The sequence below is a fragment of the Paenarthrobacter nitroguajacolicus genome, assembly GCF_007786235.1.
GTDB classification, from domain to species: Bacteria; Actinomycetota; Actinomycetes; order Actinomycetales; family Micrococcaceae; genus Arthrobacter; species Arthrobacter nitroguajacolicus_A.
Map to the genome: position 1 here is coordinate 346,029 of NZ_VNFK01000002.1, position 57,671 is coordinate 403,699.

The 57,671-nt window shown below is 63.2% G+C and carries 52 protein-coding genes (2 of these 52 cut by a window edge); 11 read left to right on the top strand and 41 right to left on the bottom strand.

The genetic code is table 11. The features are described 5' to 3' along the window. Both hemW and lepA read right to left on the bottom strand, forming a co-directional pair. Positions 1–423 carry the 5' portion of a radical SAM family heme chaperone HemW gene (hemW, locus tag FQP90_RS03585; protein ID WP_144648355.1) on the bottom strand. It extends 807 nt beyond the left edge of the window, so 423 of the gene's 1,230 nt are visible here — the first part of the coding sequence; it begins with the start codon at positions 421–423; its stop codon lies off the left edge, out of view. After that, positions 424–2,277, bottom strand: coding sequence for a translation elongation factor 4 (gene lepA, locus FQP90_RS03590; protein ID WP_026540780.1), 1,854 nt, complete (start codon positions 2,275–2,277; stop codon positions 424–426). A gap of 159 nt (positions 2,278–2,436) precedes the next feature. Between lepA and FQP90_RS03595 the strand changes: the two genes are divergently transcribed. Continuing rightward, positions 2,437–2,973: a type II toxin-antitoxin system PemK/MazF family toxin gene (locus FQP90_RS03595; RefSeq protein ID WP_144648356.1), complete on the top strand. Its 537-nt coding sequence runs from the start codon at positions 2,437–2,439 to the stop codon at positions 2,971–2,973. A 169-nt stretch (positions 2,974–3,142) separates the two neighbouring features. Next, a complete protein-coding gene (rpsT, locus tag FQP90_RS03600) occupies positions 3,143–3,403 on the top strand; it encodes a 30S ribosomal protein S20 (protein ID WP_011774926.1) in 261 nt (86 codons plus the stop codon). Between the two features lie 82 nt (positions 3,404–3,485). On the opposite strand, the gene holA is transcribed toward rpsT, so the two are convergent. The 8 genes from holA to FQP90_RS03640 all read right to left on the bottom strand — a co-directional run bounded on the left by holA (position 3,486) and on the right by FQP90_RS03640 (position 15,184). Next, a complete protein-coding gene (holA, locus tag FQP90_RS03605; RefSeq protein WP_144648357.1) occupies positions 3,486–4,502 on the bottom strand; it encodes a DNA polymerase III subunit delta in 1,017 nt (338 codons plus the stop codon). Then, complete coding sequence (locus FQP90_RS03610; protein WP_144648358.1) at positions 4,415–6,112, bottom strand: ComEC/Rec2 family competence protein; 1,698 nt, start codon at positions 6,110–6,112, stop codon at positions 4,415–4,417. The genes holA and FQP90_RS03610 overlap by 88 nt, the downstream gene beginning before the upstream one ends. A 19-nt stretch (positions 6,113–6,131) precedes the next feature. Then, a complete protein-coding gene (locus FQP90_RS03615; RefSeq protein WP_144648359.1) occupies positions 6,132–6,956 on the bottom strand; it encodes a helix-hairpin-helix domain-containing protein in 825 nt (274 codons plus the stop codon). A gap of 73 nt (positions 6,957–7,029) precedes the next feature. Further along, entirely contained in the window at positions 7,030–8,013 is a 984-nt protein-coding gene (locus FQP90_RS03620; RefSeq protein ID WP_208759928.1) for a DegV family protein, read from the bottom strand. 59 nt (positions 8,014–8,072) lie between these two features. Continuing rightward, positions 8,073–10,601, bottom strand: a complete 2,529-nt coding sequence (gene leuS, locus FQP90_RS03625; protein WP_144648361.1) for a leucine--tRNA ligase — start codon at positions 10,599–10,601, stop codon at positions 8,073–8,075. A gap of 292 nt (positions 10,602–10,893) precedes the next feature. Continuing rightward, complete coding sequence (gene glpK, locus FQP90_RS03630; RefSeq protein ID WP_144648362.1) at positions 10,894–12,408, bottom strand: glycerol kinase GlpK; 1,515 nt, start codon at positions 12,406–12,408, stop codon at positions 10,894–10,896. A 67-nt stretch (positions 12,409–12,475) separates the two neighbouring features. Next, on the bottom strand, positions 12,476–13,228 hold the full coding sequence (locus FQP90_RS03635) for an MIP/aquaporin family protein (RefSeq protein WP_144648363.1): 753 nt from the start codon (positions 13,226–13,228) through the stop codon (positions 12,476–12,478). A gap of 171 nt (positions 13,229–13,399) precedes the next feature. Then, entirely contained in the window at positions 13,400–15,184 is a 1,785-nt protein-coding gene (locus FQP90_RS03640) for a glycerol-3-phosphate dehydrogenase/oxidase (protein WP_144648364.1), read from the bottom strand. A gap of 122 nt (positions 15,185–15,306) precedes the next feature. On the opposite strand from FQP90_RS03640, the gene FQP90_RS03645 reads away from it, so the two are divergent. Genes FQP90_RS03645 through FQP90_RS03660 form a run of 4 tightly spaced genes read left to right on the top strand, consistent with a single transcriptional unit; the run spans position 15,307 to position 19,220 of the window. Then, positions 15,307–16,269 (top strand): sugar-binding transcriptional regulator, encoded by a 963-nt coding sequence (locus FQP90_RS03645; protein WP_144648365.1) that lies wholly within the window; start codon positions 15,307–15,309, stop codon positions 16,267–16,269. 34 nt (positions 16,270–16,303) lie between these two features. Next, a complete protein-coding gene (locus FQP90_RS03650) occupies positions 16,304–17,185 on the top strand; it encodes an aldo/keto reductase (RefSeq protein ID WP_144648366.1) in 882 nt (293 codons plus the stop codon). A gap of 11 nt (positions 17,186–17,196) precedes the next feature. Continuing rightward, a complete protein-coding gene (locus tag FQP90_RS03655) occupies positions 17,197–18,141 on the top strand; it encodes an alpha/beta fold hydrolase (protein WP_144648367.1) in 945 nt (314 codons plus the stop codon). Further along, positions 18,138–19,220, top strand: coding sequence for a glycosyltransferase family 4 protein (locus FQP90_RS03660; RefSeq protein ID WP_144648368.1), 1,083 nt, complete (start codon positions 18,138–18,140; stop codon positions 19,218–19,220). Before FQP90_RS03655 ends, FQP90_RS03660 begins: the two co-directional genes overlap by 4 nt. A 7-nt stretch (positions 19,221–19,227) precedes the next feature. Here FQP90_RS03660 and FQP90_RS03665 read toward each other — a convergent pair whose 3' ends face one another. From FQP90_RS03665 to pyrR, 13 genes are all read right to left on the bottom strand, one after another. Beyond that, positions 19,228–21,321 (bottom strand): primosomal protein N', encoded by a 2,094-nt coding sequence (locus FQP90_RS03665; RefSeq protein WP_144648369.1) that lies wholly within the window; start codon positions 21,319–21,321, stop codon positions 19,228–19,230. A 176-nt stretch (positions 21,322–21,497) separates the two neighbouring features. After that, on the bottom strand, positions 21,498–22,727 hold the full coding sequence (gene metK / locus FQP90_RS03670) for a methionine adenosyltransferase (RefSeq protein WP_144648370.1): 1,230 nt from the start codon (positions 22,725–22,727) through the stop codon (positions 21,498–21,500). A 76-nt stretch (positions 22,728–22,803) separates the two neighbouring features. Next, positions 22,804–24,060: a bifunctional phosphopantothenoylcysteine decarboxylase/phosphopantothenate--cysteine ligase CoaBC gene (gene coaBC / locus FQP90_RS03675; protein ID WP_144648371.1), complete on the bottom strand. Its 1,257-nt coding sequence runs from the start codon at positions 24,058–24,060 to the stop codon at positions 22,804–22,806. A gap of 27 nt (positions 24,061–24,087) precedes the next feature. After that, positions 24,088–24,348 (bottom strand): DNA-directed RNA polymerase subunit omega, encoded by a 261-nt coding sequence (gene rpoZ, locus FQP90_RS03680; protein WP_017197559.1) that lies wholly within the window; start codon positions 24,346–24,348, stop codon positions 24,088–24,090. Between the two features lie 40 nt (positions 24,349–24,388). Continuing rightward, positions 24,389–24,961 carry a guanylate kinase gene (gene gmk / locus FQP90_RS03685; protein WP_144648372.1) on the bottom strand — a complete coding sequence of 191 codons (573 nt, stop codon included), beginning with the start codon at positions 24,959–24,961 and terminating at the stop codon, positions 24,389–24,391. Positions 24,962–24,982: 21 nt separating this feature from the next. Next, positions 24,983–25,309 (bottom strand): integration host factor, actinobacterial type, encoded by a 327-nt coding sequence (gene mihF, locus FQP90_RS03690; protein WP_144648373.1) that lies wholly within the window; start codon positions 25,307–25,309, stop codon positions 24,983–24,985. 97 nt (positions 25,310–25,406) lie between these two features. Continuing rightward, positions 25,407–26,282, bottom strand: a complete 876-nt coding sequence (gene pyrF, locus FQP90_RS03695; RefSeq protein ID WP_144648374.1) for an orotidine-5'-phosphate decarboxylase — start codon at positions 26,280–26,282, stop codon at positions 25,407–25,409. Next, entirely contained in the window at positions 26,275–29,583 is a 3,309-nt protein-coding gene (gene carB / locus FQP90_RS03700; RefSeq protein WP_144648375.1) for a carbamoyl-phosphate synthase large subunit, read from the bottom strand. Before carB ends, pyrF begins: the two co-directional genes overlap by 8 nt. Then, positions 29,583–30,827, bottom strand: coding sequence for a glutamine-hydrolyzing carbamoyl-phosphate synthase small subunit (gene carA, locus FQP90_RS03705; RefSeq protein WP_144648376.1), 1,245 nt, complete (start codon positions 30,825–30,827; stop codon positions 29,583–29,585). The genes carB and carA overlap by 1 nt, the downstream gene beginning before the upstream one ends. Continuing rightward, positions 30,808–31,329, bottom strand: a complete 522-nt coding sequence (locus FQP90_RS03710) for a PH-like domain-containing protein (RefSeq protein WP_144648377.1) — start codon at positions 31,327–31,329, stop codon at positions 30,808–30,810. The genes carA and FQP90_RS03710 overlap by 20 nt, the downstream gene beginning before the upstream one ends. Continuing rightward, positions 31,329–32,654, bottom strand: coding sequence for a dihydroorotase (locus tag FQP90_RS03715; protein WP_144648378.1), 1,326 nt, complete (start codon positions 32,652–32,654; stop codon positions 31,329–31,331). Before FQP90_RS03715 ends, FQP90_RS03710 begins: the two co-directional genes overlap by 1 nt. Beyond that, positions 32,654–33,682, bottom strand: coding sequence for an aspartate carbamoyltransferase catalytic subunit (locus FQP90_RS03720; RefSeq protein ID WP_144648379.1), 1,029 nt, complete (start codon positions 33,680–33,682; stop codon positions 32,654–32,656). The genes FQP90_RS03715 and FQP90_RS03720 overlap by 1 nt, the downstream gene beginning before the upstream one ends. Beyond that, positions 33,679–34,263, bottom strand: coding sequence for a bifunctional pyr operon transcriptional regulator/uracil phosphoribosyltransferase PyrR (gene pyrR / locus FQP90_RS03725; protein WP_144648380.1), 585 nt, complete (start codon positions 34,261–34,263; stop codon positions 33,679–33,681). Before pyrR ends, FQP90_RS03720 begins: the two co-directional genes overlap by 4 nt. A gap of 110 nt (positions 34,264–34,373) precedes the next feature. Between pyrR and FQP90_RS03730 the strand changes: the two genes are divergently transcribed. After that, positions 34,374–35,669, top strand: a complete 1,296-nt coding sequence (locus tag FQP90_RS03730) for a PrsW family intramembrane metalloprotease (protein WP_144648381.1) — start codon at positions 34,374–34,376, stop codon at positions 35,667–35,669. Positions 35,670–35,742: 73 nt separating this feature from the next. Here the strand turns inward: FQP90_RS03730 and nusB are convergent, their stop codons facing one another. From nusB to FQP90_RS03800, 14 genes are all read right to left on the bottom strand, one after another. Beyond that, positions 35,743–36,153 (bottom strand): transcription antitermination factor NusB, encoded by a 411-nt coding sequence (gene nusB, locus FQP90_RS03735; RefSeq protein WP_011774956.1) that lies wholly within the window; start codon positions 36,151–36,153, stop codon positions 35,743–35,745. Next, on the bottom strand, positions 36,153–36,716 hold the full coding sequence (efp, locus tag FQP90_RS03740) for an elongation factor P (protein ID WP_011774957.1): 564 nt from the start codon (positions 36,714–36,716) through the stop codon (positions 36,153–36,155). Before efp ends, nusB begins: the two co-directional genes overlap by 1 nt. Positions 36,717–36,871: 155 nt before the next feature. Next, positions 36,872–37,393: a tetratricopeptide repeat protein gene (locus tag FQP90_RS03745; protein WP_144648382.1), complete on the bottom strand. Its 522-nt coding sequence runs from the start codon at positions 37,391–37,393 to the stop codon at positions 36,872–36,874. Then, positions 37,390–38,481 carry a 3-dehydroquinate synthase gene (gene aroB / locus FQP90_RS03750; protein WP_144648383.1) on the bottom strand — a complete coding sequence of 364 codons (1,092 nt, stop codon included), beginning with the start codon at positions 38,479–38,481 and terminating at the stop codon, positions 37,390–37,392. Before aroB ends, FQP90_RS03745 begins: the two co-directional genes overlap by 4 nt. Beyond that, positions 38,478–39,044, bottom strand: coding sequence for a shikimate kinase (locus tag FQP90_RS03755; protein WP_144648384.1), 567 nt, complete (start codon positions 39,042–39,044; stop codon positions 38,478–38,480). Before FQP90_RS03755 ends, aroB begins: the two co-directional genes overlap by 4 nt. After that, a complete protein-coding gene (gene aroC, locus FQP90_RS03760; RefSeq protein WP_144648385.1) occupies positions 39,044–40,243 on the bottom strand; it encodes a chorismate synthase in 1,200 nt (399 codons plus the stop codon). Before aroC ends, FQP90_RS03755 begins: the two co-directional genes overlap by 1 nt. Before the next feature lie 26 nt (positions 40,244–40,269). After that, positions 40,270–41,124 carry a shikimate dehydrogenase gene (locus FQP90_RS03765; protein WP_144648386.1) on the bottom strand — a complete coding sequence of 285 codons (855 nt, stop codon included), beginning with the start codon at positions 41,122–41,124 and terminating at the stop codon, positions 40,270–40,272. Then, positions 41,121–42,839, bottom strand: a complete 1,719-nt coding sequence (gene mltG, locus FQP90_RS03770) for an endolytic transglycosylase MltG (RefSeq protein WP_144648387.1) — start codon at positions 42,837–42,839, stop codon at positions 41,121–41,123. Before mltG ends, FQP90_RS03765 begins: the two co-directional genes overlap by 4 nt. Then, on the bottom strand, positions 42,836–43,426 hold the full coding sequence (gene ruvX, locus FQP90_RS03775; protein ID WP_144648388.1) for a Holliday junction resolvase RuvX: 591 nt from the start codon (positions 43,424–43,426) through the stop codon (positions 42,836–42,838). Before ruvX ends, mltG begins: the two co-directional genes overlap by 4 nt. 2 nt (positions 43,427–43,428) lie before the next feature. Beyond that, positions 43,429–46,107, bottom strand: a complete 2,679-nt coding sequence (alaS, locus tag FQP90_RS03780) for an alanine--tRNA ligase (protein ID WP_144648389.1) — start codon at positions 46,105–46,107, stop codon at positions 43,429–43,431. Positions 46,108–46,221: 114 nt separating this feature from the next. Further along, a complete protein-coding gene (locus FQP90_RS03785; protein WP_208759929.1) occupies positions 46,222–46,452 on the bottom strand; it encodes a hypothetical protein in 231 nt (76 codons plus the stop codon). A gap of 51 nt (positions 46,453–46,503) precedes the next feature. Next, positions 46,504–46,878 (bottom strand): DUF948 domain-containing protein, encoded by a 375-nt coding sequence (locus FQP90_RS03790; protein WP_144648390.1) that lies wholly within the window; start codon positions 46,876–46,878, stop codon positions 46,504–46,506. 158 nt (positions 46,879–47,036) lie between these two features. Then, entirely contained in the window at positions 47,037–47,657 is a 621-nt protein-coding gene (gene rpsD, locus FQP90_RS03795; protein WP_144648391.1) for a 30S ribosomal protein S4, read from the bottom strand. A gap of 205 nt (positions 47,658–47,862) precedes the next feature. After that, positions 47,863–49,347, bottom strand: a complete 1,485-nt coding sequence (locus tag FQP90_RS03800; protein WP_144648392.1) for a replication-associated recombination protein A — start codon at positions 49,345–49,347, stop codon at positions 47,863–47,865. A 42-nt stretch (positions 49,348–49,389) separates the two neighbouring features. On the opposite strand from FQP90_RS03800, the gene FQP90_RS03805 reads away from it, so the two are divergent. After that, on the top strand, positions 49,390–49,989 hold the full coding sequence (locus FQP90_RS03805; RefSeq protein WP_144648393.1) for a Vms1/Ankzf1 family peptidyl-tRNA hydrolase: 600 nt from the start codon (positions 49,390–49,392) through the stop codon (positions 49,987–49,989). A 27-nt stretch (positions 49,990–50,016) separates the two neighbouring features. Here the strand turns inward: FQP90_RS03805 and FQP90_RS03810 are convergent, their stop codons facing one another. The 3 genes from FQP90_RS03810 to hisS all read right to left on the bottom strand — a co-directional run bounded on the left by FQP90_RS03810 (position 50,017) and on the right by hisS (position 54,134). After that, positions 50,017–50,802 (bottom strand): GNAT family N-acetyltransferase, encoded by a 786-nt coding sequence (locus FQP90_RS03810; RefSeq protein ID WP_144648394.1) that lies wholly within the window; start codon positions 50,800–50,802, stop codon positions 50,017–50,019. A gap of 70 nt (positions 50,803–50,872) precedes the next feature. Beyond that, positions 50,873–52,666 (bottom strand): aspartate--tRNA ligase, encoded by a 1,794-nt coding sequence (gene aspS / locus FQP90_RS03815; protein WP_208759930.1) that lies wholly within the window; start codon positions 52,664–52,666, stop codon positions 50,873–50,875. Positions 52,667–52,778: 112 nt separating this feature from the next. After that, positions 52,779–54,134, bottom strand: coding sequence for a histidine--tRNA ligase (gene hisS, locus FQP90_RS03820; RefSeq protein ID WP_144648396.1), 1,356 nt, complete (start codon positions 54,132–54,134; stop codon positions 52,779–52,781). A gap of 209 nt (positions 54,135–54,343) precedes the next feature. On the opposite strand from hisS, the gene FQP90_RS03825 reads away from it, so the two are divergent. The 3 genes from FQP90_RS03825 to FQP90_RS03835 all read left to right on the top strand — a co-directional run bounded on the left by FQP90_RS03825 (position 54,344) and on the right by FQP90_RS03835 (position 57,473). After that, positions 54,344–55,138 carry a peptidylprolyl isomerase gene (locus tag FQP90_RS03825; RefSeq protein ID WP_208759931.1) on the top strand — a complete coding sequence of 265 codons (795 nt, stop codon included), beginning with the start codon at positions 54,344–54,346 and terminating at the stop codon, positions 55,136–55,138. A 66-nt stretch (positions 55,139–55,204) separates the two neighbouring features. Beyond that, positions 55,205–56,764, top strand: coding sequence for a DUF349 domain-containing protein (locus FQP90_RS03830; protein WP_144648397.1), 1,560 nt, complete (start codon positions 55,205–55,207; stop codon positions 56,762–56,764). Positions 56,765–56,864: 100 nt separating this feature from the next. After that, the gene (locus FQP90_RS03835; RefSeq protein WP_144648398.1) at positions 56,865–57,473 is read left to right on the top strand and encodes a hypothetical protein; all 609 of its coding nucleotides are present in this window, start codon (positions 56,865–56,867) and stop codon (positions 57,471–57,473) included. On the opposite strand, the gene FQP90_RS03840 is transcribed toward FQP90_RS03835, so the two are convergent. Continuing rightward, positions 57,470–57,671, bottom strand: the end of a protein-coding gene (locus FQP90_RS03840) for a RelA/SpoT family protein (RefSeq protein WP_144648399.1). The gene runs 2,192 nt beyond the window's last position; 202 of the gene's 2,394 nt are visible here — the last part of the coding sequence; the start codon falls outside the window, past its right edge; it ends in the stop codon at positions 57,470–57,472. The genes FQP90_RS03835 and FQP90_RS03840 overlap by 4 nt on opposite strands.

A 57,671-nucleotide genomic window follows, 5' to 3' on the forward strand; every position in this document is an offset into this window, starting at 1 on the left:
CAGGGACTCAGGGGTTACGGAATCAGGGTTGGCCTCGGTAGTCACCTCGGCGCCGGGTTCAAGCCCCCACTGCCCGACGGCGGCACGCAAGATCCGAGCCAAATCCTCGGCTGGGAGGAGCGTGGGAGTTCCACCACCGAAGAAAACGGTACCGAGAGGCCGCCGCGGCAGGCCCGAGGCATCAAGGGCCCCAGCCGCGAAGTCAAGTTCGGAAATAGCCGTGGAAGCGTAGGCATCCTGCGAGGCACCGCCACCGAGTTCCGTGGCCGTGTAGGTGTTGAAATCGCAGTAGCCGCATCGGACGGCGCAAAACGGGATATGGACGTAGAGCCCGAACTTGCGGTGCTCGACGCCGGCCAACACCTGCGGAGGCAGTATGCCATCCGCAGGTGCCGGATCGCCCAAAGGTAGGACGCTGGGCATCTACTTCTTGGCCTTGTCCTTGGACTCGTCAGTGGTCAGGGCTGCGATGAATGCTTCCTGCGGCACTTCCACGCGACCCACCATCTTCATGCGCTTCTTGCCTTCCTTCTGCTTTTCCAGCAGTTTGCGCTTACGGGTGATGTCACCGCCGTAGCACTTGGCAAGAACGTCCTTACGGATGGCGCGGATGCTTTCGCGGGCAATAATGCGTGATCCAATGGCAGCCTGGATGGGCACCTCGAACTGCTGCCTGGGGATGAGCTCGCGAAGCTTACCGGTCATCATCACACCGTAGGCGTAAGCCTTGTCGCGGTGTGTGATGGCGCTGAAAGCATCCACTTGTTCGCCCTGCAGGAGGATGTCGACCTTGACCAGGTCGGCGACCTGTTCGCCGTCGGCCTTCCAGTCCAGCGAGGCGTAGCCACGCGTCTTGGACTTCAGGAGGTCGAAGAAGTCGAAGACAATTTCGGCCAGCGGGATCCAGTAACGGAGTTCAACGCGGTCCTCGGACAAGTAGTCCATGCCGCGCATCTGGCCGCGGCGGCTCTGGCAGAGCTCCATGATGGACCCAACAAACTCGTTGGGCGCGAGGATGGTGGCGGAGACCATAGGCTCACGAACCTCGGAGATTTTGCCCGTGGGGTACTCGCTGGGGTTGGTGACGTGAATGACCTTCTTGTCCTCGAGGGTCACCTCGTACTCCACGTTGGGAGCGGTGGAGATGAGGTCCAGGTTGTACTCACGTTCGAGTCGCTCACGGGTGATTTCGAGGTGCAGAAGCCCAAGGAAGCCCACACGGAAGCCGAAGCCCAGTGCAGCTGACGTCTCGGGCTCGTACACCAGGGCGGCGTCGTTGAGCATCAGCTTTTCGAGCGCATCGCGAAGGACGGGATAGTCCGTGCCATCCAGGGGGTACAGGCCGGAGAAGACCATCGGCTTGGCATCTGCGTAGCCACTGAGGGATTCCGACGCCGGTTTGGCCAGGTTGGTGACGGTGTCGCCGACCTTGGACTGGCGGACATCTTTCACACCGGTGATCAGGTAGCCCACTTCGCCCACGCCGAGGCCCTTCGAGGGTGTTGGCTCCGGGGAGCTCACACCGATTTCGAGGAGCTCGTGCGTTGCCCTGGTGGACATCATCTGGATGCGTTCGCGCGGGTGGAGCATGCCGTCCACCACGCGGACGTAAGTAACCACGCCGCGATAGGTGTCATAGACCGAATCGAAAATCATGGCGCGGGCCGGAGCATCAGGATCGCCCACGGGCGCGGGGAGGTCGCGGACAATCTTGTCCAGCAGCGCCTCCACGCCAACACCGGTTTTACCTGACACCTTCAGGACGTCCTCGGGGTCGCCGCCGATCAGGTTGGCCAGTTCCGCCGCGTACTTCTCCGGCTGGGCGGCCGGGAGGTCGATCTTGTTCAGCACAGGAATGATGGTGAGGTTGTTTTCCATCGCCAGGTACAAGTTGGCAAGCGTCTGGGCCTCAATACCTTGGGCCGCATCCACCAACAGCACCGCGCCTTCGCACGCGGCAAGCGAGCGGGAGACCTCGTAGGTGAAGTCGACGTGGCCGGGAGTGTCGATCATGTTCAGCGCGTAGCTGTTGCCATCGAGTTCCCACGGCATGCGGACAGCCTGGGACTTGATGGTGATGCCGCGCTCACGTTCGATATCCATACGGTCCAGATACTGGGCCTTCATGTCGCGTTGCTTAACGACGCCGGTGTACTGCAGCATGCGGTCGGCCAAGGTGGACTTACCGTGGTCAATGTGGGCAATGATGCAGAAGTTCCGGATGATGGCCGGATCTGTTGCGGCGGGCACCGGTGCGGTGCGGGCCATGGGAGACACGCAGGATCCTTACTGTCGACACTCACACGGCAATTCCTGGAACCGGGCATAGGCCAGCCGGAACACGCCGTGCATCTGATCCTCTAGTCTCCCATGAACCGGGGCTTCGCCGTACATTGTGCTTCCGGTATCCCCCAGGGCCCGTTGTAGCGTTGTCACATGGCCTTCGACTTGCGCCCTCTGGGCAAATTCCTCCTGCGTTCCCTCAAGTCACTGGGCGGCAACAGCACCAAAGCTGCCACCCGGCCAGGCGCCTCAAGGACGCAAACCCGGCGCACCGACGTCGAACGCCAACCGGGCACTTACCCCGGCGATTTTCGCGGGGCCGTTATAGTCAACTACTCCCCCAAGCCGGATGGCCAACCGGATCCGGGCGAGATCGTCTGGGGCTGGGTTCCTTACGAGGAAGACCACTCGCGAGGCAAGGACCGCCCTGTACTCCTGGTGGGGCGGGACGGCCAGTGGCTATTGGGCTTGATGTTGACGTCCAAGGACCATGACAACGGCGCAAGGGCCGAGGACTATGTCGACATTGGCGCAGGGCCGTGGGATCGGCAGGGCCGGCCCAGCGAGGTCAAGGTAGATCGGGTCATCCGGCTGAATCCCCAGACCATCCGGCGCGAAGGTGCCGTCTTGGGTAAACCGCAGTTCCAGGACGTCTCACGCGCCCTCAGCGCCCGTCACGACTGGCGCTGACGACACGAGTCTGCGCCGAGCTCTGCTTTCTGCTATCCTTTATAGCTGTGTGTCCGTGCAGGTCGACGGCCATACATGGTTGGCTGCCATAGGCATCCCCACGCCGCTCAGTCGATGGCCAACCTGAAAACCCTCTAGACCATTTCCGCATTAAAAAGAGAGTTCATACGTGGCTAATATCAAGTCCCAGAAGAAGCGCATCCTCACCAACGAGAAGGCTCGCCTGCGTAACAACGCCGTCAAGTCCGAGCTGAAGACGGCCATCCGCGCCGTCAACACCGCCGTTGAGTCTGCTGACAAGGATGCTGCTGGAACTGCACTTGTTGCTGCCAGCCGCAAGCTGGACAAGGCTGTCAGCAAGGGCGTTATTCACAAGAACAACGCTGCAAACCGCAAGTCGGCGATCTCCAAGAAGGTCAACGCACTCTAAGGTTTTTCCAGTTCGACTGAGCTGATCAAAAGGCCGGCACCCATAGGGTGCCGGCCTTTGGGTTTAACCGGAAGCCCGAGCTTCAGCGTCGGCTGGCCGACGTTGCAATGACGGTGACCGCATGCTCCACGGCGTAGACAGGGTCCCGAGACTCACCCTTTACCTGGGCATCCGCTTCAGCGATGACCTGGATGGAGCGGATAAGCCCCTCAGGAGTCCATCGGCGGACGTCACGCTGGGCCTGCTCCACGAGCCAAGGCTGCATTCCCAGGTTTTTGGCAATGGTGGCCGAAGAGCCGTTGGCTCCAGCAACTTTTGCCAGGGTCCGGAGTTTCGCCGCCAGCGCCGCCACCAAAGGCACCGGATCAACACCGGTGGCGAGGGCATGCCTGAGGGTGGACAGTGCCACCGGTCCGTTGCCGGCCATGGCAGCATCGGCCACCTTGAATGCCGTGGCTTCGACCCGGCCACCGTAGTAGCGCTCCACGGTCTCTGCCGTCACAGCGGTGGTGGCGTCGGCGATGAGCTGACTGCAGGCGGCTGCAAGTTCCGAGAGGTTGGCGCCGACGGCGTTCACCAAGGCTTGGACCGCCTCGCCCTCAATGCGACGCCCTCCCGCCCTGAACTCTGAGACCACAAAGGCAGTCTTGTCGGAGTCTTTCTTCAGCGGCTGGCAATCAATGACGGGCCAACCCGCGGACTTCACGGCGTCGAGCAGCTTCTTGCCACGAACTCCCCCGGCGTGACGGAGAACAAGGACGACGTCCTGGTCCGGATGCTGCAGATAGGCCAACCCATCGGCCAGGAAGGCATCATTCATGGCCTCGAGGCCTTCGACCTCAATGAGCTTGCCCTCGCCGAAGAGTGACGGCGTGACGGTCATCGCCAGAGATCCGGTCTCGTAGGCAGCCGCGTTAAGCCGGCTCAGCTCGACATCAGGAGTGCTGGTCCGCACCTGGACGCGGATGCCATCCATGGCGCGGATACCAAGGTACTCTTCCGGGCCCATGATCAGGACGACGGCGGCCGGTGCCGCGTCCCGCCAGCTGACGGTGTTCGTCGCGACGCTCTTGGCCCGGGTGTTTTGGGCAGCAGCCACAGTTGGTTCCTTCCGGACGTTTCTTTGCAGGGTTCAAGTCTGCCATGCCTACGCCATGCACCACGCTCCAAAAGCCCCACAACCGACCCATGCAGTGCCATGACGTAACGCACAACGCCAGCCGGGTGCAGCGCCATCCAGACGGCCAGCAGAGTCACCAAGGATGAGAGCACCATGGCCACTATTCCCACAGGCCCTTCGGCCCATGGCAGCGCGGAACCCGGCAAGCCAGCGAACAACCTGGCCACGCCGGCAACCGCCGCTGCACATGCTCCCGCAACGGCGACGGGCGCGGCCGCCAGCCAGGAAGAAGCCGCGGCCAGAGGCACTGCGATCGTCCCAAGGATGGTCACCGGCGCCACGAACGGACCAGCCACCACGTTGGCGATGAGCGCGTATGGCGTGAATTGCGGCTGAAGAGCCACAATCACCGGTCCGCACAGCAGTTGGGCCGACAACGGCACCGCGATCCCAGCGGCCAACCATCGGGGCACCCAAGCAGGGATCCACGACGCAATGCGAGTGGCAAGCAGCACAATTCCGAGCGTGGCCAGGACAGAAAGCACAAACCCCACGTTGGCCGCCATGCCCGGGTCCAGCAGCAGCAGAATCGCCGTGGCAAGGCAGAGGAAGGTCAAAGACCGCCCGCGCCGCCCACCCGTCACAGCAGCCAGGCCCACAGCCCCCATGACCGCAGCTCGTAGGACACTCGGGTCCGGTCCCACCATCATGACGAAGGACAACAGACCGCAGGCAGCGAAGACCCCGGCGGCCGGACGTACCAGCCGAAAGCATCGCGCCAACAGTACAAAGCCACCCAGGATGAGGCTGCAATTGGCCCCCGAAACGGCGGTCAAGTGTGTCATTCCCGTGGTCCTCATGGCCGTTTCCAGGCTTTCCGGCAGCGAGCTGGTGTCCCCTGTCACCATTCCCGGAAGCAACCCGGCTGGGTCCGAAGGCAGCCAATCAGCAGCGGACACGAATCTCTTCCGCACGTCGGCCGAAGTTTGCCGGACATCGAACCCGGAGCCCGTTACAACAGGATCAGAGGAGGCGCTCAGAAGCGCAGCTTCGGATTGTCCCTCCCGCACCGGTTTCAGCGTTCCGGTTGTTCTGACGCTCTGCCCCGCACGCACGTCCTCCCAGCCGGAACCACCCGTCACAATGATGTCGGCGGATCCACGCACCACGCTTGCCCTGGACGTGAAATCAATCAGGCGTGCAGCCACCATCCACCGGTTCTCACCGGAATGGCCCGGCGTAGGTGCCGATGCAGGGCTGCCAGTGATGAGGAGGTGGATGACAACCCCGTCCCTGTCCTCTATCGCAGGGGCCAGAGGCCCGCTCTCACGCATGCCAGCGGTGATCCCACAGTGCACCGCCACAGCGGCCCCCAAGACGCAGGCAAGAGCGAGGGTGGCGAAGATCGTCCTGGCCCGCACTCCGGACGGTCCTCGGCGGCGCCCCAAAACCAGGAACGCCGCGCCCATCACGATCAGCGCGACCGCTAAAGCTGCCGACCACGCTGCACTTATGAAGCCACCCGCCAAGGCAACGGACCACGTCACCAGGACAACAGGAACGAGCCGCAAGTCCAGGCGCTTTGCCATTTCCGAACCTCCGGGGGACTCACCCACCCTGCACCGTCACGAGGTCTTTCAGGGACTCCATGAGCTTGGGCCCAATCCCGTCTATGGCATCCAATTCATCCACCGATGCGAAGGGCCCGTGTTCTTTTCGCCAGTCCAGAATTCGCTGTGCCGTCACGGGTCCCACCCGGGGTAACGTCCCCAACTCTTCCAATGAGGCAGTGTTGATGTTGACTTTCGCGGCTCCTCCGCTGGAGTTGCCCGCACCGGCAGCACCGCCGGAAAGCGTGGGTGGATTGGACTGCGGGGCCTCTCCTACGACCGGAACGACGATTTTGACCCCGTCGCTGAGAACCTCCGCAAGGTTCAGACCGCCGAGTTCAGCGTTAGGGGCCGCACCCCCGGCGGCATCCATTGCTTGAAAGACGCGACTGCCCTGCGGCAGGGAAACGACGCCCGGCTTCCGCACGGCCCCAGCCACGTGGACAAGGAGCATCCCTTCCCCCTCTGGGCCCCCTGGCTGCGGGGATTCTGACGGATCCGGTGCACCCGGGCCGACCGACGTCAGGGAATCCAACGGCTCTGACGTTGGCTGGCCCAGTGAAGACTGCCACAAGTGCCACGCAATAAGACCTCCCGCTACGACGGCCAGAAGTACCGCCACCCGCCAAGGAGTTCGCCACCTGAGCCGGACACCGCGATCATTGGCGCCGGGATCTTCGTGGCCAACTGCGCCGGGCGCAGCGTCCTCTGGCAACTCCAACAGCGGAGAGGCACGGGTGTCCCAGGCCATTCGCGCGGCGAAGCGCTGCCGGACTGCCTCCGCTGCGGCATCTGGGGACGCATCCCGGCTCAGGCGTGGCATGCAACGAGCCTATGGCTGCCACCACGACCACGTCGCGGGCGCGGTGCCCTATGTGGATAAGACGACCCCCGGGTCAGCCTGTTGGCGTACTGCTCTCCCCCACAATGACAGCGAGTACCCCCAAGCCGGCATGTGCCGCCAGGACGGCCGGAAGCGCACTGATTTGCGGCGCCGGACAGTCAGGGCACATTTCGTTGAGGCGGGCAGCCAAGGCCTCGGCTTCCAGCTGGTTGCCAAAATGGTGAACCGCCAACCGTTGCTGGCCAGCTGGGCGGGAGGCCACATCCGCTGCCACGATCTCCTCGAGACGGGCAACCGCGCGCACAGCGGAACGGACCTTCTCCAGCGGAACGATCTTGCCGCCGTCGACCGCCAGGATGGGCTTGATGGCAAGGACTGTCCCCAACAGCGACGCGGCGGCACCGATGCGCCCACCACGCCGCAGCTGCTCCAGGCTGGGCACGTAGAAGTAGACCTTGGTCCGCTCCATGCGCCGCTCGGCGAAGCCTCGGACCTCTGCCGCCTCCTGGCCATCGGCCGCGGCCACCACGGCACTCTGGACACCCATCCCTTGCGCCATGCCGACCGTGCGGGAGTCCACGACTTCCACGGGAATCGTCACGCGGGCCGCGGCCAACCTGGCGGCATCAGCCGTTCCCGAGAGCTCGGACGAAATGTGAATGGAGACCACGGACTCAAAACCGTGGCGCTGGGCGGCGAGATAGGCCTGTTCGAACTGCCCGGGCGAGGGCCGGGACGTCTTCACCGAAGCTCCGGAGGCCAGGGCCAGGGCCAAGGTCTGGGTGATGTCGTCTTCGCCCTCGCCGTAAATTTCGCTCCCGACCATGACTGGCATGGGAACAACCGCGAGGCGCCCATCGGCGGTAAAAGCCGATACCCAGTCGGCCGGTAAAGCGGCCGCCGAATCGGTAACAACCGCGGTTCTGACGACGGCGGCCAGCGGCTCGTCAGCGACAGGAACCGGGGCAGTGGGCTGCCGGAGGCGCGCCACTCTTTCTTTGAGCCATATCCATGCGGGTGGTTCTCGCTCAGGCACGCGACCTCCAAAGATGATGGCTGGCCGCCGGCACAGTGCCGGCGGCCACGCTGTCCCTGCTAGGCAGGAACGATGTTCACCAGTTTAGGTGCACGCACGATCACGGTACGGATGCCGCGGCCGTCCAGGGCACGCTGAACGTTTTCGGAGGCCAGGGCGAGTTCACGCAGCTCGTCCTCAGCGATGTCGGGCGAAACCTCCAGACGGTCGCGCACCTTGCCTTGGACCTGAACCACAGCGGTGACGGTATCCTGCACCAGGAGTGCTTCGTCGTGCTTCGGCCAACCGGCGTTTGCCACTGATGCGGGATGGCCCAACGTGTTCCAGAGGTCCTCGGCGGTGTAGGGCGCGAACAGGCTCAGGATGACCGCAACTGCCTCCACTGCTTCGCGAACGGCCGGATCTGCGGCTCCAGCACCCGAATCGATGGTCTTGCGGGTTGCGTTGACCAGCTCCATGAGGCGGGCCACCACAACGTTGAACTTGTTGTTGTCCAACAGGTCGGCGGCGTCGGCAATGGTCTTGTGGGTAACCGTACGCAGCGCGCGGTCGCCGGTGGCAGGATCGACGCCCGGTTCGCTGCTGACGTCCTGGCCGAGGCGCCACGCACGGGCCAGGAACTTGGCCGAACCCGACGGCGAGACATCGGCCCAGTCGACGTCGTCTTCCGGCGGGGAGGCGAAGACCATGGTGAGGCGGACGGCGTCGACACCGAACTTGTCCAACTGCTCGCCCAGGTCCACACCGTTGCCGAGGGACTTGCTCATGGCTTTGCCGCCGTTGAGCACTTGCCCCTGGTTGAGCAGCGCGGAGAACGGTTCGTTGGCTTCGATCAGGCCGATGTCCTTGATCACCTTGGTGAAGAAGCGTGCGTAGAGCAAGTGCAGGATGGCGTGCTCAACGCCACCAACGTACTGGCCCACCGGCATCCAGTTGTTGATCTTCTCGGGATCGAACGGGCCCTCGGTGTAGTCCGGGGACACGAAGCGCAGGAAGTACCAGGACGAATCCACGAAGGTATCCATGGTGTCGGTGTCGCGCTGGGCGGCCCGGCCACAATTGGGGCACTCAACGTTGACCCACTCGACGGCGGCGGCCAGCGGGGAGGTTCCCTTCGGGGACAACGCTTCCCCACGCAGGTTATCGGGCAGCCTGACGGGCAGCTGGTCATCGGGGACGGGGACCTCGCCGCATTCACCGCAGTGGATGATGGGGATGGGCGTACCCCAGAAGCGCTGGCGGCTCAGGAGCCAGTCACGCAGCCGGAAGTTCACGAACTTCTCGCCCGTTCCAAGCTTTTCCAGAATCTCGATCGCGGCCGGAATTCCTTCGGATTTGGACAGGCCGTCCAACTCGCCGGAGTTCTTGAGGGTGCCTTCACCCGCAGTGGCTACACCCGTCTGTGCGGGGTCCTCGTCGCCGGTCTCCAAAACTGCGCGGACAGGCAGGTCGAAGGCCTTGGCGAAGTCGAGGTCGCGCTGGTCGTGCGCGGGTACGGCCATGATCGCGCCCGTGCCGTAGTCAGCCAGCACGTAGTCGGCGGCCCAAACGGGCAGCTTTTCACCGTTCAGCGGGTTGATGGCGTAGCGACCGGTGAAGACGCCGGTCTTTTCGCGTTCGGTGGACTGCCGCTCGATTTCGGAGAGGGCCTTGACCTTCTCGCGGTAGGCCATGAGTTCGTCGTGCTGTTCCGGAGCCACAAGATCCAGTGCCAAATGCGCATCAGCTGCAACAACAAAGAACGTTGCACCATAAAGTGTGTCCGGGCGCGTGGTGAACACGGTGACTTCGCGCTCGGCTCGGTCTTCCGTGGCTTCGATGACGAAACGCACGTGGGCGCCTTCCGAGCGTCCGATCCAGTTGCGCTGCATGGCCAGGACACGCTCAGGCCAGTGACCTTGGAGCTGGTCCATGTCCTCGAGCAGGCGGTCGGCGTAGTCGGTGATCTTGAAGTACCACTGGTTCAGGGACTTCTTGGTGACAGGCGTGCCGCAGCGCTCACAGGCGCCGTTAACAACCTGCTCGTTCGCCAACACAGTAAGGTCCTTCGGGCACCAGTTGACCGGCGAGTCTTTGCGGTAGGCCAGGCCACGCTCGTAGAAGCGCTTGAAGAGCCACTGGGTCCACCGGTAGTACTCGGGGTCGGAGGTGTGGAGGCGGCGGGACCAGTCGGCAGAGATTGCGTATCGCTTGAACGACGCCGCCTGGGTGTCGATGTTCGCGTAGGTCCACTCGCTGGGGTGGGCGTTGCGCTTGATGGCAGCATTCTCAGCGGGCAGGCCGAAGGAGTCCCAGCCGATGGGGTGAAGGACGTCGAAGCCCTTCTGCCGCAGGTAGCGAGCCACGACGTCGCCCATCGCGAACGCTTCGGCGTGGCCCATGTGAAGGTCGCCGGAAGGGTAAGGGAACATGTCCAGCACGTAGCGGCGTTCCCGCGAACCGTCGTCGGCAGGCGTGAAGACCTTGAGGTCGTCCCAGACCTGCGGCCACTTGGCCTCCATCGCAGCGAAGCTGTAGACGCCTTCTTCAGGCGCTTCGGCTGCGGCTGTCTGTGCTGTTCCGGTCTCTGTCTCCGGCTTAACGCTCACTGCTGCCCTCTTCTGTTCTTCGATGGCGGTTTTGCCTCCTGCAGGCGTCCCGGATACCCCCGGACACACAAAAGCCCCTCGACAACGGAGGGGCGGCCGCACGGCTGTTGAAAGCCGGGCGGCTAGCTAAGCAGAAGGATCGCACGCATACCAATACCTTACCCCACCAAACCGGCGGGCTGGGTGCAAGACGTCCGTACGCCGAAAGAGGTTCCGGGGACTCCGCGCCATGGTGTGGTGGGCACCGCGAAGCGGGCGGGCGGGAGTCCCCGGGACCTCTGTCGAGGGAAGGCTACTTAACGTCCTCGTCGACCCAGTCCATGGACTTGGTGACTGCCTTCTTCCAGAGCCGCAGCTGACGCTCCTGCTCCTCTGCCGGCAACTGCGGCTCCCAGCGCTTATCCTCGCCCCAGTTGGCGCTGAGTTCGCCCAGGTCCTTCCAGAAGCCGACCGCCAGGCCAGCGGCATAGGCAGCACCGAGGGCCGTGGTTTCGACGACCTTCGGACGGACTACTGGTACGCCAAGGATGTCTGCCTGGAACTGCATGAGTGCCTCATTGGCGACCATCCCGCCGTCGACCTTCAACTCGGTGAGCGGAACGCCCGAGTCAGCATTGACGGCGTCGAGTACCTCGCGGGTTTGGAAGGCCGTGGCCTCCAAAGCAGCGCGGGCGATGTGGCCCTTATTGGCGAACCGGGTAAGGCCCACGATGGCGCCGCGTGCGTCTGCCCGCCAGTAGGGTGCGAAGAGACCGGAGAAGGCGGGGACGATATACACGCCACCGTTGTCCTTCACAGCAGCGGCCAGTTCCTCGACCTCCGGTGCGGAACTGATCATTCCGAGGTTGTCGCGAAGCCACTGGATCAGTGAACCGGTGACGGCAATGGACCCTTCAAGGGCGTAGTGCGGCTTGGCGTCGCCCAGTTTGTATCCCAGCGTGGTGAGGAGGCCGTTCTTGGAGTGGACAATTTCCTCGCCCGTGTTGAAGATCAGGAAGCAACCCGTGCCATAGGTGTTCTTGGCTTCACCGGCTTGGAATGCGGCCTGACCGAAGGTTGCCGCCTGCTGGTCGCCGAGGATGCCTGCCACGGGGGTCTCGCGCAGCAGCTGCGAGGTGTGGACCTGGCCGTAGACCTCGGAGGAGGACTTGATGGTAGGCATCATTGACGCCGGAACTCCGAAGATGTCCAGGATTTCCTGGTCCCACTGCAGGGTCTCGAGGTCCATGAACAGGGTCCGGGAAGCATTGGTGACATCCGTGACGTGCACGCCGCCATCCACGCCGCCGGTCAGGTTCCACAGGACCCAGGCGTCGGTGTTGCCGAACAGGAGGTCGCCGGCCTCAGCACGTTCGCGGGCGCCTTCCACGTTGTCCAGGATCCACTTGATCTTGGTGCCGGAGAAGTAGGTGGCCAGCGGAAGGCCCACCTTCTGCTTGAAGCGCTCTGGTCCCCCGTCCTGCGCCAGCTCGTCAACGATCGACTGGGTGCGGGTGTCCTGCCAAACGATGGCGTTGTAGACGGCCTCGCCGGTGTTCTTGTCCCAGACAACAGCCGTTTCACGCTGGTTGGTGATACCGACGGCGGCGATGTCGTGCCGTGTCAGGTTCGCCTTCGACAGGGCCGAGCCGATGACCTCCCGGGTGTTGTTCCAGATTTCGGCGGGGTTGTGCTCCACCCATCCTGCCTGCGGGAAGATCTGCTCGTGTTCCATCTGGCCCGTGGACACAATGTTGCCCGAGTGGTCGAACACGATGGCACGGGAGCTGGTGGTGCCCTGATCGATGGCGATGACGTATTGATTCATGGTGACGTCCTTGTCTGTTGTTAGCTACTCAATGGTGTTGACGGTGTGCGGGTGGGTACGTACGGGATTAGCCGGCCAGTGCAGGCATGATGTCCGGGACCCAGATGGCCACGAGGCCTGCGAGGGCGCCGCCAACGAGCGGTCCCACGACCGGGATCCAGGAGTAGGCCCAGTCGCTGGCGCCCTTGCCCTTGATGGGCAGGACAGCGTGTGCGATACGCGGGCCGAGGTCACGGGCAGGGTTGATGGCGTAACCGGTGGGACCACCGAGCGATACGCCAATACCGACAACCAGCAGGGCAACCGCAAGCGGGCCGAGGCCGGAGGGAGTGCCGCCGAAGGTCAGGATGACGAAGACCAGGACGAACGTGCCAATGATTTCGGTGATCAGGTTCCACGGGGTGGAGCGGATAGCCGGTCCGGTGGAGAAGGTACCCAGCTTGTTGGCTGCCAGGGGCTCTTCATCGAAGTGCTGCTTGTAAGCGAGCCAGCAGACAACGGCGCCGAGGAAGGCACCCAGGAGTTCGCCACCGAAGTAGGTCAACGTCGAGCCGAAAGTAACGGCCACGTCCGGGGCGTACTCACCTTTTCCGTTGACCAGCAGGCCCAGGGTGACAGCCGGGTTCAGGTGCGCACCGGACTTTGCGGCCACGAAAACGCCCGCGAAGACCGCAATACCCCAGCCCCACGTCACCATCAAGAATCCACCGTTGTTGCCCTTGGTGCCTTTGAGCGCAACGTTTGCCACGACGCCACAACCCAGCAGGGTCAGCATCATGGTTCCGAATACTTCGGAAAGGAAAACAATTCCAAGAGACATCTTTGACTCCTCATTTTTCTGTTGTCAGCCCCCTCGCGGGTGAAGAGGCCGTTGGGACGGTTCCGTTGTCTCCGAAACCGTCCCGGTGTGGTGGTCCCCTGGCGGGCCCACCTACCCCATTCCGTCCCTACCGCACGCTGGGACGGTCAAGCTGTTTTCCGCTGCTTGGTGTCAGGCTACGAGACTGTGCACGTCAACCTTGTGGAACCGCTGCAGTACTTCCTGGGCGTGGCGGATTTCTGCTTCACGGGCAGCAGCATCCCAACCGAGGGGTTCGGCCAAGGCAGCGGCGATCTCGTTCAGCAGCTCACCGGTAACCAGGCCGCGGAACGCGAGTGACGTCCTGCGGATGAGGACATCCACCAGGTGCCCGATCTGCTCGTGCTCGGCCATGAATGCCAACTCCCGGACACTCAGTTCGCGGGTGGAACGCAGCGGCGCGTCGTGTCCGGCCTTGAGATAATCGATGACGGCGTCTGCGCGTGTTCCGTACCGGGTCAGCAGGACGGCTACGCGGTCGGCGTCAAGTCCGGGTCCCATGTGCTTCTTGATCCATTCCTGTTCGCCCTGTTCGGTGGAAGGGAAACCGGCACCCCCGCCAATGGCGAGTTTCGCCGTCGAGACTTTGCGTTCCATGCCCAGTTCGCGGAGGACGTCGTTGGTCATGTGTTCGGCCAGGGCGCGGAAGGTGGTCCACTTGCCGCCCACCAAGCTGAGGACGACGGCGGCCTTGCCGCCTGGCGTTGCGACGGCATCACTGCCGGTGCGGACGCTGCGTTCAATCCGGTAGTCCCGTGAGACGAAGCCTGGCTGCGTTTCGTCGTGACGCGGCAGGGGACGGACACCGGCGAAGCTGTAGACGATTTGTTCGCGCTCCACCTTGATGGTGGGGAACACGTGGCCCACCAGGTCAAAGAAGTAGTCGATTTCTTCGTCCGTGCACACGGCATCTTCCGACATGTCCGCGTCCACGTCCGTGGTGCCGACCAGTACACGGTCGCCCATGGGGTAAATCAGGACGATACGGCCATCGGTGTGCTCGAAGAAGATTTCCCGGCCGTTGCACGCGGCCAGAAGCTCAGGGTGGTCCAGGACGATGTGCGATCCCTTGGTACCGCCCATGAACTTGCTGACGGCGCCCATGGCCTGGTTGGTGAGGTCCACCCAGGCGCCGGTGGTGTTGACAATAACGTCGGCCTGGAACTCGAATTCCTTGCCGGTCAGTTCATCGCGCAGCAGGACTCCGTCCGAACCCATGGAGACGAGCGAAACGTAATTGCTGGCACGGGCGCTTCCTCCCGGGAGGCCGCCGCCACGGCCCGCCTTCTCACCATCCTGCAGCACGTCGAGGGTCAGGCGTTCCGGGTTGTGAACGGAAGCATCGAAGTAGGTTGCGGCGTACTTGATTCCGGAGTGCAGTTTGGGAAGCTCGGCCAAGGCCTTGGTCCGCCCACGGAACTGGTGGCGCGGGACGCTGCCGCCGTCACGGGAGAAGAAGTCGTACATGCTCAGGCCGACCTTGATGAGGAACGCGCCGCGTTCCTTGGGCTTGCCCTGTTTGTGGGTGAGGAAGCGCATGGGCGCCGAGAGGATGCCGGAGAACGTGCTGAAGATCGGGATGGTGGTCTGCAGCGGCTTGACGTAGTGCGGAGCGATGCGCAGGAGCCGGTTACGCTCAACCACGGATTCCTGGACCAGGCGGAACTCGCCGTTTTCGAGGTAGCGGATGCCGCCGTGGATCATGTGGGACGAGGCACCGCTGGCACCCTGGCAGTAGTCACCGCGTTCGACAAGCGCAACGTCGACGCCCTGGAGAGCCAGGTCGCGGAACGTTCCTACACCATTGATTCCACCGCCGATGATGAGCACCTTCGCCGAGGGCCGCTCCTGCAGCGCAACGACGGAGTCGCGCTGCTGTGCGTGCTGTGAGGTACCGGAAATCCTGTTGTGTCCCAAAACTGCTCCCTTGGGCTTGGTTCGTGCGCCGCGCCACTCGCTGCTGCACCGTTCACCACTAATCTTGCGAAGGTGGAAAATGGAGTCAAGCTATTTGCACAAACGTGCAGTAAGGAAATGAGATGGGACGATCACGTCACTCGGATGCGCTCCGGGCTGCACAGATGTATTACCTGCAGGACTTGACCATGGATGCTATTGCCCGGGAGCTGCGAACGTCGCGATCCACAGTGTCCCGGCTCCTGTCTTCCGCCCGGGAAACAGGCCTGGTGCAGGTCCAGATACGCAGCCCGTTCGATACCGGCCCTGAGCTGGAGAGCCAGATTCGAACCCAGTACGGCGTCGATGTCCACGTGGTGCCCGTCTTGGACACACTCAACGAAGCGGAGACGCTGGACCGCGTGGCCATGCAGGCAGCGCGAACCATTGGGCCGCTGGTGGACTCGAATGCCATCATCGGCGTCGCGTGGGGCGCCACGCTCAGCGCTGTCAGCCGACACCTCACCCGTAAGGTGACCCACGACAGCATCGTGGTTCAACTCAACGGCGCCGGAAACATGCAAACCACCGGCATTACCTATGCCAGCGACATCATGCGCCGTTTCGGCAGCGCCTACGGAGCACGGGTGGAGCAATTCCCGGTTCCGGCCTTTTTTGACCACGCCGCCACCAAAACGGCGATGTGGAATGAGCGCAGCGTTCAACGCATCCTTGACTTGCAGGACCGCATGAGCATCGCCATCTTCGGGGTGGGATCGGTCGATTCGGACTACCCCAGCCACGTTTATGCCGGCGGTTACCTCGATGAACACGACCTCACTGTGTTGGCTGCCGACGACGTGGTGGGCGACGTCGCCACCGTCTTCTTCCGGAGCGATGGGTCCTCGGACGGCATCACCCTCAACGAACGATCCACTGGCCCCAGCCATGAACAACTGCGGCAGGTCAGGCGACGGATCTGCGTGGTGTCCGGTGCCTCCAAGATCAACGGACTCCAGGGAGCCCTGGCTGCCGGACTGGCCACGGACCTCATTTTGGACGAAGCCTCGGCACGACGCCTGGTCAGTTTCAATGGCCACTCCTGAAGCATTCGTGCAGGGAATGGGTAGAGTCGTTGCTATGAGATTCCCAGCCCGGCTGACATTGAACAACGGCGTCCACATGGATCGTTTGGGATACGGACTCTATAAGGTGCCGCCCAAGGACGCCGAAGCATTAGTCGCCACAGCCCTGGGCGAAGGCTACCGACGCTTCGACACAGCAGCGATGTACGGCAACGAAGTGGGCGTTGGGCGTGCCCTCGGTGGTGCCGTGGGCGATGCCGCGCAAGCCAACGGTGACACAGGTGGTTCCGGGGAATCCGTGCACACCCTTTCGCGTGAGGACCTTTTTGTCACTACCAAGGTTTGGAACGACGACCATGGCTACGATTCCACCCTTCGGGCATTCGATACGTCCATCTCGAATCTTGGACTCGACTACGTGGATCTCTATCTCATTCACTGGCCCTGCGCCGGCCGGGGCCTGTTTGCCGAAACGTACAAGGCCATGGAGACGCTCTACCGTGAAGGCAAAGTGCGGGCTATTGGGGTTTCCAATTTCCAACCCGGACACCTTGAGGAGCTGATGCAGAAGGCCGAAGTTGTCCCTGCGGTAAACCAGATCGAGCTGCACCCGTGGCTGCAGCAAACCAGGCTTCGAACATTGCACGGACAGTTGGGCATAGCCACTGAGGCATGGAGCCCCCTCGGACGCGGGCACGTCCTGGCCGACCCCGCCATCGTTGCCCTCGCCGAGAAGCATGGCCGGACTCCCGCGCAGGTCATTCTTCGCTGGCACCTCCAGTTGGGCAACCTCGTCATCCCCAAAGCGAGTTCGGCGGGACGGATCAAAGAGAACTTTGCCGTCTTCGATTTTGACTTGGACGCCTCTGACATGGACGGCATTGCAGGACTCGAACGACACCATCGAACCGGGTCCCACCCGGACAACGTGAACTAGGAAACAGCCGTATGGAAAAAGTGGACACCGCGCACTCCCCTGACGGCGCGCAGGCCCCCCATCAATTCTTCAGTGAGTCCCTGCCAGGGCGGACTGTGGCCGCGGACATCGACGTGGACGGCAGCACCGTGGCGTATTGGACGTACGAACCGGTTAACGTCAACCCAACAACCCGTACCATCCTGGTCATCCACGGCTTCCGCGGCGACCACCACGGATTACTGCGCGTGGCGGACCAGCTTCCGGAAATGCGGATCATCATGCCGGACCTGCCGGCCTTTGGAAGCTCGGATCCGTTCGTTGATGACGAGCACACTGTTGAACGCTACGGTCGGTTTATCTCCAGCTTCATGGCGGCGCTGGGTTTGGGTCCCAAGACCGTCCTGCTGGGCCACTCCTTCGGTTCGATCGTGACCAGCCACTTTGCGGCCGCGCATCCACGGGCAATCTACCCCTTGATCTTGATCAACCCCATTGCCGCCCCGGCTCTGGAAGGTCCCAAGGGAATCATGACCAAACTTGCCGTGCTGTATTACCAGGCCTCCGCCAAACTTCCCCGTCGCGTGGGACTCGCAGTCCTCCGAAACCGTGCGATCGTCCGGGTCATGAGCATCACCATGGCCAAGACCAAGGACAAAGCCCTGCGCCGTTTCATCCACGGCCAGCATGACGCCTACTTCAGCGCGTTCTCGGACCGGAAGAGCCTGCTTGAATCCTTCAAAGCCTCAGTCTCGGGCAACGTGGCCGACGTCGCCGAACAACTGACCCTTCCCGTGCTCCTCATTGCCGGGGAAAAGGATGAGATCGCCACGCTTCCCAACCAGCACAAACTCATGGAGCGCCTGCCGGACGCGACGCTGGAAGTCATCCCCGGCGTCGGGCACTTAATCCACTACGAAACGCCGGTCCCGGCGGCAGCAGCCATCCGCACCTTCCTGGAGGAACACCCCGCGTGAAAATTGTCATCGACGCCCGCTTTACCAGGACGGACCACCACGATGGCATCAGCCGCTACGGTTCAAGCCTCATAGCCGCAACATCCAAGATCGCCGACGTCACCATGCTGATCAGCGACAAGCGCCAGCTTGCCCTGCTCCCGGACGTCCCGTACGTGTTGGTCAACAGCCCGCTGTCCCCACTGGAGCTGTTCGTGGCCCGCAAGGTCAACCCCCTTGGTGCCGACGTGGTGGTGTGTCCGATGCAGACCATGGGTACCCTCGGACGCCGGTACGGTCTGATCCTCACTCTCCACGACCTCATTTACTACGAACACCCGACGCCTCCGGGCTTCCTGCCCGCTCCCGTGCGCCTGCTGTGGCGGCTTTATCACAAGGCATTCTGGCCGCAACGGCTCCTGTTGAACCGCGCGGACATTGTGGCCACCATCAGCCGAACCACGGAAGCCTTGATGGCGAAGTACCAGCTGACCAAACGTCCCGTGCGGATAGTGGGCAACGCTCCCCAGCCTGGTCAAACACCCCGTGATCCCGGCGCCGGCGCCGACAAGACCCTGCTTTACATGGGTTCGTTCATGCCATACAAGAACGTGGAAACCATGATCCGGGGCATGGCCGGGCTGCAGGATTACACGCTCCATCTGCTCAGCAGGATCACGCCGCAGCGCAAGACGGAATTGGAAGCGATGGTTCCTGAAGGAGCCAAGGTCCAGTTCCACAACGGCGTCACTGATGCGCAGTACGACGAACTCCTGGTCAGGGCCACCGCGCTGATCAGCCTTTCCCGTGCAGAAGGGTACGGGCTGCCGCTGGTGGAGGCCATGGCACTGGGGACCCCTGTGATTGCCAGCGACATCCCAATCTTCCGTGAAGTGGGCGGAGACGCCGTCAGTTACGTGGACCCGGAGTCACACACGGAATTCGCGGCTGCTGTGACAGCGCTCGGCGATGACACCCTGTGGCAGCAGCGCTCCCGCAGGTCAGTGGAACGCGCGTCAGAGTTCAACTGGGACGAGTCTGCACGGCAGCTTCTGGCTGCGGCTGAGGAAGTCGTCGCCTTGCGTCGGAGGAAGCCGTAGCGCCGGACTAGAGGACATCCACGCCGTCGAGGCGTAGCTGCACCGGCCCTGACGTGCGTTTGGCAGCACTCGCGGCCTTCACAGCCCGCATGGCACGAGTGGTCTCGGCGGCGTCGGCATAGGGAATGAAGTAAAGCGTCCTGACATCGGCGTCCGCCTCGCCGACGGCCGAGGCGGACGTGTACAGCTGCACGGGAGCCGGCCCCGCACTGCGGAGTTTCGAGCCGGACGCCAGCGAGGAGCCGGCCTCGAACGCTTCAGCGAACTGCGCGACGTCGGCTCTCGAGCCGGTCACGGATGCTACCCGGACCGCTGGGGGTAACTGCAGTTCCTTCCGCAAAGCCAGCTCCCGCGATGCGTAGCCAGGGGCGTCCCACCGCAGCAGTGCTCCCGTAGCGGCGGTATCGTCAGCAGTGATCACCACGAGGCCGCCGTCCCTGGCGGACTTGACGAGGGAAGCAGCGTTGAACCAGCGGCGTACAGTGTCCTCCCCGGCCCGCAGGTTCTCCCGCCGCAGAAGTGAATTGCCGTCCAACAGCAAAGCCGCAGCGTAGCCATTGGGCGCCACAGGCTCTGCTCCGACCGTGGCCACCACCAGGGCAGGAACATCAGGCACCATGGCTTTGATGTGCTCACCGGAAGAGGTCACTACCGTCTTGCCCGGGAAGGCCCGTCCGAGTTCTTCCGCGGTCCGCATGACTCCCGCAGCTCCCCTGCGAAGCCTGGTTCCGCTGCAGTGGCTGCAACGCCATTGCGGAGCCGGCGTGGAGCACCAGCGGCAAGCCGGCATGGCCGAGCTGCTGGAGACGGCCAACGGTCCTTGGCAGGCGTTGCAACGGGCCAATTCACGGCATGTCTCACAGACCAAGGAGGGCGCATATCCGGCCCGGGCCACCTGCACCAGGACCGGGCCGCGTTCCAGGCCGTGCTTGGCTGCCCGCCAGGCCGCACCAGGCAACCGGGCTATACGGGCCAGGGGGTCCCGTTCCTGTTCAAAGCTGTCGGCCGTGTTGAGGACACGGGGCACAGTTGAGCGGACAGTGGGACGCGGCGCTTCTATGGGCGCCGCCCACTGCATTTCAACGAGACGTTGCAGTTCGGTGCTGCGGCTATGGGAAGCCATCAGGCACGCGGCATTCTGCTGTTCGGCGCGGAGCAGCAATACCTCACGGGCGTGCGCGTAGGGCGCGCGTTGCTCAATGTGGAGGTCGTCGCCATCATCCCAGCACACCACCAGGCCAAGATCCTTGACGGGCGCGTAGGCGGCTGAGCGAGTGCCAATAGCCACTCCGGCGGCACCGCTCAAAAGCCGCAGGAAGTTCCTGTAGCGCGGAGTCGGGCCATCGTCCGCAGTGAGCCGGGCAACGTCGGAAAGCGGCAGGACTTTGGCCAAAGCCGCTTCCAGCTGCTCGAGGTCTCGATAATCAGGCACCACCACCACCGCGCCGCGTCCAGAGGACCGGACGGTGGCAACAGCTGAAGCGACGAGGGCAGGCCAACCCCCAGGGCCGAAACCTTGAAGGGCCGTGAGGACGGCCTTGGGCGAACCGCCACTGGCAAGGTGCTGCAGGTAGGACGCACCGTTGGAGTACGCCGCCCAGGCCTGGCCATCAGTGAACGGCTTCAAGTCCCCCACGTCGGCAGTGACATCACCGGCCAATAGTTCCTTCTCCACTTTGGCAACCCGGGGAGGAACAGCCGTCCGAAGAACATCGCTGAGCGTACCGGCGTACCGGGCAGCGACCGTGCCGGCCAACTCCGAGATGGCAGGAGTCAGGACAGCAACCGGGGACACCACTTTGTGCAAAGCCGTCAGCGGGTGGGCTGAATCCGACTCAGCGAGCCGCTCGGTGATGAAACCGTTCAGCTCCTGGCCGTTGAACTTGACCTTAACCCGGACGCCGGGAGCCGCTGCCTCGGCGAGTTCGGCGGGAACGCTGTAGTCAAAGGGCCTGTCCAAGTGGGGAACGGACGACTCCAGCACCACGCGGGCAACGGGTTTGTCTTCCGCCAGCGGTGGTCCGTTGACGGGCAAACGTTCCGGAAAGCCTTGCAGCAGCGAGGGTTGAAGCAATGAAGGCTGGGTCTCGTGTCCTGCCATGCTTAAACCTCCAACTCACCGCTAGGTATTATCTGCGCACTTCAACAACTGCGCACTTCAATAAAGAATGCCCGCAGCGGGACTGACCCGCTGCGGGCATCTCTCTGGCTCAAGCCAATCATGGGGCACCGACAAAGTAGTAACCACGTGCTGGAGCCTGCCAAAGCTCGGAAATATCAGGCGTTGAAGTATTCCTTCAGGTCAGCCACCCGGTCCAAGCGCTCCCACGTGAAGTCGGGTTCGTCGCGACCGAAGTGACCGTGCGCCGCCGTCTTGGTGTAGATGGGCCGCTTGAGGTCCAGTGCGTCGATGATGGCACGCGGACGAAGGTCGAAAAGCTCGTCGATGGCTTCGCTGATGCGGGCGGGGTCAACCGTTTCCGTACCGAAAGTCTCCACGTACGTTCCGACGGGGCGGGCCTGGCCAATGGCGTAGGCAATCTGGATCTCTGCGCGCTTTGCGAGCCCCGCAGCCACCACGTTCTTGGCGACCCAGCGCATGGCGTAGGCAGCCGAACGGTCTACCTTGGACGGATCCTTGCCGGAGAAAGCGCCGCCACCGTGACGGGAGAATCCTCCGTATGTGTCCACGATGATCTTGCGGCCGGTGAGCCCGGCGTCGCCTACCGGGCCACCAATGACGAAGGCGCCGGCAGGGTTCAGGATATTCGCCGTGCGGGCGATGTCCAGGTTGGAGGCCGACAACACGGGATCGATCACGTAGCTGGCGAGGTCCGCACGAAGCTGCTCAAGGCTTGCCTCTTCTGCGTGCTGGCTGGAGATGACCACCGTTTCAACGGATACCGGCCGGTCGCCGTCGTACCCCACCGTGACCTGTGTCTTGCCGTCCGGGCGGAGGTACGCCAACTCGCCGTTCTTGCGGACTTCGGTGAGCCGCTCCGACAACCGATGGGCAAGCCAGATGGGGGTGGGCATGTACGACGCCGTCTCATCGCTGGCGTAACCGAACATGATGCCCTGGTCGCCCGCGCCCTGGAGGTCGTAGTCGTCTGCCTGGCGGCCTTCACGAGCTTCCAAGGAGTTGAAGACTCCACCCGCAATGTCATTGGACTGCTGGCCGATGGACACGGAGACGCCACAACGGGCGCCATCGAAGCCGTTGGCGGACGAGTCATAACCGATGCCCAGGATGGTCTCGCGGACAATCTGCGGAATTTCTACATAAGCGTCGGTGGTGACCTCACCCGCCACATGGACCAGGCCGGTGGTGGCCATGGTCTCGACGGCGACGCGGGATTCAGGGTCCGCGGCCAGCAGCGCATCAAGGATGGCGTCGCTGATTTGGTCGCAGATCTTGTCCGGGTGCCCTTCAGTGACCGACTCGGAGGTGAAGAGCCGGAGCTTGGACGGGGTGCCATGGTGTTCATGGTGCAGCGGTAAAGTCACTCGACCACCTTACTGGGTTGCGGGACAGCGGCATCTTCTGTGTGTCCCTGTGCTAAGAATTCGGGTGTGGGCTCAGCTACAAAGCCGGGAAAACCCGCGTGAGTTCGGCACCCACCCGATCAACGACGGCAGCTGCGACGTCAGCCTTGGAACCAGCGGCCGATTGGGGTTCGGCACCATGGCCGGACAGGATGACCACAGAGTTGTCGTCCTGTCCGAAGACACGGCCAATCCCCACCTGATTGACCACCAAAAGGTCGCAACCCTTGCGCTTGAGCTTGGCGGTAGCGTGCTCAAGGACATCGCCCTGGGCATCACCCGTTTCGGCCGCGAAGCCGACAATCAGCTGTTGGCTGCCTTGGGCGTTGCGCCGCTCGACAAGCTCATGCAGGATGTCCGGATTCCGGACCAGGCGCACTAACGGGGCGTCCTCGCCGTCCACCTTCTTGATCTTGGTGTCCGAGACTTCTGCCGGACGGAAATCGGCAACGGCGGCAGCCATGATGACGACGTCCGAATCCACGGCCGCTTTCAGCGCTGCCTCGCGCAGGTCCAGGGCCGATTCAACGCGGACAAGTTCGACGCCGGCCGGCGGCTGAACGTCCATATGCGCGGCCAGGAAGCGGACCGTTGCTCCGGCGGCCAAAGCGGCCGCAGCCAGAGCGGCACCTTGCTTGCCCGAGGAACGATTACCGAGGAAGCGGACGGGATCGAGGGCTTCCCTGGTACCGCCAGCTGAAATGGTCACGATACGTCCGGCCAGGGACGTGTGTGCGGCAGGCAATGCCTTCTCCTCGCCACCTGCGGCAGCCTCGGCCAGGGCCATGGCAGCGGCGAAGATGGCTTCGGGTTCCGGCAGGCGGCCGGGACCCGAGTCGGCACCCGTCAGGCGACCCGAGGCCGGCTCAAGTACCGTCACCCCGCGGCTGCGCAACGTCTCGACATTGGCCTGCGTGGCGGCGTGCTGCCACATTTCCGTGTGCATCGCCGGAGCGAAAAGCACCGGGCCGTGCGCCATGAGAAGTGTGTTGGTGAGGAGGTCGCCCGCCTGCCCAGTGGCTGCCTTGGCCAGGAGGTCTGCCGTGGCGGGAGCAACGACGATCAGATCAGCCTCATGCCCCAAACGGACGTGGTTGACCTTCTCGACGTCGTCGAAGACGCTGTTGCTCACCGGGTTGCCGGAGAGGGCCTCCCACGTGGCGATCCCGACGAATCGGGTAGCCGCTTCTGTGGGGATGACCGTCACCTTGTGACCGGCTTCAGTAAAAAGCCGGAGGAGCGATGCAACCTTATAGGCTGCGATCCCTCCCCCGACTCCGAGGACTATGCGCACGTGACCTCCGTCAACAGGCAGTCAGTTTTATTCTGCGGGCTCGATCGGCGTGGAAACCAAAAGGCCTTCGTTGATCTCGCGGAGGGCGATCGAGAGCGACTTCTCGTTCAGCTTGGTGTCAACCAGCGGTCCAACGTACTCAAACAGGCCCTCGTGAAGCTGGGCGTAGTAGGCATTGATCTGGCGGGCACGCTTGGCGCCGAAGATCACCAGGCCGTACTTGGAATCGGCAGCCTCAAGCAGCGAATCGATCGGCGGGTTGATGATGCCTTCAAGGTTCGTGGACACGAATTCTCCAAATTCTAGCGGGCCAACAAATGCAAGCGCTTTAGCGCTCGTGCGGGGTAAGCCCCATGAGTGAAACAAGCTCGTCCGCTGCCCGGCGAACGTCGTCATTAATGACGGTGTGGTCAAACTCCGGTTCAGCAGCAAGTTCCAGTTTAGCGGTTTCCAGCCTGCGCTGCTGTTCCTCGGGAGTTTCTGTGCCGCGGCCTACCAGGCGACGGACCATTTCGTCCCAGCTGGGCGGGGCCAGGAACACGAAGTTCGCCTCCGGGACGGCGGCCTTGACCTGTCGCGCGCCCTGGAGATCGATCTCCAACAAGACTGACTTGCCATCGGCGATGGCCGCGTTAACGGTGCTGCGAAGAGTGCCATAGCGGTTCTGGCCGTGGACCACGGCCCACTCCAGCAATTCGCCGTCCGCAACCAGCGCGTCGAACTCTTCAGCCGACTTGAAGAAGTAGTGAACCCCGTCCTTTTCGCCGGGCCGTGCCGCCCGCGTGGTGGCGGAAACCGAGAGCCAAACTTCTGGATAGTTGTCCCTGATGTACGTAGATACGGTTCCCTTGCCAACGGCAGTGGGGCCTGCAAGGACGGTCAGTCCAGGATTCTTGCTCACGGATTCCTTCGGGGAGATGCGTCAAACGCGTTGCTGGGTATCCATAAAATCTACCAGCGCCCGGGCCTGGTGGATTCCCAACCCCCGGATGCGCCGGGATCCGGCTATGCCAATTTCCGCCATGATCCCGGCCGCCCTGACGGGGCCAATGCCCGGCAAAGCCTCCAGCAATTCCACTACCCGCATGCGTGCGATTGCCTCATCAGAGGCACCTGACGAGATCAGCTCCGCAATGCTGACTTCGCCACGCTTGAGCCGTTCCTTGGCGGCGGCACGCACTGCCCTCGCCTTGGCAGCCTTTTCCAGCGCATCGGAACGCTCTTGCGGTGTCAGCTCTTTAAGGCCCACTGCCAAACCCCTGTCAGATCGAGATTGTGATCCAGATCACGCGGACTGATCCTGAACCTACCGGCAGGGGCGCGGTTGCGCAATGAGGGTTGGCAACTTACTCCGAGCGAAGCCCATCCAGAGTCTCCTCAGTGGCGCCACGCAGCGCTGCAACGGCAGGACCAGCAGCAAGGATCCCACGGCTGGAAGTGGCCAGGACGCTGGGATACGCCTCGCCGAAGGTCGCTCGGAGATCTGCCGGCGTAGCGCCCTGGGCACCGAGTCCCGGAGCCAGGATGGCCCCGCGAACGGGACCAAGATCGATGTCCAGATCCTCCAGCGCCGAACCAATGGTGGCGCCCACGACCAAGCCAACAGAACCCAGGGCACCTTCATATCGCTTGTTTTCATCGGCAGCTGCGGCAACGATCCGGCGCGCGACGGAATCGCTTCCCCCAACGTGCTGGACCGATTTTCCTTCAGGGTTGGACGTCAGCGCCAGTACGAACACTCCCCTGCCATACTGGGCTGCCAGATCCAACGCCGGGCGAAGCGACTCAAAGCCGAGATAAGGGCTCAGGGTTACAGAGTCCGCAGCCAAGGACGACCCATCGCGGAGCCAGGCGTCAGCGTAGGCAGCCATGGTGGAGCCGATGTCGCCGCGCTTGGCATCGGCGATACTGAGGACCCCGGCCTCCGCAGACGCGGCCAGTGTCCGCTCCAGCACGGCCATGCCGGCCGAGCCGTGGCGCTCGTAAAGCGCCACTTGAGGTTTCACCGCGGCAGCGAGCGAAGCTACGGCCTCCACGACTGTCAGCGAGAAGCGCTCCAGCCCTGCGACGTCGTCGTTCAACCCCCAGTCCGCCAACAACTGCGGATGCGGGTCAATCCCAACGCACAGCGGACCGCGGGAGGCCATGGCGGCAGCCAGCCGGGAGCCGAAAGACTCCCGGGCCGGCCGGGGCGCTTGCTGCGTTGCTGCGGACTCAGGCATGTGCGGCTTCCACTGCGGCCGCCAGGTTGGCTGCGTGCTCCTGCAGGCTGGTCACCGACCACTCATAGGTGCGCAGGGCTTCAATCGCCTGAACTGCGGCGTTGAACTCCGCGACCGTAGTGATGCAGGGAATGCCGATGGACGTTGCTGCAGCACGGAGTTCGTATCCGTCGCTGCGGGCCTCACCGCCGGAAGGCGTATTGAAGACCATGTCGATCTCGCCGGCGATGACGAGGTCCGCAATGGTCCCTTCGCCTTCGGCGCTGCTGCCCTCGGCCACCTTGCGGACCGGCGTCGCCTGGATGCCGTTGCGGCGCAGGACATCGGCGGTGCCACCGGTGGAAACGATCTCAAAGCCGAGATCCGAAAGCCGCTTGACGCCCATGATCACCGAACGCTTGTCGCGGTTGGCCACGGAAACGAAGATCTTGCCCTCGGTGGGCAATGCGTTGTTGGCGGCTGCCTGGCTCTTGGCGAAGGCGGTATCGAAATGCTTGTCGATACCCATCACTTCACCGGTAGAACGCATTTCCGGGCCGAGCAGGGAGTCGACCACCTTGCCTTCCGGCGTACGGAAGCGGCTGAACGGCAGGACGGCTTCCTTCACGGCAACCGGGGCGTCCAAAGGCAGCGTGGAACCGTCACCGGTCTCCGGCAGCATCTTGTAGGCGCTGCGGAGCTGGTTGATGGTAACGCCGGTACCGATGAGGGCAGCGGCCTTGGCCATCTGCACGCCCGTGGCCTTGGAGACGAACGGCACCGTGCGGGAGGCACGCGGGTTGGCTTCGAGGACATACAGGACATCGGAAGCCAGCGCGAACTGGATGTTGATGAGCCCGCGAACGCCTACACCCTCGGCGATCGCCCGGGTAGCGGTACGCACGCGCTCGATGACGTTGTTGCCCAGGGTGATCGGAGGCAGGACGCATGCAGAGTCACCGGAGTGGATGCCGGCTTCTTCGATGTGCTCCATGATGCCGCCGAGGTACATGTCCGTGCCGTCGAAGAGCGCGTCCACGTCGATCTCCACCGCGTCTTCGAGGAAGCGGTCGATCAGCACCGGGTGGTCCGGGGTGATTTCCGTGGCATTGGCAATGTAGCGGGAGAGGTTGGCTTCGTCGTAGACAATCTCCATGCCGCGGCCGCCCAGGACGTAGGACGGGCGGACCAGCACCGGATAGCCGATTTCGTCGGCGATCTTCTTGGCGTCCTCGAAGGAAACGGCGGTGCCGTTCTTCGGGGAGGTCAGGCCGGCCTCGTCCAGGACCCGGGCGAAGGCGCCACGGTGTTCGGCGAGGTCGATCGCTTCCGGCGAGGTGCCCAGGATGGGAACACCAGCGTCGGCAAGCTGCTGTGCCAGCTTCAAGGGGGTTTGGCCGCCAAGCTGCACGAAGACGCCCATGACACCGCCCGTGCGCTCCTCCGCAGCGATGACCTCGAGGACGTCCTCAAGGGTCAGCGGTTCGAAGTACAGACGCGTGGAAACGTCGTAGTCCGTGGACACAGTCTCCGGGTTGCAGTTGACCATGACGGTCTCGTAGCCGGCCTTGCGCAAGGCCATGGAAGCGTGGACGCAGGAGTAGTCGAACTCGATGCCCTGGCCGATGCGGTTGGGGCCGGAGCCGAGGATGATGACGGAGGGCTTGGAGTGCAGGCCTACTTCGTCCTCCTCATCGTAGGAGGAGTAGTGGTACGGGGTGTAGGCGGCGAATTCGGCGGCGCAGGTGTCCACCGTCTTGTAGACCGGGCGGATGCCCAGGGCCTGGCGAACACCGCGGACCACGGCCTCGTTGTTGTGCGTCAAGGCACCGATCTGCTCGTCGGAGAAGCCGTGGCGCTTGGCGTTGCGCAGCATTTCCTCGGTGAGAACGCCGGCCTTGCGGATTTCCTGGGCAGTCTCATTGAGCAGCTGGAGCTGGTCCAGGAACCAGGGGTCGATCTTGGTGGCTTCAAAAAGGTCCTCAACGGTGGCACCGCCAAGGAGGGCCCGCTGTACCTGGTGCAGACGCTCCGTGGTAGGCCGCTTGGCCTTCTCGATGAGCTCTGCCACTTCGTATTCCGGGACCGAGCTGAAGTCCAGCTGGGAGCCCTTCTGCTCCAATGAACGCAGGGCCTTCTGCAGGGCCTCGGTGAAGTTGCGTCCCATGGCCATCGCTTCGCCCACCGACTTCATGGTGGTGGTCAGCGTGTTGTCTGCTGCCGGGAACTTCTCGAAAGCGAAGCGCGGAACCTTCACTACCACGTAGTCAAGGGTCGGCTCGAAGGAAGCCGGGGTCTTCTGGGTGATGTCGTTCGGAATCTCGTCCAGGGTGTATCCCAAGGAGAGCTTCGTGGCGATCTTGGCGATGGCAAAACCGGTTGCCTTCGAGGCCAGCGCCGAGGAGCGGGAAACGCGCGGGTTCATTTCGATGACCACCACTCGGCCCGTGGCGGGGTCGATGGCGAACTGGATGTTGCAGCCACCGGTGTCGACGCCGACTTCGCGGATAACCGCGATGGAGACGTCGCGCAGCTTCTGGTACTCGCGGTCCGTCAGGGTCAACGCAGGAGCAACCGTGATGGAGTCGCCGGTGTGCACACCGACGGGGTCGAAGTTCTCGATGGAACAGACAACAACGACGTTGTCGTTCTTGTCGCGCATCATCTCGAGTTCGTATTCTTTCCAGCCAAGGATGCTCTCCTCAAGCAGGACCTCGGTGGTGGGGCTGTACTGGAGGCCCTGGCCGACGATGCGGCGGAGGTCGTCCTCGTTGTAGGCGAGGCCGGAACCCAGCCCGCCCATGGTGAAGGACGGCCGGACCACCATGGGGTAGCCCAGGTCTTCGGCTGCCTTGAAGGCTTCATCCATGGTGTGGATGATGTGGCTGCGTGCCGACTCGGCACCGCAACGCTCCACGACGCCCTTGAACTTCTCGCGGTCCTCGCCGAGTTCGATGGCGGCGATGTTGGCACCGATGAGTTCGACGTTGTACTTCTCCAGTACGCCGTTCTTATCCAGGGCGATGGCCGTGTTCAGGGCCGTCTGGCCACCAAGGGTGGGCAGGATGGCGTCCGGGCGCTCCTTGGCGATGATCTTCTCCACCACCTCAGGGGTGATGGGTTCAACGTAGGTGGCATCGGCGAACTCGGGGTCCGTCATGATGGTGGCCGGGTTCGAGTTGACCAGGATGACCCGGAGGCCCTCCTCCTTCAGGACCCGGAGGGCCTGGGTGCCGGAGTAGTCGAACTCGGCCGCCTGGCCAATGACGATGGGACCGGAACCGATGACAAGGACGCTCTTGAGATCTGTACGCTTGGGCATTACTTCTTGTCCTCAGTCTTGGAGTCGTTGTTCTTTGCGGGAGCGGCGGCTTTGGTATCGGCCATGAGGTCGATGAAGCGGTCGAAGAGGTACGCGGCGTCGTGCGGGCCGGCGGCTGCCTCCGGGTGGTACTGGACCGAGAAGGCCGGGATGTCGAGGCAGGCGAGGCCTTCGACGACGTCGTCGTTCAGCGAGACGTGGCTGACCTCCACACGGCCGTAACGCTCCTCCGGCGCCACCGTGGATCCGTTCAGCGGCGCGTCCACTGCGAAGCCGTGGTTCTGGGAGGTGATTTCCACCTTCCCGGTACGGCGGTCCATCACGGGCTGGTTGATGCCGCGGTGGCCGTAGCGGAGCTTGTACGTGCCGAAGCCAAGGGCGCGGCCCAGGATCTGGTTGCCGAAGCAGATGCCGAAGTACGGGAGCTTCTCGTCCAGCACCGAACGCAGAAGCGACACCTGGTGATCTGCCGTAGCAGGGTCGCCAGGTCCGTTGGACATAAAGAAGCCATCCGGGTTGACCGCGTTGACGTCGTCAAGGGTGGACGTTGCGGGCAGGACGTGCACGCGTACACCTCGCTCGGCGAAGCGCACCGGAGTCATTGCCTTGATGCCGAGGTCTACGGCAGCGATGGAGAAGCGCGGCTCACCTTCCCAGCCGTGATCCTTCGGCTCCACGATGTAGGCCTCGTCGATGGAGACTTCCTCTGCGAGGGCTGCACCTTCCATGGGGGCGCTGGCCAGTACCGCGTCCAGCAGTTCCTTGTCGGTAGCCTGTGCGGCCTCGCCGGAGAAGATGCCTGCGCGCATGGTCTTGTGTTCGCGGAGGTGTCGGGTGATGGCACGGGTGTCCACGCCTTGGATGCCAACGATTCCCTGGTCAACGAGTTCGTCATCGAGGCTGCGCTCGGAACGCCAGTTGGAGGGTCGGCGGGCGGCGTCGCGCACAATGTATCCGGCCACCCAGATGCGCCGGGATTCAGCGTCATCGCTGTTGACGCCGGTGTTGCCGATGTGCGGCGCCGTTTGGACTACCAGCTGGCGGGCGTAGGAGGGGTCGGTGATGGTCTCCTGGTAGCCGGTCATGCCGGTGGCGAAGACTGCTTCACCGAGCGCCGTGCCCTGGGCTCCGTAGCTGCGGCCGCGGAACATGCGGCCGTCTTCGAGCACCAGCACTGCTGCTGAGGGGGTGGGTGTGGTGGCTGCTTTACTATCCGTCACTTTATTACTTTCCACTATCGGCATCTGCCTGAGGGGCTGCGGAGATCAATTCTTGGAGGGCATCGAGGAGGAGCTGTTTGTCTGCTGCATGCCTGGATCGGAAGCCGGTGTCGACTTCCCGGGCGCCCAGCTTCCAGCTGATGACCAGGAGTCCGTCTTTCTCAACGAACTTGCCTGCCATGCCGTTTGCTTCACGACTGTCCACCAGGGCGGAGCGCGGGACGAACACCGGGCCGGCACCGGAGCGGTCGAACAACACGCCTTCAGCGTGGATGCTCAGTTCCGCGGTGGTCCGGATGCCCAGGCCATGGACCGCGATCCGGTCCAGCCAGTCACCGGCCGTAGTGGTGGCCACGTACTGGCCTTCCGCCACGACAGTGGCCGGCGTCAGCTGCTCGGGCACCTCGGGAAGGCGTTCGACGTCGGCTTGTCGCCTGAGCCGGTTACGCCACCCCAGCCAGATCATCGCCAGGACGACGATGATCAGCGGCACCGTGATCAACACGGTAAGAGTTTGGTTGTCCATTAGTTGCTGCTGACTGCCGGGTACCTGTACGGCGTGTTGAGCTTGCCGTCGAGGACCGTGGGGTGGCCCTTGAAGAAGGTAGCCACCACGGATCCGGGCAATTCTTTGCCCTTGAACGGTGAATTGCGGCCCATGGTTGCCATTTTATGAGGGTCAACGGTCCAACGTGCAGCCGGGTCCACCAAGATGACGTTGGCGGGCTCGCCAACCTCCAGCGGACGGCCTTGGTCAGCGACTCGGCCAATGACCGCGGGAGTGAAGGAGGTGACCCTGGCGAAGTCCGCCCATGTCATGAGGCCGGTTTCGATCATGGTTTCCTGAACCACGGAGAGAGCCGTTTCCAGGCCGGTCATGCCCATGGCCGCCTGCGCCCATTCGCATTCCTTGTGTTCGCTGGGGTGCGGGGCGTGGTCGGTTCCCACGACATCGATGGTGCCATCCGCCAAACCGTCACGAAGGGCCTGCACATCTGCGTCCGTGCGCAACGGCGGGTTCACCTTGTACACCGGATCGTAGCTGCGGACCAACTCATCCGTGAGGAGAAGGTGGTGCGGGGTGACTTCAGCCGTGACGTTGATGCCACGAGCCTTTGCCCAACGCACAATTTCAACGGACCCTGCGGTGGAGACGTGGCAGACGTGCAGGCGGGAACCAACGTGCTGGGTCAACAAGACATCGCGGGCGATGATGCTCTCTTCGGCCACAGCCGGCCAGCCCGTGAGTCCGAGGACCGCGGAAACGGCGCCTTCGTTCATCTGTGCCCCGGCCGTAAGGCGGGGTTCCTGCGCGTGCTGGGCCACCACACCGTCGAACGCTTTGACGTATTCCAGCGCGCGGCGCATCAGGACGGGGTCGTGCACGCAGATGCCGTCATCGGAGAACATCCGGACCTGGGCGCGGGAGTCAGCCATGGCGCCCAACTCTGCGAGTTGCTCGCCGGCCAAGCCCACGGTGACTGCACCCACCGGGCGGACATCCACCCAGCCGGACGCACGGCCCAGGCTGTGGACCTGCTCAACGACGCCGGCGGTGTCCGCGACAGGGTTGCTGTTGGCCATGGCGTGGACGGCGGTGAAGCCACCGAGGGCAGCAGCGCGGGTGCCGGTCTCCACAGTCTCGGCGTCCTCGCGGCCGGGTTCACGCAAGTGGGTGTGGACGTCCACCATGCCCGGCAGGGCTACCAGGCCCTTGCCATCGATGACAGTGGCGTTCTCATCGGTGAGGTCCTTACCGCGGGCGGCAATGACGCCGTCGCGGATCAACAGGTCCTCGGCCTCCCCGCCCAGAATGGCGGCCCCACGGATCAGGTAAGTTTTCTCGGCCATCAGTTGCTCTCCTTGCTGGACTGGCTTGCGAAAGCCGGTGTAGCTGCGTTCGTGGGGGCTGCTTCGCGGGAGTCTCCGGACAGCAGCAGGTACAGGGCGGCCATGCGGACCGATACACCGTTGCGCACTTGGGCAAGAACGGTGGACCGGGGCGAGTCTGCCGCGGCGGAAGAAATCTCCAGGCCACGGTTCATGGGGCCGGGATGCATGATGATGGTGTCCTTCATGCCCAGGTCATCCAGGGCACGCAGCCGGGCGTCGTCGAAGCCCCAACGCCGCGAGTACTCGCGGGTGGACGGGAAGAACGAGGCGTTCATGCGCTCTCCCTGGACGCGCAGCATCATCATGGCGTCGATGCCCGCTTCCAGCGTCTGGTCCAGGTTGTAGCTGACCTTGCAAGGCCAGTGTTCGACGCCGATGGGCAGCAGCGTTGGCGGCGCCACCAACGTGACCTCGGCACCCAGCGTTTTCAGCAACCAGACGTTGGAACGGGCAACCCGGGAATGCAGGACATCGCCGGCGATCGCCACGCGCATGCCCTTCAGGTCTGCGCCCGTGGACGCTGTTCCGTTGAGCTTCGACCAGTGCCGGCGCATGGTGAAGGCGTCCAGCAGTGCCTGGGTGGGGTGCTCATGCGTGCCGTCACCGGCGTTGATGACGGCGGCGTCGATCCAGTCCGTGGCCGCGAGCCGGTGCGGAGCACCGGAGGCCCAGTGACGGATGACGACGGCGTCCGCACCCATGGCGGCGAGGGTCTGTGCAGTGTCCTTGAGGGACTCGCCCTTGGAAACCGAGGACCCCTTGGCGGCGAAGTTGATCACGTCGGCAGACAGGCGCTTCGCCGCTGCTTCGAAGGAGATCCGCGTACGGGTGGAGTCTTCGAAGAAGAGGTTGACCACGGTGCGGCCGCGAAGGGCAGGAAGCTTCTTCACCTCGCGATCACCGACGGCCGACATTTCTTCAGCTGTGTCCAGGACACGGATGGCGTCGGCCGCGCTGAGGTTCTCAGTGGAAAGAAGGTGCTTCACTTGCCTGCCTCGATAACTACCTCGTTGACGGGCACACCATCGACCGAATCGATTTCCTCGAGGTGCACGCGAACCTTTTCCGAGGATGACGTAGGCAGGTTCTTGCCCACGTGGTCTGCGCGGATGGGAAGCTCGCGGTGGCCCCTGTCCACCAGCACGGCAAGGCGGACAATCCGGGGACGGCCAAGGTCCACCAAGGCGTCCAAAGCGGCGCGGATGGTGCGTCCCGAGTACAGGACGTCGTCAATCAGGACAACTACTTTATTGTCGATTCCGGTCAAAGGGAGCCGGGTGTGGCGTGGGGGCCGAGTGGGCTGGTGGGAGAGGTCGTCACGGAACATGGTGACATCCAGCTGGCCCACGATCGTCTCGGCGTTGACCGTGGGGTCCGCTGCCGCGATTTTGGCAGCAAGCCTGACGGCCAAAGGATAGCCGCGGCTGGGAATGCCCAACAGGACCAGGTCCTGGGAGCCTTTGTTGGCTTCGAGGATCTCGTGGGCGATACGAGTGAGCGCACGATCAATGTCCGCCTGGTTGAGGACAACCCGCGACGGCACGTGCGCTGAAGTGACTTCAGTCATCGCTCGTCTCCCCTTTCCCCGCCTCACGGGACGGAATTAAAAAAGGAATATTTGCTTTTCCAAGCTACCACAGCGGCCACTGGCCACCGCGACCAGCGCCAAGGTGGGAGGTGAGTTTAAGCTCACACCCGCTGCCGTGGAATAGGCTCTTGCCCATGAGCACGAACCACCACGGCCAGCCCGGCGGGCACCCGTATCCGCGACCATATCTGGAGCCTGGCGCCAACCCCACGTGGATCGGCCGCGTGCAGCCGGGAAACTACCAACCAGCCCCCGGAAATCCCACGTCGCTTCCCCAGCAGACATGGGCTGTGCCACCGGCGCCGGCAGGCCGCCGGACGTGGGGAACACTCCCCCTGTTGATCGCGGGTGGAGTACTGGCCCTGGGCAGCTTGCTGTTGGTGGTTCCCTTCCTCCTCGGCAATACCGGCATCACCGGTTTCGTGATCGGTTTCATTGCTTCGCTGATTCCATTGACCGTAGTGCTGTTGACGGTGCGCCTTATTGATCGTTGGGAGCCTGAGCCAAAGCGTCTCCTGTGGTTTGCCTTTACGTGGGGGGCCGCCGTCTCCATAGCCGGAACACTCCTGATCCAACCCCTCTTCGCGCTTGCCGCGCCCACAACCAGCGAGGAAGCCTTTACCTATTTCATGGCCACGGTACAGGCACCGATCGTGGAGGAATTCACCAAGTCCTTGGGCCTTCTGGTGCTGATCCTGGCCGCGCGGAAGTACTTCGATGGTCCCGTGGACGGCGTGGTGTTCGCCTTCACCATCGCTGCCGGGTTCGCCTTCACAGAGAACATCCTCTACTTCGGCAGAGAAATCGCGTCATCGACTGATCCCGGCACCGACCTGGTTCGCATCTTTATTCTTCGAGGCGTCATGTCGCCCTTCGCCCACGCGGTGTTCACTGGGACAACCGGCCTGATCATGGGCTTTGCTGCCCGGAAATGGCACTCAGGGTATGCCGTCCTGGCCTTTTTCATCGGTTTGCTGCCCGCGATGTTCCTGCACAACCGCTGGAACAGCATGGGCCAGAACTTCCTGGTGGAGTATTTTGTGGTCCAGGTGCCGATCTTCCTGGTCGCAGCTGTCGGCATCATCTTGCTTCGCGTTGCCGAGGGAAAGCTCACCCGCCAACGGCTGCTTGAGTATGCCCGGGCGGGTTGGTTCACGCCGGCGGAAGTGGAAATGCTGGCCACCTCCAGGGGAAGAAGGCAGGCACTTCGCTGGGCGTCGGCGCGGGGCCGGGGCGCCCAGATGAAAGCCTTCATCAAGGAAGCCACCGCCTTGGCCTTTACGCGGCAACGCATCCTCAGTGGCCGCGACATCCAGGTTCACCAACACGACGAACTGGAACATCTCCGCACCATCCCGGCGCTCAGGTCGGCAGTCCTCGCATGAGGCAAAAGGACCCGCCCCCTCAGTTTCCTGGGGAAGCGGGTCCTCTGTGTTCAAATACCGAAGTGGTTGCCGCCTAGGCGAGCAGTGACGGCTTGAGCTTCTGAAGGCGCCCAAGCAGTCCGTTGATGAACGCTGGAGACTCATCAGTGGACATCGTCTTGGCGAGGGCTACAGCTTCGCTCACTGCCACACCGTCCGGGACTTCGTCGTTGTAAAGGAGTTCCCACGCACCGATACGGAGAATGATGCGGTCCACGGACGGCATCCGCTCCAACGTCCAGCCTTGGGCGTACGTCTGCAGGAACTCGTCGATGGTTGCCTGCATGGAAACAACGCCTTCCACGATTTCCACCGTGTACGGGTTGATGACCAAGTCTGTCTTCTCCCGGCGCGCTGTCATCGCGTCAAAGGCAGAAACGGAACGTTGCTCCGCCTCGAAAAGTACTTCGAGTGCCCTGCTACGGGCTTTACCGCGTGCGCTCACTAGTCGTTGACCCGGCCCAGGTAGCTGCCATCGCGGGTGTCTACCTTGACCTTGGTGCCCTGCTCAACGAACAGCGGAACCTGGATCTCGTAGCCGGTTTCAACGGTGGCCGGCTTGGTGCCTGCCGAGGACCGGTCGCCCTGAAGGCCCGGCTCAGTGTAGGTGATTTCCAGAACGACGCTCGGGGGAAGTTCAATGTACAGAGGGGTGCCCTCGTGGATGGCGATATTCACCATCTGGTTCTCGAGCATAAAGTTGGTGGCGTCGCCGACGGTTGCACCGGAGACGGTGATCTGGTCGTAGTCCTGGGTGTCCATGAAGACGAAGTCTTCGCCATCCTGGTACAGGTACTGGTAGTCGCGGCGGTCAACCGTTGCGGTTTCAATCTTCAGGCCGGCGTTGAAGGTCTTGTCCACCACCTTGCCGGACATGACGTTGCGCATTTTGGTGCGGACGAAGGCGCCGCCCTTGCCCGGCTTGACGTGCTGGAACTCGATGATGTTCCAGAGCTGGCCCTCGAGCTTCAGTACGGTCCCGTTCTTGATGTCGTTTGTGGTTGCCACTCGTATCCTCTGGTTAATCGCACTGGTTCTAGCTGCCAGCTGTCTATGCCAAGCAGGCGTGCCATTCGGCGCGCCAGCGCGTATTTATCAAAAATCCAAGAACCATTCTACCGGCAAATGAGCCGAACCCTCGCGAGTGGCAATTTCCGCAGCTTTCAGGAAGCGACTTCCATGACATCCCGGGCACGCTGCAGGGCCACAGCGGAAGAGTAAATCAGCGCGGCATCGGCGGCCATTGCCACCCGAAGGTCCAGCGCTTTGGCGAACTCTTCTGATGCCGCCAACGCATTTCCGCTCACGAAATACGCGCGCCCCAGATACTGGCGGACGATGGCTTCCTTGGAACTCCCCTGGACCTCGTGCAGCAGGTGTCGGAACAACTGCACTGCACGGTCCAGGCGGTTGGTTGCACGATGGACCTCAGCTTCGAAGATCCGGAGCCGGAACGACTCGGGATCCTTGTAGCGGGCTTCGGCCAGGAGTTCGGCCGCTTCCTTGGGCTGGTTCTCCAGCAGGAGCGCCATAATTCGATCAGCAGGGTCTTCCGAGGCCGCAAGCGCGGTCTCCATGACATCCTCGTTGACGACCACAGGCAACAATGTGTCCGGGTTCATCCGGACCCCAGGGAAGCCGGCTGTCGGCCAGTCGCTCACGCCTTCACGAACGGCGACCGTCATGATGCGATCTCCTGGTAGGCGGCAAACAACAGGGAGGTATCGGGAACGTCCAGAATGCCTGGCTTGGCCACGCCATCGAGGACAACGAAGCGGAGCAAGTCACCTCGGGATTTCTTGTCGCGGCGCATGCCGTCCAGCAAACCCTGCCATCGGTCCCTGCGGTACGTGATGGGAAGGCCCAGGCTTTCCAGTATGGTGCGGTGCCGATCCGCATCGGTATCCGACAACCGGCCCACGCTGCGTGACAGCTCAGCGGCAAACATCATGCCCACCGAGACCGCGGCACCGTGGCGCCACGAATAGCGTTCCACGAGTTCGATGGCGTGGCCCAAGGTGTGGCCGTAGTTCAGGATCTCCCTCAGGCCGGACTCCTTGAGGTCCTGGGAAACGACGTCAGCCTTCACCGTGATGGCGCGCTCAATGAGCTCGCGGACCACTTCCGACCCCGGATCCATCACGGCGTCGGTGTTCTTCTCCACCAGGTCAAGGATTGCGGGATCAGCGATGAATCCGCACTTGATGACTTCTGCCATGCCGGAAATGAGTTCGTTCTTGGGCAGCGTCTGCAGGGTGTCAAGGTCGGCCAAGACTGCGGCGGGCGGGTGGAACGACCCCACAAGGTTCTTGCCCTCCGCGGTGTTGATGCCGGTCTTGCCCCCCACCGAGGCATCAACCATGCCCAAGAGGCTCGTGGGCATGTGGATGACCTTGACGCCACGAAGCCACGTCGCTGCCACGAATCCCGCGAGGTCGGTGACCGCACCGCCACCGACAGCCACGATGGCATCCGATCGGGTGAAATCGTTCTGACCCAGCACCTGCCAGCAGAATGCGGCAACCTGGATGTGCTTGCCTTCCTCCGCGTCCGGAATTTCGGCTGTGAGCGCCGTGAATCCGGCAGCGTCGAGCTCATCACGGACGGTATCCCCGGTCAACCGCAGAGCACGGGGGTGGATGACCAGAACGCGTCGGACACGCTCGCCGAGTTTGTCAGGCAGCGTTCCCAGAAGGCCACGGCCCACCACGACGTCGTAGTTCTCATTGGCTGACTGGCCGGTCACCTTGATGACAGTTGCTTCGTTGCTCACTTTTCAACTTCCTCTTTCAAGGCTGCATGCTGGCGCAGCCGCTCCTCCAACTGGAGGCCGATTTCCGCCACGGATCCTGAACGGACGTCCATGACGATATCCGCGAGTCGTTCATAGACGGGACGCCTGGTGGCAAACAAGGCTTCCCATCGGGTCATTGCGTCGCCTTGCAAAAGCGGCCTGCCGGTGTTTCGCGCAATCCGGTCTGCAACGGTTTCCGCGTCGCATTCCAGATAAACCACAGTGCACTCCCCCAGCAACTGCTGCGTGCCGGAGTCGAGAACTGCTCCTCCACCCAACGAGATGATGGCCGGCTGTGCTTTGGCGGACTCGATGGACTTCGCCACCGCCCTTGCTTCGATCTCGCGAAATGCGTGCTCTCCCCGCCCGGCAAAGATGTCCGCGATGCTGCCGTGGGCAGCAACCACTACTGCGTCGGTGTCCACAAACGGCAGACCGAGTTGCTGGGCCAACTGCTGGCCAATGGCCGACTTGCCAACAGCCATGGGACCCACCAGGACAACGGGACGGCTGGGGCAGCCATCCAGGATAGCGCGGACCACTACCGGCCGACCGAGTCCAAGGTGGCCGGGATGCTGTCGAGGTAGCTTTGCAGGTTTCGCTGGGTCTCAGCAACGGAGTCGCCACCGAACTTCTCGGCAACGGCTTCGGCCAGAACGAGCGCCACCATGGCTTCGGCAACAACGCCTGCCGCAGGAACCGCGCAGACGTCGGAACGCTGGTGGTGGGCCTTGGCAGGCTCACCCGTGCTGACATCAATGGTGCGCAGGGCACGCGGTACAGTCGCGATGGGCTTCATGGCAGCACGAACACGCAGGACCTCGCCGATGCTCATGCCGCCTTCAATGCCGCCGGCCCGGTTGGTCTGGCGGACGATCTTGCCGTTCTCGTCCTTGAGGATCTCATCGTGGGCCGCGGAGCCGCGGCGGGCCGCCGTAAGGAAGCCGTCGCCGACCTCAACGCCCTTGATGGCCTGGATGCCCATCAGCGCAGCGGCCAGCCTCGAATCGAGTCGACGATCCCAGTGCACGTAGCTGCCCAGTCCCGGCGGCAGCCCGTAGGCCAGGACCTCAACGACACCGCCGAGGGTTTCGCCTTCCTTGTGGGCGGCATCCACCTCGGCAACCATCGCGTCGGAGGTTTCGCGGTCGAAACAGCGCAAGGGATCAGCGTCGAGGGCAATGACGTCCCTCGGCGACGGCAGTGGCCGGCCTTCGGGAACTGTGACGCTGGCAATGGACACCGTGTGGCTCACCAGTTCGACGCCGAGTTGCTTCAGGAACTGGGCAGCAACGGTACCCAGGGCAACACGCGTGGCGGTCTCGCGCGCACTGGCACGTTCAAGAACCGGTCGGGCTTCGTCGAAGCCGTACTTCTGCATGCCCGTGAAATCCGCATGTCCTGGGCGTGGACGCGTCAAAGGGGCGTTGCGGGCCTGGTCGGCGAGGACCTCGGGGTCCACGGGGTCAGCAGACATGATCTGCTCCCACTTGGGCCACTCGGTATTGCCAACCTGGATGGCCACCGGGCCACCTTGTGTGAGCCCGTGCCGGACGCCACCCATGATGGTGACCTCGTCCTGCTCGAACTTCATGCGGGCACCACGGCCATAACCCAGGCGGCGACGCGCCAACGCGTCACGAATCTGCCCGCTGGTGAGCTCAACACCAGCAGGTACGCCTTCAACAATTCCGATCAGTGCCGGACCATGGGATTCACCGGCAGTCAACCAACGCAACATATAACCAATCCTGCCATGTAAGGCCTCTAGAACACTCGCCGGGGAAGCCCGACTGAGTCGCACATCACATCTATGACGGCGGCATCCACGTCACAGCCGCTGAAGCGCCTGATCTGCTCGGCCGCCTGGTACATCAGCATCTCCAGTCCCGGGACCACAGCTCCGCCATGGCCATGCCACACTTCGGCAAGGCGGCTTGGCCAGGGATCGTAGGCAACGTCCAAGAGGACACCGGCGCCGGTGCCCGGCAGTGCTGCGAGCTGTTCCGCCAAATCATCGGCGGCGCGCGGCGGGAAGGTTGAGATCACCAGTTCCGTTCCTGCCACTGCAGCGGCAGCTTCCGTCAGTGGCCGGACGGTGACGGAAATTCCGACGGCGGCCGCAGCAGCTACTGCGTCCCCTGCACGGCCGGCATCGCGAACAAAAACGTCGACGTGGCGGGTCCCGAGTTCCTGGACGGCTGCAACAGCCGCAGCCGACGTACCACCGCCGCCAAGAATGGCCGCGTGGGGTGTGGAAGCCACGCCCGCATAGCGAACCGACTCAACGATCCCGGCGACATCGGTGTTGTACCCGACGCGACGCACCAACCCGCCGTCGTGCTCGAACACAACAGTATTGATGACACCCAAGTGGGCGCCGGCGCCGCGGACCTCATCCACTTCCTTGACCATGGCCGATTTCAGCGGCATGGTCACCGACAGGCCGCACCAGGAGTGGTCCCCACGGAGTGATTCCATAAACGACGGAAGCGTCTCTTCCGTAACGTCGATGGCTGAGTACTCGATGTCAACGCCCAGTTTGGCGTAGGCGGCAGTGTGCAGTGCCGGGGATTTCGAGTGCGAGATCGGGTGCCCCAGGACTGCGGCGCGACGACTCACACACACCGTCCCGCGTTGGCCTGGCACCATGCGTTGTATTGGGCAACGTACGTGTTGTGCTCAGCCAGCGTCTTGGAGAACTTGGTCTCCTTGGTATCAAGGTTGATGGTCACCCAGTAGAGGTACTCGTTCTGGGTAGGTTTGGCCGCTGCATCGATGGCGGTCTTGCCCGGTGAGCCAATGGGCCCGGCCGGCAAGCCAACGTTGGCGTAGGTGTTGTACGTGTTGGACTTATCGGCCTTCTCTTCCTCGGTGAGGTGGAAGGATTTCTTTCCCAGTCCGTAGGTCACCGTGGCATCCGATTGAATCAGGCCGCTGGTCTCCACGTTATTTGGCTTGAGCCTGTTGTAGATGGCGCCGGCCACGTTACCGTAGTCCGCCTGCCCACCTTCAGCCTGGACGATGCTCGCAATGGTGACGGTGTCGTACTGCTTGGCGGAATCCGTAATTCCCTGGGACTTGAGTTCGTCCAGTGTGGTGGTCACCAGCTTCTGGATGATGTCCTTGGCCGGTGTACCAAGTGCAAAGCGGTACTCTCCGGGCGCCAGGAAACCCTCAAGGTTCTTGGCCTTGGCAGGGACACCAAACTGCCCCGGCGCCTGATTGAGGGCGTTGAGTTCCTGCATGGGAATGCCCGAACCCTTGGAGATCGCCTCCAACGACTCGTTGATCCGCAGTCCAGCGCTCAAGGCGAAGTACATGACCTTGGAAGCATCCTTATTGACCAGCACGGCCACGGCATCGGAGTTCTTCATCTGGGTACGGAACGTGAATTCCCCGGGAGACAGCTCACCGCCCTCACTGAGGAATTCCTTGACGAACGCATCGGCGTCGGCCACTACTCCGTTTTGTACCAGGGTGGTGGCAACCACCTTGGGTCCGGAGCCTTCGGCCACGGTGATGTTGACAGAACCGGTACCCGGCCCCGGGTAGTCGGTGACTTTATCCATGCCCAGCAAAGGCTTCAGGAATTGGGCGCCAATGGCTATGGCGGCTACGAAGACACCCAGCGTGATCAGGAGGGCAAGCACCCGACGGCGGCGACGCGCCTTCTTGGCTGCGGCTTTGGACGCCGTATTTTCAACGGGAGCAATCAAAACGTGATGGGGGTCGTCGTGGTGAAGCTCATCGTGGAGTTCTTCATGGGCCTCGAAGCCGTAGTGGGCGTCGTGCTCCTCGAAGTGGTCGCCATGGACCGACTCTTCCGCGTGTTCCGCGTGGACGTGGTCAGCATGGACCCGTTCAGCATCGATGTGCTCAGGTTCCAGCTGGTCTTCATGAGTGCCGGCCTCGGGGGCAGCAACACCATCCACCTGGACCTCGGCATGCTGCTCCTCCGTTGCCGCTGCGGCCGAAGGAGACTCCACAACCGGTACCGCAGCAGAGACAGGCTGAGCTGAAGGAACCGGAGGAGCAACCACCGGCTTGGCAACAGGCTCGGACGTAGCTTCAGGTTCAGGCTTGCCTTGAGAAACAGGCGGATCCACCGGTACCGGTGGTGCGGCGGGCGTTGGGGGAACAGCGGGCACTGGACGGGGCAGTTCAGGCTCAACATTGGCTGGGGCTGCAGCCTCCCCCGGAGTCGCTTCGGGAACGGGTACCACGTTGTGGTTCTGCGTGGCGAGGAATCGTTCCCGCGCCCGCAGCTCTTTGCGGGTCAGCGGCATGCCGCCGCTGGCGGCACCGCTGGAGGGGTCGTTGTTGACCGGGCTCACAGTTGCAGTCCCCTCGTAGAAGAATCGGGTTCACTGCCGGAGGCAGCCCGCAGCGTTGGGGCACTGCTGGGCTTTTCGGACTGCACCGGTGCCTGCACTCGGCGGCCAACGTCCGTTCCTCTGGCTTTTTGCATGTCGATCGCGTGCTGAAGTATTCCAGCAGCAGCAACCTGATCAACCACTTTACGGTGGTTCTTGCTGCTCATGCCAGCTTCATGCAGGTTGCGGTGTGCCGTCACGGTGGAAAGCCGCTCATCCACGAGGTTCACGGGAATGTCCAAACCGGCCCGGACCAGCTCACCCACAAGGAGCTCGGCGTATTCGGTGGCCATGCTCGCGGACCCGCGTTCCTCGCCTTTCATGGTCCTCGGAAGGCCCACGAAAATTTGCACTGCCGGCAAATCCGCTGCGTGCTTTACCACCAGACGGATGTCGGAATTTTTCTTCGCGTCCCGCCCCACTGTCTTAAACGGCGTGGCCAGGATTCCGTCGGGATCGCTGATGGCGACGCCCACTCTGACGGTACCGACGTCTACCCCCAGCTTGATGCCCTGGGGGTAGACGCCACTGTTAGTACTGGAAGCCACCGTCAGCGCTTGGCTATCGCATCAACCACCGCTGTGAGGGCCTCAGGGACCTTCCCAGCGTCGCTGCCGCCGCCTTGGGCGACGTCGTCCTTGCCGCCACCGCCGCCGCCGAGGATCCCTGCGGCCAGTCGGACCAGTGCCCCGGCTTTCACGCCTGCTTCACGGGCGGCTTCATTGGTTGCGATAAGGATGACGGGCCGATCGTTGCTGACACCCGCCACTGCCACAGTGGCAGCGTCTGAGCCCAAGCGGCTGCGCAGGTCCAAGGCAAGGTTCCGGAGGTCGTCGGCTCCCCCGACCTGGCCGGCGTCGTGGGCTATGACGCGGACGCCGGCAGCGTCCTTTGCGGTTCCCACCAGATTCGCAGCCGCTGCAGCAAGCTGTTCCTTGCGGAGGCGGTCGAGTTCCTTTTCCGTGGCCTTGAGCTTGCTGAGGGTGCTGGAGATGCGGTCCGCAAGTTGTCCGGACGGAACCTTGAGGAGTTCGGTGAGTTCAGTCACCAGAGCTCGTTCGGCAGCCAGGTGGCGGAATGCGTCCAAACCAACGAAGGCCTCTACACGGCGGTTTCCCGAACCAACGGACTGCTCGCCGAGGAGGGAAAGGCTGCCGATCAGCGACGTGTTGGAAACGTGCGTGCCACCGCACAACTCACGGGACCACGCGCCGTCGATCTCTACCACGCGCACTTCACTGCCGTAGTTCTCACCGAACAGTGCCATGGCGCCCAAAGCCTTGGCCTCAGCCAGTCCCATCACCTTGGTATCCACGCGGAAGTTGTTCCGGATGGCGATGTTGGAGACCTCTTCGATTTCGGAGCGGGTGGCCGTGCTCAGGCCTTCACCCCAGGCGAAGTCGAAGCGGAGGTAGCCGGCCTTGTTGTACGAACCGCGCTGCGTGGCTTCCGGCCCCAGGATCTGGTGCAGGGCGGCATGCACGATGTGCGTACCGGTGTGTGCCTGCTCGGCTGCGTGGCGGCGTTCGCGGTCGACGGCGGCACGAACCAGCGCGTCGGAAGCAATTTCGCCTTCGCGGACGATTGCCTTGTGCACGCTCAGGCCCTTGATGGGACGCTGGACGTCCAGGACCTCCACCACGAAGCCATCGCCGGTGATAAGGCCGGTGTCGGCGGACTGGCCGCCCGCTTCGGCGTAGAACGGGGTTTCGTTGAGGACGAGCTCGATTTCGTCGCCGGTGGAGGCGTGCGCCACAGCGCGGCCGCCGCTGACGATGCCGCGAACCTTAGCCTCGCCTTCAAGTTCGTCGTAGCCCGTGAAGACGGTCTCGCCCTTGCCGAGGAGCTCTTGGTAGGCACTGAGGTCGGCGTGGCCGCCCTTTTTGCCCTTGGCGTCAGCCTGTGCGCGCTGGCGCTGTTCGAGCATGAGCGCACGGAAGCCCGCCTCGTCAACCTTGAGGCCGGCCTCTTCCGCCATCTCCAGGGTCAGGTCAATCGGAAAGCCGTAAGTGTCGTGCAGGGCGAAGGCATCGGCGCCGGACAAAGGACCTCCGGCAGCCTTCGACTCAGCCACCGCGTCCTCCAAGCGGGCCGTACCCGAAGCAATGGTGCGCAGGAACGCCTTCTCTTCGGCGTAGGCGATGCGGCTGATACGGGCAAAGTCAGTCTCCACCACCGGGTAGACACCCTTCATGGCGTCGCGTGAGGCGGGAAGGAGGTCCGGCAGGCAGGCCTTTTCGACGCCCAGCAGGCGCATGGCGCGAACAGCACGGCGGATCAGGCGCCGCAGCACGTAGCCGCGGCCTTCGTTGGAGGGTGATACGCCATCGGCGATCAGCATCAGGGCGGAACGGATGTGGTCACCCACCACGCGCATACGGACATCGTCCGTGTGGTGCGGATCGTCCGGGGACTCGGCGGAGGTGTACTCACGGCCCGACAATTCGGCGGCTTTGTCGATGACAGGACGGACCTGGTCCGTCTCGTACATGTTCTCGACGCCCTGAAGGATCATCGCAAGGCGCTCCATGCCAAGGCCTGTGTCGATGTTCTTCTGTGGCAGTTCGCCGACGATGTCGAAATCCACCTTGGAGCGGACGTTCTCAATCTGGTACTGCATGAACACGAGGTTCCAGATTTCGATGTACCGGGTCTCATCGGCGAGGGGTCCACCCTCGATGCCGTAGGCGGGGCCGCGGTCGTAGTAGATCTCCGAGCAGGGGCCGGCGGGGCCGGGCTGGCCTGTGGACCAGTAGTTGTCAGCCTTGCCCATGCGCTGGATGCGCTCAGCCGGGATGCCGGTATTCTTGAGCCACAGTTCCTTGGCTTCGTCGTCCTCTTCGTAGACCGTCACCCAAAGGCGCTCGGCGGGAAGTCCATAACCGCCGTCGTCCACGCTGGTGGTGAGCAGTTCGAAGGCGAACTTGATGGCGTCTTCTTTGAAGTAGTCACCGAAGGAGAAGTTGCCGCACATCTGGAAGAACGTTCCATGCCGGGCTGTTTTGCCTACTTCTTCAATGTCTCCGGTGCGGATGCACTTCTGCACGCTGGTTGCACGCTTGTAGGGAGGCTCTTCGCGTGCGGTCAGGTAAGGAATGAAGGGAACCATTCCGGCCACAGTGAAGAGAAGTGACGGGTCGCTGGAAACGAGCGACGCGGAGGGAACGGCGGTGTGGCCCTTGCTGACAAAAAAGTCCACCCAGCGCTTGGTGATCTCCTGCGACTTCATTAGCTGATTACTTACCCTTCTCAATTCACTGCACACGATGTGCGCGGACCGGCTGGTGCCGTTCCGCAGCTTTCCATTCTGCCCTGTTGAGGGCCTGGGAGCGAACCGCTCCTGCTACCGTCCGCCTGCTGCGGCGTCATCGATCCCGAGCGCGGCCCGGAGATCCTCTTCCCGTTGGTGCATGCCCGACCGCACTGCATCGGCGAAGTCGAACAGCCCGTCAGCCATCCGGCCAACGGCACGGTTCAAACCTTCGGGGCCCAGGTTTGCCTGCGCCTCGGTGATCTTGCGGAAGGCGATGACGCCGATTGCGACGCCAATGCCCATCCAAACGATTCTCTTCATGGGTTTCTGGTCTCCCTGTGTTCAGCTACTGATTGTTCGGCGGCTGCTTGTTCAGCGGCTGCGACGGCCTGAGGAAGGGGCCCGGCGGCCAGCGAAGGCGGAACGGACGCCATAGCTGAAGGCGGCCACCTTGATCAGTGGCGAACCCACTGTTGCGGCCACAAGCGAGGACAGCGCAGAGATGTTGGCCGACGCGTCGGAAACGTTGGAGGCGATACCGTCAACCTTCTTCAACTGCTGGTTGGTGGTAGAGACCGTTGCGGTCACTTCGTCCATCAGGGGCGTTGCGCCGTCGCTGATGGAACGGATGGAGGTGCGGACCTCGTCAAAGACGCTGCCCAGCTTCAGGATGGGCACGGCCAACAGCAAGACAAGGAGCGCAAAGACTCCTGCTGCGATGAGGCCGGCGATGTCGCCACCAGACATAGAACTCTTCTCCTAGGATCGTTGCGCTGCCTTGCACCCGCCATGTTGTGGCTTTGGCCAAGGCCTCCCCAAGTACCTTACCTACATTGGGCCGGTACCTTACATACAAAGAAGCCCGCGGCGTTTGCCACGGGCTTCTTTGTATGCGCTGCTTGGATTTAGCGAGCGTAGAATTCGACGACGAGCTGCTCTTCGCAGATCACGGGGACCTCGGAGCGCTTCGGGCGACGAACCAGGCGGGCCTGCAGAGACTCGATCTTGACGTCCAGGTAAGCCGGCACGTTGTTGAGGACGTGTGCGCCAGCAGCTGCCACCTGGAACGGGGGCATAACCTCGGAGCGGCTGTGAACGTGGATGAGCTGGCCTTCGCCAACGCGGAAGGACGGGCGGTCCACGCGGATGCCGTCAACCATGATGTGGCGGTGCACAACCAGCTGGCGTGCCTGTGCGATGGTGCGGGCGAAACCGGCACGGAGCACGAGGGCGTCCAGACGCATTTCGAGCAGCTCAACCAGGTTTTCACCGGTGAGGCCCTTGGTGCGGCGTGCTTCTTCGAAGGCACGGGTCATCTGTGCTTCGCGGATGCCGTACTGGGCGCGCAGACGCTGCTTTTCGCGCAGACGTACGGCGTAGTCGGAGTCCTGCTTCTTGCGGGCACGGCCATGCTCACCGGGGCCGTACGGGCGGCGCTCCATGTACTTGGCGGCCTTGGGGGTCAGAGCAATGCCGAGTGCACGCGAGAGGCGTGCGGTACGGCGAGCACGAGTGTTGTTAGCCACTTGTGTCCTTCCAATTACTGCGGTGTGTCAGTGTTACTGGCCTCCATCAGGGAGAGCATCGGCCAACCGCTGCCTCTTGCTACTAGCCCGGGCGCACAGCACTAATGAGGAAATCTTCAAAGGGATTGTGCGTCGGGCCATGCCAGACAAGCAACTATCCTACCATGTGCAGGCCCGCCACCCACTGTCGGCCTCCTGCTGTGGTCTACTCACCGCGGACTATCTTGCGAAGGCGTTCCAATCTTGCTGCGATGTCCCGTTCGGCGCCATTGCTGGTGGGCTCGTAGTAGTCCTTGCCCACCAAATCATCCGGCGGATACTGCTGGGTTGCCACGCCGTGTGGCTCGTCGTGCGCGTACTTGTAGCTCTTGCCGTGTCCCAGCTGCTTGGCCCCCGGATAATGCGCGTCACGCAGATGCATGGGGATTCCGCCGCCGAATCCGGCCCGGACATCTGCCACGGCTTTATTCAACCCCATGTAGGCGGCATTGGACTTGGGTGCGGTGGCCAGGTGGACCACAGCCTCGGCCAGGACAATGCGGCCTTCCGGCATACCGATCAGTTGGACCGCTTGCGCCGCGGCTACCGCTGTCTGCAGCGCCGTGGGGTCAGCCATGCCAATGTCCTCCGCAGCTGAGATCACAATGCGGCGGGCCACGAACCGCGGGTCCTCGCCGGCTTCCAGCATGCGGGCCAAATAGTGAAGGGCAGCGTCCACATCCGAGCCCCGGATGGACTTGATAAAGGCGCTGGCCACATCGTAATGCTGGTCGCCGGCGCGGTCGTATCGAACGGCCGCGGCGTCCAGTGCCCTCTCGGTGTGGCGCAGTTCCACCAGTACCGGCGCGTCAGGCGCGCCGTCGTTGGCAAGTCCCGGTTCGCCGTCGTCGCCGACCTCCTCCGCCTCGGCGGAGCCGATATTCCCGACGGCGGCGGAGTCACCGAACGCTACACCGGCGGCAGCTTCCAGCGCCGTCAGCGCCCTGCGGGCGTCGCCTCCGGACAACCGGACCAGATGGTCCAACGCCTCCGGGCTGAGCTCCACGCGACCGGCAAGGCCACGGGCGTCGGCCACGGCCCTCTGCAACAGACCCGAGATGTCGTCGTCGGTGAGCGGCTTCAGCGTCAGCAACAGCGAACGGGACAGAAGCGGCGACACCACCGAGAACGACGGGTTTTCCGTAGTTGCTGCCACCAGCACCACCCAACGGTTCTCCACTCCTGGCAGCAGTGCATCCTGCTGGGCTTTGTTGAAGCGGTGAATCTCGTCGAGGAACAGGACCGTGGTTTTCTTATACAAGTCCCGGGCCGTCAAGGCCTCGTCCATGACGCGCCGGACATCCTTGACGCCTGCCGTGATGGCCGACAATTCAACGAATTTCCGCCCCGGGCCGCGGGCGATCACGTGAGCCAGGGTGGTCTTGCCGGTTCCAGGCGGACCCCACAGGATGACCGAGCTCGGACCCGCCGGTCCGGCCGCCTCCGCCCCGGCTGCCAGCTGGCGCAGGGGTGAACCGTGCCCCAGCAGATGCTGCTGCCCCACGACGTCGTCCAAAGTGCGGGGCCGCATCCTCACAGCCAACGGGCTGCGCTGCGACGCCATCCAGTGAGCGTCGGAAGGCCCCCCGGCGGCAGGCAGTTCCTCCGACTCGTCGTCGTTGACTGCACCGGCACCAAAGAGATCTTCCACATGGATAGGCTACTCATAGTTCCAGCAAAGGAGACATCCACCATGGACCGTCCTGCATCGGCCCCGCCGCAGCACTCCGGCAACCGGACCGCTGTGGTGCCCGCAGCAAGGTTGCAGGGTTGGCTTCACCGTTTCACTGCGAGCCATGGTCCCGTTGTTGAAGACTTCGACGACGGCGGGTTGATCCTGCGCGCGGCCGACGGAGCAACCGCATTGTTGCGGGCGCCGTGGCCGACCGACGGACGCCCGGGCCGGGGCGCTACCGAGCTGGAGCGCATGGCCTCGCTTGCCAGCCAGGAACGCGGCCTTGGCCTGCTGCTGGTGCGCAGGGGCGGCTACGCCCTGGCCGCCGCCAGTGGCTCCACCATTCTTGGTTCAAAAAGCGGTAACCGCTTCGTTGAGACCAAAGCAACAGCCGAGCACGCCGCGAGGATCTTCAACGAACACCGCATCGAGTACATAGTTCCTGGCGGGGACCGTGCTTTGGTGGGTCAAGTGCTCGCCCACCCCGCACTCAAGGCCGTGTCCGGACGTACCCGCCTGGCTTTCCTGGACGTTCAAGAGCCCAAGGCCGCGGCGCTGGCGAAGGCCGCGGCGGACGCCTGCTCGGTGCGGATCATCGTGACTGATCCGTCCGCATAGGAGCACTGTTCAACTCAGGAGCACTCTTCAACAGCCGCCGGGTGCGCGTTTCAACGGAGCCTGGCGATACACATAGCTGCCGTATTCAGAGAAACCGGCTTGGGCGTAGAGCGACTGCGCTGCGCTATTGGCTGCTGTCACCAACAGCCAAAACCCTTCCAAGCCCTTCTCGGCGCCGCCCTCAAGCAGGCACGCCAAGACCTTGGCTCCGTATCCGCGCCTACGGTGGGCTGCCGACGTCGCCATGCTGTAGATACCGCCCCAACCGTCCACCAAGGCAAGCCGTCCGACGGCGGCGGGGACGCCGTCGTCATCCCGCACCAAGGCATAGAGCGAGGGACAAGCGGTGAGGATCTTATGGGCGACGGACAGTTCAGCGGCACCGCCGCGACCGTCGACAGACCACCACACCTCAAGCCATTCTTCCGAGGGCCGGTGGGAGATCTCCACGTCCGGGGAGCCAGGAGGCAGACCGTCCACACCACGGACCATGATCCTTGTCTCAGACTGCCGCGTGAAGCGTTGCCCGTCCAACACGGAATTAAGGGCAGCACTCCGGGAATCCTCGAAGACCTGGAAAATCAGTGGCAGCCGTCGTTTCCGGTACCACTGAGAAGCCGAGCGGATGGCCGCTTCGAGTCCGCCTTCAGCGGAAAGACCGGAATCGTGACCCTGTATGGACCTCGGCCACACGGAGTTGGCCCGTTGCGTCACTCCATCCGAGGCTCGGAGCACCCACTCCCCTGCCGCCTCCCGCTCAAGGGCGGGCCAGGCTTTGTCCATGAGTGACTCGATGGTGGCTTGCTCAACCACGGCCGGTTCACCTTTCGTCGAGGGAACACCAAAGGCTCCCCACCGAGGTGGAGAGCCTTTGGCTACAGATTTACTCGGATGTCGTTTCCGGCTTGGCCGCAGGCTTGGCCTCCGGCTTGAAGTCGACGCCTGCCTCCTTGCGCTGCTGCGCCGTGATCGGAGCCGGCGCCGCAGTCAGGGGGTCGTAGCCGTTGCCTGACTTCGGGAAGGCAATGACGTCGCGGATGGACTCCACGCCGGCGAGCAAGGCGACGACGCGGTCCCAGCCGAGGGCCATGCCGCCATGCGGAGGTGCGCCGTACTTGAAGCCCTCCAGCAGGAAACCGAACTTCGTTTCGGCGTCTTCCTTGTCCAGGCCCATGAGCTGGAAGACGCGTTCCTGAACTTCGCGCTCGTGGATACGGATGGAGCCGCCACCGATTTCGTTGCCGTTGCAGACGATGTCGTAGGCGTAGGAAAGTGCGGACTCGGGGTCCTTGTCGAACGTGTCCAGGAACTCGGGCTTTGGCGAGGTGAACGCGTGGTGTACTGCCGTCCACTGGCCACCGCCGACAGCGACGTCGCCGGAAGCGACGGCTGCTGCAGCGGGCTCAAACATCGGCGCATCCACGATCCACACGAAAGCCCAGTGTTTGGGATCGATCAGACCCGTGCGGTGACCGATTTCCACGCGGGCAGCTCCGAGGAGGGCGCGGGCGGCTGACTTCTCGCCGGCCGCGAAGAAAATGCAGTCGCCGGGCTTGGCGCCAACAGCGTCGGCGAGCCCCTCACGCTCGGCCTCCGTCAGGTTCTTGGCAACCGGACCAGCAAGCTCGCCGTCTTCCTTGAAGAGGACGTAGGCCAGGCCTTTGTGCCCGCGCTGCTTGGCGAATTCCTGCCAGCCGTCCAGAGTTCGACGGGGTTGTGACGCGCCACCAGGCATGACGACGGCGCCCACGTATGGTGCCTTGAAGACGCCGAAGTTGGTGTCCTTGAAGAACTCAGTGAGCTCGGTCAGTTCAACGCCGAACCGCAGGTCCGGCTTGTCCGAGCCGTATTTGGCCATCGCATCCAGGTAGGTCATCCGGCGGATCGGAGTGGGGATCTCGACATCGATCAGCTGCCAGAGTGCCTTGACGATTGCTTCGCCGAGCTCAATGACGTCGTCCTGGTCCACGAAGCTGGCTTCGATATCCAACTGCGTGAATTCCGGCTGGCGGTCCGCACGGAAGTCTTCATCGCGGTAGCAACGGGCAATCTGGTAGTACTTTTCGAAGCCGCCCACCTGGAGGAGTTGCTTGAAAAGCTGCGGCGACTGCGGAAGCGCGTACCAGGAGCCCGGGGCCAGACGTGCCGGCACGACGAAGTCGCGGGCACCTTCCGGCGTCGAACGCGTCAGCGTGGGCGTCTCAATTTCGATGTAACCGCGCTGATGCAGCAGTTCGCGTGCCACACGGTTGGCCTCAGAACGCAGGCGCATGTTGCGGGCGGGGCCGGGACGGCGAAGGTCCAGGTAGCGGTGCTTGAGCCGTGCTTCCTCGCCAACTTCGACGTGCTCGTCGATTTGGAACGGAAGCGGCTCGGAGGTGTTGAGGATGACGACTTTATCGGCCATGACCTCGATTTCACCCGTAGCCAAGGCAGGGTTCTCATTGCCTTCAGGACGCTTATTGACCGTGCCCGTCACCTGCAGGACGTATTCGTTCCGCAGGCCGTGGAAGACCTCTTCCTCACGGACAACCACCTGGGCGACCCCGGAGGCGTCACGCAGGTCAACGAATGCAACGCCACCGTGATCACGGCGGCGGCCCACCCAGCCGGCCAGGGTAACGGTTTGTCCAATGTGCTCGGAGCGAAGGGATCCGAGGTCATGTGTGCGCAGCACAGCATTCCTTTCAGCATGAAATTTATAGGGATCGCCGCAAAGACGATCCCGTCCGAGTTTACCCGCCCCGGCCGCGGCTCCCGCCACGAGGACGGAACGAAGGGTGCGGGAATCAGGCAGTGGTGACTCGAACGTGCAGGTCTTCTTCCGAAGGTGTCCACGTCGCCGGGTCGGCGTCCACCTGTTCTCCGGAGCGGATGTCCTTGACCTGGTGCTGGCCGTCGTCGTCGGTGAACCAGACGAAAGGGATTCCGCGGCGGTCCGCGAACTTGATCTGCTTGCCGAACTTCTCAGCCTTGGCCGCAACCTCGGTTGCGATGCCACGACCACGCAGCTGGGCCCCGATGTCCTGGGCGGCTGACCAGCTGTCGTCGGTGTTCAGGGCAACAAGGACCGCGGTTGGCACTGAGCGGGATGCCGTGGCCAGTTCCTGGCTCAGGATGCGGGAGACGAGTCGGGTCACGCCGATGGAAAGGCCGACGCCGGGGAACTTGCGGTTGCCCTTGCTCGCCAAAGCGTCGTAGCGTCCGCCGGAGCAAATCGAACCAAGCTGCTCGTGGCCGACCAGCACGGTCTCCACGACGGTCCCCGTGTAGTAGTCGAGTCCTCGCGCGATGCTCAAGTCCGCGACTACTTTGCCCGGGGCGCGCTGTACAGCTGCCTGGATGACCTGCTCCAGCTCGTTGAGGCCCTCTTCCAGAAGCTCATCGGTCACACCCAAAGCACGCACCTGCTGGACGAACGACGTGTCTTCCGTGCGGATGCCGGCGAGCTTGAGAGCCAGGGCCGCTTGTTCCTCGGTCGCTCCCAGTTCGCTATTCAACAGCTCAGCGACTTTCCCGGCGCCGATCTTCTCCAACTTGTCGATGCTTCGCAAAACGCCAGCGGTGTCCGTCAAACCAATGCCGCGGTAGAACCCTTCCGCGAGTTTGCGGTTGTTGATTCGAAGCCGGAAGTCCGGAATCGGCAAGGCACTCAGGGCCTCGGCGATGACCAGCGCGATCTCGACGTCGTAGCGGAAGGGCAGCTCGCCATCGCCCACGACGTCGATGTCCGCCTGGGTGAATTCGCGGGCGCGACCCTCCTGAGGACGCTCGCCCCGCCATACCTTCTGGATCTGGTAGCGGCGAAAGGGGAACGCCAGGTACCCGGCGTTCTCCACCACATAGCGTGCGAAGGGAACGGTGAGGTCGAAGTGCAGGGCCAGGGCGTTGGGATCTGCCTTGTCCGCTTGGTTCTGCTTCGCGGCGTCTGCCTCATCGTCCTGAAGCCTGCTCAGGCCATAGACCTCTTTGTCGATCTCGCCTTTGCGGAGCAATTGGCCGACCGTTTCCACAGCCCTGGTCTCAATGGAGGAAAATCCGTGGAGTTCGAATGTCTTCCGGAGCGTGTCCAGCACGTGGAGCTCCACCAACCGCTCCTGGGGAAGCCACTCGGGGAATCCGGACAGGGAGGCGGTACGTGCCATGGTGGAAATGTCTCCTCGAAGAAAGCTGACCCAGCCCAACAGCGCCGCAGCTTTAAACACCCGTTCGGCGTTTACAGGGCGGGCGTCCAGCCGGTCATGCATAAACTATGTGCGGCAGCCAGTTTATGCTTTCCGCGCGTGCACATCTAATGCAGCACGCCCGGGTTCCTGTCGGCAGCCAACGAACGTGGACACAATCAGGAGGACTCTTGGCAACAAGGTCGCGGGATGACCGCGAAGCGAAACGGCGCATCAGGCAGATGGAAGCCAAGCGTGCCCTGCGACAGGAACAGGGCAAGCGGCGCAAACGCGACAACACCATCGCCATCGGCGCAGGAACCGCGGCGGTGATTCTTGCCGTCGTTCTGCAATTGACGGTGTTCAGCTCGAATCCCACCGAGGCTGAGTTCGCCGCGGCCGAAGCCGGGCTCAGTTCTCCGTCCGCTTCACCGGCGGCCTCAAACAGTGCCGACATTCCCAGCCCCGACACTGCCGCGGGTAAAACCTTCACTGGTGAGCTCGCCTTGAACAGCGGCGTCATTGGCGTTGAACTGAACGGAACCGCTGCGCCACAGGCTGCCGCGGTGCTCAAGTCGCTGAGCGACGCCAGCTACTACAACGGCGCGTTCTGCCACCGCCTGACCACATCCGAAACGTTTGGGCTCCTGCAATGCGGCGCGAAGACCGAAGATGGCGCCGATGACGCCAACTACCGCTGGGGGCCTCTGGAAAACACTCCGGCGGACAACAAATACCCCGCGGGAACGATCGCTGTTGCCCGCACCGGGAACGACGCCTACGGCAATGGCCACCAGTTCTTCATTGTGTATAAGGACACCACCATCCCTGCGGACACGGCCGGTGGCTACACCGTGGTGGGCAAGGTAACCAGCGGTTTGGACGTGGTCACCACGATTGCGGCCGCAGGCCTCAAAGCTGGCGTAAACACCGGCGACGGCGCCCCTGTGGCACCTGTCACGATAGACTCGTTTTCTCTGAAGTAACCAGCCCCAGGCCCCGGCCCGGGGTGCATTACCTTAGCAGTCCCTCCAAGCGAAAGACTTTTAGCGGTGACAGACAGTCAGAAATCCGACGAAACAGCAGCAGTGGCCAACGAAGAAGCAGTCGAGGCGACCGATACCAACAGTACGGAAGCGTCCGCTCCTGTATCTGCAGAACAGCCCGTGACCGCAGAAGAGCCAACCCCGGCTGAGCCCGCAGCCTCCGCAGCGGAGGAACCCGCTGCAGTGGCTGAGCCTGCACCGGCGGCTGCACCTCGCCCTACGCCGTCTCCGGCGCCTTCCCCCGCAGCGTTTGCGGCCCGGCCCAAGGCTCCCGCCGCCGTCGTGCCTGCCGCTCCGGCAGTGTCCGCGGCGACACTTGCTGAAGCAGCCAAATGGGGTCGTGCCGAAGGTGACGGCCACGTCTTCCTGACGCTGGATGGTGAGGAAATCGCCGTCGGCCAATACCCAGGCGTCAGCCCCGATGAAGCGCTGGGCTACTTCGCACGGAAGTTCGACGACATCATCGCCCAGGTGGTCCTGCTCGAACACCGGGTGGAGTCCAAGGCACCCGCAACGGACATGCAGAAGACTGTCACCCATCTGCGTGAGCAGCTCGCCGAACGGAACATGGTGGGCGACATCCGCTCCGCCGAGTCCCGACTTGACGCCCTGTCCACCCAGATCGTGGAGCTGGAAAAGTCCGAAAAGGCTGCCCATGACGCCGTCCGCGCCTCCGAGCTTGCAGCCCGGGAAGCCATCGTGGCCGAAGCGGAGTCCATTGCCGGCCAGGATCCTGCACAGATCCAGTGGAAAACCTCCAGCGCCCGCATGAACGAACTGTTCGAGACATGGAAGGCTGCCCAGAAGAGCGGCGTCCGGCTCGGCCGCAGCAACGAAGACGCCCTGTGGAAGCGGTTCCGTTCAGCACGAACAGTGTTTGATCGACACCGCCGGGCCTACTTCTCCCAACTGGACAGCAACAACTCTGCTGCCAAGTCCGCCAAGGAAGCCCTGATTGCGGAGGCCGAGGCACTGTCCTCGTCCACCGACTGGGGATTCGCTGCCGGCGAGTATCGCCGGCTGATGGACCAGTGGAAGGCTACCCCTCGCGCCAGCCGCAAGGACGACGACGCCCTGTGGAGTCGGTTCCGTGCGGCCCAGGACGTATTCTTCAGCAATCGCCAGGCGGCCAATGATCAAATCGACCAGGAATACACTGCCAACCTGGCCGTCAAGGAACAGCTGGTAGCCGAGGCGCAGGCCCTCCTTCCCATCAACGATCTCAACGCCGCCAAGAAGGCCCTCCAGTCCATCCGGGACCGTTGGGAAGAGGCAGGCAAGGTTCCGCGCGCAGACATGGGTCGCATTGAGGCTGGCCTTCGCAAGGTGGAGGACGCTGTGCGCGACGCTGAAGAAGAGAAGTGGCGCCGGAGCAACCCCGAGACAAAGGCCCGGACCAACAGCGCCTTGTCTCAGCTGGAGACCGCCATTGCCGGCCTGAAGGAAGACCTCGAAAAGGCGGAGAAGGCAGGCGACCAGCGCCGTATCAAGGCCGCGCGCGAGGCCTTGGAAGCACGCCAGGCTTGGCTTGACCAGATCCAACGCTCGGCCAGCGACCTCGCTTAGTTCTTTTCTGCGTTTCGCTTGATACAGGCTCCGTTCCCGTTATCCACATAACCGGGACGGAGCCTGTACTCGTTAGGCCGCTGCGCGGAATGATCAATGGATGGTCCCCGCTGCAACCACCCCGCACTTAGTCGAGCCGGTCATCCCTGAGCTCTACTCCCCCAGCCGAATCTTCACCTGGCACGAATTGCAGGGGATGGCCTTGGATGGCATCCTGCTGCCCCTCTACGGCAAGAGCTACGCCTCACCGGGTGTGGCCGTCACGCACCGGCTGCGTGCCCGTGCAGCGGCCCTGACCGTCCCGGAACGGATTCGCACCAAGGTGGTCGCCGGACGGCTGACAGCAGCATGGATCTACGGCTGCGCCAAACCTCCAGAGCATTTGTCGCTCTTGGTTGACGCGAAGCACCGGATATCCAGTTTGCGAGGCACCACCCCATGCAGCCTCCATGAGGTGCGGCTTGGACAGCTGGATGTGGTGAGCCTGGGTGGAATGCTGGTGAGCAGTCCACTCCGTACGGCCGCGGACATCGCCCTCCACGTCGAAACAGACCGCGCCCTGCCCGCGCTAAGGCGCCTCCTGAACCGGAAGGAACTCGGGATCAGGCTGCGCCTCCTCATTCTGGCCGTGGAGGCATCACCAAGAGTGCCCCATAAAAAACGGGCGTTGACCACGCTTTCACGACTGGCTGATGAAGATGCGACTTAGCTGCGGCGCCGGTTGCCGGTGGTGCGGTAGACGTCGAAGACACCGTCGATGCGGCGCACGGCGTTCAACACGTGGTGCAGGTACTTGGGATCACCCATCTCGAAGGCGAACTTCGAGATGGCTACTCTGTCGCTGGAAGTGTGAACCGATGCGGCGAGGATATTGACGTGATTTTCGGACAAGATACGCGTCACGTCG

Bases quoted from the DNA above. Each gene is read 5' to 3' on its own strand.
- FQP90_RS03595 (WP_144648356.1), top strand. From the start codon at position 2,437: ATGGCCTTCGACTTGCGCCCTCTGGGCAAATTCCTCCTGCGTTCCCTC.
- FQP90_RS03610 (WP_144648358.1), bottom strand. From the start codon at position 6,112: ATGGCAAAGCGCCTGGACTTGCGGCTCGTTCCTGTTGTCCTGGTGACG.
- FQP90_RS03615 (WP_144648359.1), bottom strand. From the start codon at position 6,956: ATGCCACGCCTGAGCCGGGATGCGTCCCCAGATGCCGCAGCGGAGGCA.
- glpK (WP_144648362.1), bottom strand. From the start codon at position 12,408: ATGAATCAATACGTCATCGCCATCGATCAGGGCACCACCAGCTCCCGT.
- FQP90_RS03635 (WP_144648363.1), bottom strand. From the start codon at position 13,228: ATGTCTCTTGGAATTGTTTTCCTTTCCGAAGTATTCGGAACCATGATG.
- FQP90_RS03645 (WP_144648365.1), top strand. From the start codon at position 15,307: ATGGGACGATCACGTCACTCGGATGCGCTCCGGGCTGCACAGATGTAT.
- FQP90_RS03650 (WP_144648366.1), top strand. From the start codon at position 16,304: ATGAGATTCCCAGCCCGGCTGACATTGAACAACGGCGTCCACATGGAT.
- FQP90_RS03655 (WP_144648367.1), top strand. From the start codon at position 17,197: ATGGAAAAAGTGGACACCGCGCACTCCCCTGACGGCGCGCAGGCCCCC.
- FQP90_RS03665 (WP_144648369.1), bottom strand. From the start codon at position 21,321: ATGGCAGGACACGAGACCCAGCCTTCATTGCTTCAACCCTCGCTGCTG.
- pyrF (WP_144648374.1), bottom strand. From the start codon at position 26,282: ATGCCTGAGTCCGCAGCAACGCAGCAAGCGCCCCGGCCGGCCCGGGAG.
- carB (WP_144648375.1), bottom strand. From the start codon at position 29,583: ATGCCCAAGCGTACAGATCTCAAGAGCGTCCTTGTCATCGGTTCCGGT.
- carA (WP_144648376.1), bottom strand. From the start codon at position 30,827: ATGCCGATAGTGGAAAGTAATAAAGTGACGGATAGTAAAGCAGCCACC.
- FQP90_RS03710 (WP_144648377.1), bottom strand. From the start codon at position 31,329: ATGGACAACCAAACTCTTACCGTGTTGATCACGGTGCCGCTGATCATC.
- FQP90_RS03715 (WP_144648378.1), bottom strand. From the start codon at position 32,654: ATGGCCGAGAAAACTTACCTGATCCGTGGGGCCGCCATTCTGGGCGGG.
- pyrR (WP_144648380.1), bottom strand. From the start codon at position 34,263: ATGACTGAAGTCACTTCAGCGCACGTGCCGTCGCGGGTTGTCCTCAAC.
- FQP90_RS03745 (WP_144648382.1), bottom strand. From the start codon at position 37,393: ATGACGGTCGCCGTTCGTGAAGGCGTGAGCGACTGGCCGACAGCCGGC.
- aroC (WP_144648385.1), bottom strand. From the start codon at position 40,243: ATGTTGCGTTGGTTGACTGCCGGTGAATCCCATGGTCCGGCACTGATC.
- alaS (WP_144648389.1), bottom strand. From the start codon at position 46,107: ATGAAGTCGCAGGAGATCACCAAGCGCTGGGTGGACTTTTTTGTCAGC.
- FQP90_RS03785 (WP_208759929.1), bottom strand. From the start codon at position 46,452: ATGAAGAGAATCGTTTGGATGGGCATTGGCGTCGCAATCGGCGTCATC.
- FQP90_RS03790 (WP_144648390.1), bottom strand. From the start codon at position 46,878: ATGTCTGGTGGCGACATCGCCGGCCTCATCGCAGCAGGAGTCTTTGCG.
- FQP90_RS03805 (WP_144648393.1), top strand. From the start codon at position 49,390: ATGGACCGTCCTGCATCGGCCCCGCCGCAGCACTCCGGCAACCGGACC.
- hisS (WP_144648396.1), bottom strand. From the start codon at position 54,134: ATGGCACGTACCGCCTCCCTGTCCGGATTCCCCGAGTGGCTTCCCCAG.
- FQP90_RS03835 (WP_144648398.1), top strand. From the start codon at position 56,865: ATGGTCCCCGCTGCAACCACCCCGCACTTAGTCGAGCCGGTCATCCCT.